Origin of the sequence: Thermococcus sp. 5-4 (assembly GCF_002197185.1) — an archaeon.
In the GTDB taxonomy this organism is placed as follows: domain Archaea; phylum Methanobacteriota_B; class Thermococci; order Thermococcales; family Thermococcaceae; genus Thermococcus; species Thermococcus radiotolerans.
The window spans coordinates 770039-825036 of record NZ_CP021848.1 but is presented as its reverse complement, the minus strand read 5'-3'; the positions used below and the strand labels follow the sequence as shown (position 1 = coordinate 825036).

Annotated in this window: 59 protein-coding genes and 2 tRNA genes (2 of these 61 running past the window's edge); 34 read left to right on the top strand and 27 right to left on the bottom strand. The window is 56.4% G+C overall.

The annotated features are described in order from the left end of the window. Nucleotides 1-77, bottom strand: partial view of a single- stranded DNA-binding family protein gene (locus CDI07_RS04575; protein WP_088180481.1) — the start only. The gene continues 370 nt to the left of window position 1, outside the view; the window shows 77 of its 447 coding nt (coding positions 1-77); its start codon is at nucleotides 75-77; its stop codon lies off the left edge, out of view. A gap of 56 nt (nucleotides 78-133) precedes the next feature. On the opposite strand from CDI07_RS04575, the gene CDI07_RS04570 reads away from it, so the two are divergent. After that, nucleotides 134-817, top strand: a complete 684-nt coding sequence (locus tag CDI07_RS04570) for an adenylate kinase (RefSeq protein ID WP_088180480.1) — start codon at nucleotides 134-136, stop codon at nucleotides 815-817. On the opposite strand, the gene CDI07_RS04565 is transcribed toward CDI07_RS04570, so the two are convergent. After that, on the bottom strand, nucleotides 771-1526 hold the full coding sequence (locus tag CDI07_RS04565; RefSeq protein WP_168169236.1) for a hypothetical protein: 756 nt from the start codon (nucleotides 1524-1526) through the stop codon (nucleotides 771-773). The genes CDI07_RS04570 and CDI07_RS04565 overlap by 47 nt on opposite strands. A gap of 66 nt (nucleotides 1527-1592) precedes the next feature. On the opposite strand from CDI07_RS04565, the gene CDI07_RS04560 reads away from it, so the two are divergent. From CDI07_RS04560 to CDI07_RS04545, 4 genes are read left to right on the top strand one after another with little or no spacing between them, the layout of a single operon-like run. Next, nucleotides 1593-1874 carry a ubiquitin-like small modifier protein 1 gene (locus CDI07_RS04560; protein ID WP_088180478.1) on the top strand — a complete coding sequence of 94 codons (282 nt, stop codon included), beginning with the start codon at nucleotides 1593-1595 and terminating at the stop codon, nucleotides 1872-1874. Beyond that, nucleotides 1874-2155: an MTH1187 family thiamine-binding protein gene (locus CDI07_RS04555; RefSeq protein WP_088180477.1), complete on the top strand. Its 282-nt coding sequence runs from the start codon at nucleotides 1874-1876 to the stop codon at nucleotides 2153-2155. The genes CDI07_RS04560 and CDI07_RS04555 overlap by 1 nt, the downstream gene beginning before the upstream one ends. A 1-nt stretch (nucleotide 2156) precedes the next feature. Next, entirely contained in the window at nucleotides 2157-2828 is a 672-nt protein-coding gene (locus CDI07_RS04550) for a class I SAM-dependent methyltransferase (protein WP_088180476.1), read from the top strand. Continuing rightward, on the top strand, nucleotides 2825-3229 hold the full coding sequence (locus CDI07_RS04545) for a ParB/RepB/Spo0J family partition protein (protein ID WP_226996612.1): 405 nt from the start codon (nucleotides 2825-2827) through the stop codon (nucleotides 3227-3229). The genes CDI07_RS04550 and CDI07_RS04545 overlap by 4 nt, the downstream gene beginning before the upstream one ends. Here CDI07_RS04545 and CDI07_RS04540 read toward each other — a convergent pair. Together CDI07_RS04540 and glmS are read right to left on the bottom strand one after the other, a co-directional pair. Then, nucleotides 3226-6090, bottom strand: coding sequence for a peptide transporter (locus CDI07_RS04540; RefSeq protein WP_088180475.1), 2865 nt, complete (start codon nucleotides 6088-6090; stop codon nucleotides 3226-3228). The two genes, CDI07_RS04545 and CDI07_RS04540, sit on opposite strands and share 4 nt — an antisense overlap. A gap of 10 nt (nucleotides 6091-6100) precedes the next feature. Then, the gene (gene glmS / locus CDI07_RS04535; protein WP_088180474.1) at nucleotides 6101-7909 is read right to left on the bottom strand and encodes a glutamine--fructose-6-phosphate transaminase (isomerizing); all 1809 of its coding nucleotides are present in this window, start codon (nucleotides 7907-7909) and stop codon (nucleotides 6101-6103) included. A gap of 161 nt (nucleotides 7910-8070) precedes the next feature. Here glmS and CDI07_RS04530 point away from each other — a divergent pair, with 161 nt between their 5' ends. After that, the gene (locus tag CDI07_RS04530) at nucleotides 8071-8274 is read left to right on the top strand and encodes a PCNA-inhibitor (protein WP_088180473.1); all 204 of its coding nucleotides are present in this window, start codon (nucleotides 8071-8073) and stop codon (nucleotides 8272-8274) included. Here CDI07_RS04530 and CDI07_RS04525 read toward each other — a convergent pair. Then, nucleotides 8269-9411, bottom strand: a complete 1143-nt coding sequence (locus CDI07_RS04525; RefSeq protein ID WP_394335166.1) for a methyltransferase domain-containing protein — start codon at nucleotides 9409-9411, stop codon at nucleotides 8269-8271. The two genes, CDI07_RS04530 and CDI07_RS04525, sit on opposite strands and share 6 nt — an antisense overlap. Nucleotides 9412-9472: 61 nt before the next feature. Between CDI07_RS04525 and CDI07_RS04520 the strand changes: the two genes are divergently transcribed. Next, the gene (locus CDI07_RS04520) at nucleotides 9473-10858 is read left to right on the top strand and encodes a dolichyl-phosphate-mannose--protein mannosyltransferase (RefSeq protein ID WP_088180471.1); all 1386 of its coding nucleotides are present in this window, start codon (nucleotides 9473-9475) and stop codon (nucleotides 10856-10858) included. On the opposite strand, the gene rnhB is transcribed toward CDI07_RS04520, so the two are convergent. From rnhB to CDI07_RS04505, 3 genes are read right to left on the bottom strand one after another with little or no spacing between them, the layout of a single operon-like run. Next, the gene (rnhB, locus tag CDI07_RS04515; RefSeq protein ID WP_088180470.1) at nucleotides 10859-11557 is read right to left on the bottom strand and encodes a ribonuclease HII; all 699 of its coding nucleotides are present in this window, start codon (nucleotides 11555-11557) and stop codon (nucleotides 10859-10861) included. Nucleotides 11558-11561: 4 nt separating this feature from the next. Continuing rightward, the gene (locus CDI07_RS04510) at nucleotides 11562-12383 is read right to left on the bottom strand and encodes a metal ABC transporter permease (protein WP_088180469.1); all 822 of its coding nucleotides are present in this window, start codon (nucleotides 12381-12383) and stop codon (nucleotides 11562-11564) included. Further along, a complete protein-coding gene (locus CDI07_RS04505; RefSeq protein WP_088180468.1) occupies nucleotides 12380-13174 on the bottom strand; it encodes a metal ABC transporter ATP-binding protein in 795 nt (264 codons plus the stop codon). The genes CDI07_RS04510 and CDI07_RS04505 overlap by 4 nt, the downstream gene beginning before the upstream one ends. 188 nt (nucleotides 13175-13362) lie before the next feature. Here CDI07_RS04505 and eif1A point away from each other — a divergent pair, with 188 nt between their 5' ends. The 15 genes from eif1A to CDI07_RS04430 all read left to right on the top strand — a co-directional run bounded on the left by eif1A (nucleotide 13363) and on the right by CDI07_RS04430 (nucleotide 28006). Further along, nucleotides 13363-13728, top strand: coding sequence for a translation initiation factor eIF-1A (gene eif1A, locus CDI07_RS04500; RefSeq protein WP_088180467.1), 366 nt, complete (start codon nucleotides 13363-13365; stop codon nucleotides 13726-13728). A 21-nt stretch (nucleotides 13729-13749) separates the two neighbouring features. Further along, entirely contained in the window at nucleotides 13750-14526 is a 777-nt protein-coding gene (locus tag CDI07_RS04495) for a serine protein kinase RIO (RefSeq protein WP_088180466.1), read from the top strand. Between the two features lie 11 nt (nucleotides 14527-14537). Then, the gene (locus tag CDI07_RS04490) at nucleotides 14538-15236 is read left to right on the top strand and encodes a KH domain-containing protein (RefSeq protein WP_088180465.1); all 699 of its coding nucleotides are present in this window, start codon (nucleotides 14538-14540) and stop codon (nucleotides 15234-15236) included. A 2-nt stretch (nucleotides 15237-15238) separates the two neighbouring features. Beyond that, a complete protein-coding gene (top6B, locus tag CDI07_RS04485) occupies nucleotides 15239-16933 on the top strand; it encodes a DNA topoisomerase VI subunit B (protein WP_088180464.1) in 1695 nt (564 codons plus the stop codon). Beyond that, nucleotides 16926-18086: a DNA topoisomerase IV subunit A gene (locus CDI07_RS04480; protein WP_088180463.1), complete on the top strand. Its 1161-nt coding sequence runs from the start codon at nucleotides 16926-16928 to the stop codon at nucleotides 18084-18086. The genes top6B and CDI07_RS04480 overlap by 8 nt, the downstream gene beginning before the upstream one ends. Then, nucleotides 18083-19330: a DUF530 family protein gene (locus tag CDI07_RS04475; protein ID WP_088180462.1), complete on the top strand. Its 1248-nt coding sequence runs from the start codon at nucleotides 18083-18085 to the stop codon at nucleotides 19328-19330. Before CDI07_RS04480 ends, CDI07_RS04475 begins: the two co-directional genes overlap by 4 nt. Nucleotides 19331-19334: 4 nt before the next feature. After that, nucleotides 19335-19745, top strand: a complete 411-nt coding sequence (locus CDI07_RS04470) for a DUF1699 family protein (protein WP_088180461.1) — start codon at nucleotides 19335-19337, stop codon at nucleotides 19743-19745. Continuing rightward, nucleotides 19733-20503, top strand: a complete 771-nt coding sequence (locus CDI07_RS04465) for a DUF4129 domain-containing protein (protein ID WP_088180460.1) — start codon at nucleotides 19733-19735, stop codon at nucleotides 20501-20503. The genes CDI07_RS04470 and CDI07_RS04465 overlap by 13 nt, the downstream gene beginning before the upstream one ends. Before the next feature lie 55 nt (nucleotides 20504-20558). Next, a complete protein-coding gene (locus CDI07_RS04460) occupies nucleotides 20559-21362 on the top strand; it encodes a GTP cyclohydrolase IV (protein ID WP_088180459.1) in 804 nt (267 codons plus the stop codon). A 26-nt stretch (nucleotides 21363-21388) separates the two neighbouring features. After that, the gene (locus CDI07_RS04455) at nucleotides 21389-22465 is read left to right on the top strand and encodes an HD domain-containing protein (protein WP_088180458.1); all 1077 of its coding nucleotides are present in this window, start codon (nucleotides 21389-21391) and stop codon (nucleotides 22463-22465) included. Between the two features lie 61 nt (nucleotides 22466-22526). Beyond that, nucleotides 22527-23579 carry a hypothetical protein gene (locus CDI07_RS04450; RefSeq protein WP_145954973.1) on the top strand — a complete coding sequence of 351 codons (1053 nt, stop codon included), beginning with the start codon at nucleotides 22527-22529 and terminating at the stop codon, nucleotides 23577-23579. Between the two features lie 134 nt (nucleotides 23580-23713). Further along, the gene (locus CDI07_RS04445; protein WP_088180456.1) at nucleotides 23714-25912 is read left to right on the top strand and encodes an elongation factor EF-2; all 2199 of its coding nucleotides are present in this window, start codon (nucleotides 23714-23716) and stop codon (nucleotides 25910-25912) included. 343 nt (nucleotides 25913-26255) lie between these two features. Beyond that, nucleotides 26256-27542, top strand: a complete 1287-nt coding sequence (gene tuf / locus CDI07_RS04440) for a translation elongation factor EF-1 subunit alpha (protein ID WP_088181542.1) — start codon at nucleotides 26256-26258, stop codon at nucleotides 27540-27542. A 52-nt stretch (nucleotides 27543-27594) separates the two neighbouring features. Next, entirely contained in the window at nucleotides 27595-27903 is a 309-nt protein-coding gene (gene rpsJ / locus CDI07_RS04435) for a 30S ribosomal protein S10 (protein WP_055429342.1), read from the top strand. A gap of 16 nt (nucleotides 27904-27919) precedes the next feature. Continuing rightward, nucleotides 27920-28006: transfer RNA gene (locus CDI07_RS04430), tRNA-Ser, on the top strand. Between the two features lie 480 nt (nucleotides 28007-28486). On the opposite strand, the gene CDI07_RS04425 is transcribed toward CDI07_RS04430, so the two are convergent. Then, a complete protein-coding gene (locus CDI07_RS04425) occupies nucleotides 28487-30388 on the bottom strand; it encodes an aldehyde ferredoxin oxidoreductase family protein (protein ID WP_088180455.1) in 1902 nt (633 codons plus the stop codon). A 161-nt stretch (nucleotides 30389-30549) separates the two neighbouring features. On the opposite strand from CDI07_RS04425, the gene CDI07_RS10170 reads away from it, so the two are divergent. Further along, nucleotides 30550-30705, top strand: coding sequence for a hypothetical protein (locus tag CDI07_RS10170; protein ID WP_168169235.1), 156 nt, complete (start codon nucleotides 30550-30552; stop codon nucleotides 30703-30705). 1 nt (nucleotide 30706) lies between these two features. Here the strand turns inward: CDI07_RS10170 and CDI07_RS04420 are convergent, their stop codons facing one another. Further along, entirely contained in the window at nucleotides 30707-31546 is an 840-nt protein-coding gene (locus CDI07_RS04420) for a class I SAM-dependent methyltransferase family protein (RefSeq protein ID WP_088180454.1), read from the bottom strand. A 127-nt stretch (nucleotides 31547-31673) separates the two neighbouring features. Between CDI07_RS04420 and CDI07_RS04415 the strand changes: the two genes are divergently transcribed. Both CDI07_RS04415 and cas4 read left to right on the top strand, forming a co-directional pair. Further along, complete coding sequence (locus CDI07_RS04415) at nucleotides 31674-32009, top strand: hypothetical protein (protein ID WP_088181541.1); 336 nt, start codon at nucleotides 31674-31676, stop codon at nucleotides 32007-32009. A 181-nt stretch (nucleotides 32010-32190) separates the two neighbouring features. Continuing rightward, complete coding sequence (gene cas4, locus CDI07_RS04410; protein WP_088180453.1) at nucleotides 32191-32832, top strand: CRISPR-associated protein Cas4; 642 nt, start codon at nucleotides 32191-32193, stop codon at nucleotides 32830-32832. A gap of 1 nt (nucleotide 32833) precedes the next feature. Here the strand turns inward: cas4 and CDI07_RS04405 are convergent, their stop codons facing one another. Further along, entirely contained in the window at nucleotides 32834-33712 is an 879-nt protein-coding gene (locus CDI07_RS04405) for an MBL fold metallo-hydrolase (protein ID WP_088180452.1), read from the bottom strand. Between the two features lie 75 nt (nucleotides 33713-33787). Then, nucleotides 33788-33967, bottom strand: coding sequence for a hypothetical protein (locus tag CDI07_RS04400; RefSeq protein WP_055429436.1), 180 nt, complete (start codon nucleotides 33965-33967; stop codon nucleotides 33788-33790). Nucleotides 33968-34153: 186 nt separating this feature from the next. Here CDI07_RS04400 and CDI07_RS04395 point away from each other — a divergent pair, with 186 nt between their 5' ends. Both CDI07_RS04395 and CDI07_RS04390 read left to right on the top strand, forming a co-directional pair. Beyond that, entirely contained in the window at nucleotides 34154-35461 is a 1308-nt protein-coding gene (locus CDI07_RS04395; protein ID WP_088180451.1) for a 2,3-diphosphoglycerate synthetase, read from the top strand. After that, on the top strand, nucleotides 35458-36348 hold the full coding sequence (locus tag CDI07_RS04390; RefSeq protein ID WP_088180450.1) for a 2-phosphoglycerate kinase: 891 nt from the start codon (nucleotides 35458-35460) through the stop codon (nucleotides 36346-36348). Before CDI07_RS04395 ends, CDI07_RS04390 begins: the two co-directional genes overlap by 4 nt. On the opposite strand, the gene CDI07_RS04385 is transcribed toward CDI07_RS04390, so the two are convergent. Genes CDI07_RS04385 through CDI07_RS04375 form a run of 3 tightly spaced genes read right to left on the bottom strand, consistent with a single transcriptional unit; the run spans nucleotide 36314 to nucleotide 39098 of the window. After that, nucleotides 36314-37849, bottom strand: a complete 1536-nt coding sequence (locus tag CDI07_RS04385; protein WP_088180449.1) for a metallophosphoesterase — start codon at nucleotides 37847-37849, stop codon at nucleotides 36314-36316. The genes CDI07_RS04390 and CDI07_RS04385 overlap by 35 nt on opposite strands. Nucleotides 37850-37854: 5 nt before the next feature. Beyond that, on the bottom strand, nucleotides 37855-38262 hold the full coding sequence (locus CDI07_RS04380; protein WP_088180448.1) for a cyclic nucleotide-binding/CBS domain-containing protein: 408 nt from the start codon (nucleotides 38260-38262) through the stop codon (nucleotides 37855-37857). 44 nt (nucleotides 38263-38306) lie between these two features. Next, on the bottom strand, nucleotides 38307-39098 hold the full coding sequence (locus tag CDI07_RS04375) for a class II glutamine amidotransferase (RefSeq protein WP_088180447.1): 792 nt from the start codon (nucleotides 39096-39098) through the stop codon (nucleotides 38307-38309). 85 nt (nucleotides 39099-39183) lie between these two features. Between CDI07_RS04375 and CDI07_RS04370 the strand changes: the two genes are divergently transcribed. Then, nucleotides 39184-40056, top strand: coding sequence for a type I restriction endonuclease (locus CDI07_RS04370; RefSeq protein WP_088180446.1), 873 nt, complete (start codon nucleotides 39184-39186; stop codon nucleotides 40054-40056). Here CDI07_RS04370 and CDI07_RS04365 read toward each other — a convergent pair. From CDI07_RS04365 to CDI07_RS04335, 7 genes are all read right to left on the bottom strand, one after another. Further along, a complete protein-coding gene (locus CDI07_RS04365; RefSeq protein WP_088180445.1) occupies nucleotides 40053-41045 on the bottom strand; it encodes an AIR synthase family protein in 993 nt (330 codons plus the stop codon). The two genes, CDI07_RS04370 and CDI07_RS04365, sit on opposite strands and share 4 nt — an antisense overlap. A gap of 1 nt (nucleotide 41046) precedes the next feature. Then, entirely contained in the window at nucleotides 41047-41244 is a 198-nt protein-coding gene (locus tag CDI07_RS04360; protein ID WP_088181540.1) for a hypothetical protein, read from the bottom strand. A 2-nt stretch (nucleotides 41245-41246) separates the two neighbouring features. Next, nucleotides 41247-41543 carry a winged helix-turn-helix domain-containing protein gene (locus tag CDI07_RS04355; protein ID WP_088180444.1) on the bottom strand — a complete coding sequence of 99 codons (297 nt, stop codon included), beginning with the start codon at nucleotides 41541-41543 and terminating at the stop codon, nucleotides 41247-41249. 190 nt (nucleotides 41544-41733) lie between these two features. After that, entirely contained in the window at nucleotides 41734-42915 is a 1182-nt protein-coding gene (locus CDI07_RS04350; RefSeq protein WP_088180443.1) for a cell wall-binding repeat-containing protein, read from the bottom strand. 235 nt (nucleotides 42916-43150) lie between these two features. Continuing rightward, entirely contained in the window at nucleotides 43151-43375 is a 225-nt protein-coding gene (locus CDI07_RS04345) for a hypothetical protein (RefSeq protein WP_088180442.1), read from the bottom strand. Next, on the bottom strand, nucleotides 43375-44079 hold the full coding sequence (locus CDI07_RS04340) for a DUF4405 domain-containing protein (protein WP_088180441.1): 705 nt from the start codon (nucleotides 44077-44079) through the stop codon (nucleotides 43375-43377). Before CDI07_RS04340 ends, CDI07_RS04345 begins: the two co-directional genes overlap by 1 nt. Nucleotides 44080-44283: 204 nt before the next feature. Continuing rightward, the gene (locus tag CDI07_RS04335; protein ID WP_088180440.1) at nucleotides 44284-46059 is read right to left on the bottom strand and encodes a ribosome biogenesis/translation initiation ATPase RLI; all 1776 of its coding nucleotides are present in this window, start codon (nucleotides 46057-46059) and stop codon (nucleotides 44284-44286) included. Between the two features lie 152 nt (nucleotides 46060-46211). Between CDI07_RS04335 and CDI07_RS04330 the strand changes: the two genes are divergently transcribed. Further along, entirely contained in the window at nucleotides 46212-48911 is a 2700-nt protein-coding gene (locus tag CDI07_RS04330) for a DEAD/DEAH box helicase (RefSeq protein ID WP_088180439.1), read from the top strand. 44 nt (nucleotides 48912-48955) lie between these two features. Here the strand turns inward: CDI07_RS04330 and CDI07_RS04325 are convergent, their stop codons facing one another. Together CDI07_RS04325 and CDI07_RS04320 are read right to left on the bottom strand one after the other, a co-directional pair. After that, on the bottom strand, nucleotides 48956-49585 hold the full coding sequence (locus CDI07_RS04325) for a YigZ family protein (RefSeq protein WP_088180438.1): 630 nt from the start codon (nucleotides 49583-49585) through the stop codon (nucleotides 48956-48958). Nucleotides 49586-49588: 3 nt separating this feature from the next. After that, complete coding sequence (locus CDI07_RS04320; protein WP_088180437.1) at nucleotides 49589-50035, bottom strand: HAD family hydrolase; 447 nt, start codon at nucleotides 50033-50035, stop codon at nucleotides 49589-49591. 109 nt (nucleotides 50036-50144) lie between these two features. Here CDI07_RS04320 and CDI07_RS04315 point away from each other — a divergent pair, with 109 nt between their 5' ends. After that, a complete protein-coding gene (locus CDI07_RS04315; protein ID WP_088180436.1) occupies nucleotides 50145-50960 on the top strand; it encodes a phosphatase PAP2 family protein in 816 nt (271 codons plus the stop codon). 39 nt (nucleotides 50961-50999) lie between these two features. Beyond that, nucleotides 51000-51076: transfer RNA gene (locus CDI07_RS04310), tRNA-Thr, on the top strand. 72 nt (nucleotides 51077-51148) lie between these two features. Here CDI07_RS04310 and CDI07_RS04305 read toward each other — a convergent pair. After that, on the bottom strand, nucleotides 51149-51580 hold the full coding sequence (locus tag CDI07_RS04305) for a hypothetical protein (RefSeq protein ID WP_226996611.1): 432 nt from the start codon (nucleotides 51578-51580) through the stop codon (nucleotides 51149-51151). Between the two features lie 231 nt (nucleotides 51581-51811). Between CDI07_RS04305 and CDI07_RS04300 the strand changes: the two genes are divergently transcribed. Continuing rightward, nucleotides 51812-52654 (top strand): DMT family transporter, encoded by an 843-nt coding sequence (locus CDI07_RS04300; protein ID WP_088180435.1) that lies wholly within the window; start codon nucleotides 51812-51814, stop codon nucleotides 52652-52654. Here the strand turns inward: CDI07_RS04300 and CDI07_RS04295 are convergent. Continuing rightward, the gene (locus CDI07_RS04295) at nucleotides 52644-53312 is read right to left on the bottom strand and encodes a glycosyltransferase family 2 protein (RefSeq protein ID WP_088180434.1); all 669 of its coding nucleotides are present in this window, start codon (nucleotides 53310-53312) and stop codon (nucleotides 52644-52646) included. The two genes, CDI07_RS04300 and CDI07_RS04295, sit on opposite strands and share 11 nt — an antisense overlap. After that, nucleotides 53313-54170, bottom strand: coding sequence for a 3-methyl-2-oxobutanoate hydroxymethyltransferase (gene panB, locus CDI07_RS04290; RefSeq protein WP_088180433.1), 858 nt, complete (start codon nucleotides 54168-54170; stop codon nucleotides 53313-53315). 58 nt (nucleotides 54171-54228) lie between these two features. Here panB and CDI07_RS04285 point away from each other — a divergent pair, with 58 nt between their 5' ends. Beyond that, a complete protein-coding gene (locus CDI07_RS04285; RefSeq protein WP_088180432.1) occupies nucleotides 54229-54657 on the top strand; it encodes an archease in 429 nt (142 codons plus the stop codon). A gap of 9 nt (nucleotides 54658-54666) precedes the next feature. Continuing rightward, nucleotides 54667-54998: the 5' end (the start) of a tRNA (cytosine(49)-C(5))-methyltransferase gene (locus CDI07_RS04280; protein WP_088180431.1), read on the top strand. Its footprint extends 604 nt past the window's final position; only the first 332 of its 936 coding nucleotides appear in the window; the start codon lies at nucleotides 54667-54669; the stop codon falls past the right edge of the window.

Here is a 54998-nt window from a genome sequence, read left to right as displayed (position 1 = left end):
CGCGTCAGTGCGAAGAGAACGCGTCTCACCTTGTAGGCGTAGCCAGAGGCACGAACGAATCCCGTACTCAGCCTCATGGCCACCACCGTAAGTGTTTTATCCTTTGGGAAATAAATAACTAACGGTGAGAAAAATGAACATCCTCATATTCGGCCCTCCGGGAAGCGGCAAGTCCACCCACTCAAGGACCATAACCGAGCGCTACGGCCTGACGTACGTCTCCTCCGGCGATATGATACGTGCCGAGATAGAGCGCGGAAGCTCCCTCGGCAGGGAGCTGCAGAAGTACCTTGCGCGCGGGGAGCTTATACCGGACACCGTCGTAAACACGCTGATAATCTCTCGGCTGAGGCGCGACAGGAGGAACTTTATCATAGATGGATATCCAAGAACCGCGGAGCAGGTTCTGGCCCTGGAGAACTACCTCTACGACCACGGCATGAGCATAGACGTCGCCATAGAGATATCCATATCCAAGGAGGAAAGCGTCGAGAGAATATCCGGAAGGAGGATATGCTCGAAGTGCGGTGCCGTATATCACCTGAGGTACAGGCCCCCAAAAATTCCCGGAAAATGCGACATCTGCGGTGGAAAACTGGTGCAGAGGGAGGACGACCGGCCGGAGATAGTTGGAAGGCGCTACGACCTCTACGTGCGGAACATGGAGCCGATCATCAAGTTCTACAAAAAGCAGGGCGTGTACGTTAGAATAGACGGGCACGGTGGAATAAACGAGGTCTGGGAGAGGATAAGACCCCTCCTGGACTACATCAGGAACCGGGAGTCTCCTTCCCCAGGAGGCTCATCAGCTCCCTGACCTCATCGCTTTCTGCCAGCTCTTCAGCTTCCTTCTCGATCTCGACCTTTCTCTTTAGGATCGACGCGAGGGTTTTATCCTCCGGGTCGAGTATCTTGACCTCAACGGGGATGACCCTCTTTGTCAGGGTTTTGAGGTAGGTCCTCGTCTTGTGCCTCAGCTTCTTTTCCAGCCCCCTCTTCTCCTCGGGGGGAACGGGGTGTTCCATCTTGAGGACTATCGTGAGGATGTGGGGCTCCTCAATGGGCACCGTCACCGCGAGGGCCGAGAACCGCACGTTCCACTCACGCAGGGTTATCATGAGGCCCTTTCCGAGGCGTTCTAGAACGTCCCTCATCTCATCCGGGCCGTTGACTACGAGCTTGGCCGCCCTCTCCGGGTGTTCCTCCTTGGGGTGTTCGTCCACTACCTTGAAGCCAGATATCGCGAACCTGACCCCGTAGACCTTCCCGAAGGTTTCCGTGGCGTCGGAGGCAAGTTTCTCAAGGAGGCCGTAGACGAAGGGATCCACCTCCATGGAGAGGAACCTCTGGAGCCCCCGGACCTTCAGGAAGAATATGAGGTTCAGAATCCTATCCTCCGGCTGGACGAAGACGGTGAGCTCCTCCAGCGATGCCCCAAAGGCCTCAACTGCCTCCCTAATCCTTCCCGCGAACAGTTTGTCAATGATTGGGTAGTATTCCGGTGGATTGACGGTCAGCAATTCCAACACTCCGTTACTAAATACGACGAAATCACTTTAAGGGTTTTCCATACAGAGATACTTGGTGGTTCCATGCGGATTAAATTCTACGCCACGTTTAGAGAGCTGGTCGGGAGGAAGGAGGTGGAGGTTCACGGTGTAAAAACCGTGCGCGAGCTCATTGAGTATCTCTCGGAACACTACAGCCCTGAGATTAAAAAACAGCTCATTGAAACGGAGCGCGTTAACGAGGACAAGCCCGTTGATGGAATGATACTCGTCAACGGTCACAACGTTCTTCACCTGAACGGGCTCGACACCGAACTTAAAGAAGATGACGAGGTTCACATATTTCCGCCGGCGGGGGGAGGATGATGGCGGTTGCCGAGCTGTGCCTGTTCCCACTGGGGACGGAAACGCCGAGCGTGGGAAAGTACCTGGAGCCCGTGCTGGAGGTCATCAGGGCGAGCGGTCTCAAGTACAAGCTCTGCCCGATGGGTACTGTCGTTGAAGGCTCGGTGGAGGAAATCCTTGACCTTGTGAAGGCCTGCCATGAGGCCATCTTCAAGGCGGGGGCCGAGAGGGTCGTCATAAGCCTGAGGATAGACGACAGGATTGATAAGCCCCTGACGATAGAGGGCAAGATGAGGGTGTGAGATGGCAGAGTACTTCGACAGGATAGCGGACAGGTACGACGAATGGTACCGGACGAAGACGGGCAGCTACGTTGACAGAATCGAGAAATGGCTCGTTTTCTCAATGCTGCGGTCAAAGTCCGGAAAGGCGCTCGATCTCGGCTGTGGGACGGGCAACTACACCCTTGAGCTGAAGAAGAGGGGCTTCGACGTGGTTGGGCTGGACGCCAGCGAGGGCATGCTAGAGGTGGCGCGGAAGAAAGGTCTGGAATGTATAAAAGGAGACGCCTACAGCCTGCCGTTTCCAGAGGGGAGCTTTGATTTGGTTTTGAGCGTCACGATGTTCGAGTTCCTCCATGAGCCTGAGAAAGTAGTGGCCGAGATAAACCGCGTCCTGAAGCCCGGCGGCGAGGTTCTCATAGCCACGATGAACGGACGGAGCGCGTGGTTCCTCTTCAAAAGGCTGAAGAGCCTGTTCGTGGAGACCGCTTACAGATACGCCCGCTTTTACACTCCTGCCGAGCTTGAGGGCCTGCTCAGGGACGCGGGATTCGCTGAGGTGGAGAGCGCTGGGGTGATATACTTCCCGTCGTTCTGGCCCTTCCTCGGCCTGGCCGAGGGGGTTGACAGGAAGTTTCACAGACGTTGCAAGGGCTTGGCCGCCTTCATAGCTGTCCGGGGAGTGAAGCCTTGAGACGGATAAGGCTGATAACCCGTGAGGAGGCATGGAAACGGGCCGAGAGGATAAAACGGGAATACGAGGCTATGCACAGCATTGAATTCGAACTTGAGTCGGCGTTTATCCCCCTGGATGACGTCGTACCGACCCAGGCGGCACTGAGCGAGGTCAAGCTCCTGGTGGTTCTCCAGGAGATAAAGCACGGCTACGACGCGCCGATCATAGTCATACCTCACGGGGACAAGTACTACCTCTTAGATGGCCATCATAGGGCCTTTGCCCTGAAGAAGTTGGGATTTGAGAGCGTTGAGGCGATTATAATCCGACCCAGGGGCAGCTTTGTGCCGGGCGTTATCAAAACGACGGAAAAAGAGGGGCTAAAACGGCTCGAAGATGTGAAAATAGTGAGGGATTAACCCTCCCACACCACGTACTCCTTCTTCGTGATGAAGATTGGCTCCACCCTCTTCCTGACCACGACGACTTTGTCCTCACCGTACTTCTGGTAGAGCTTCTGGATGTAGCCCTCAAAGACGCCGTCGGGCATTGATGCCTGGGCAGGTATCTCATTGTCCCCCGCGGTGACGCTTATTCCGCTCTTGACCGGCACGTAGGTTATGATGTCCTGATGGGGTTCGAGGTAGAACTTCTCCTGGTAGATGTCCTTGCCGTTGGGTGCGACGTAGTAGACGATGCTCGCCCTGAGGTACAGGTCAACCGTGCGCTCCTCCCTGAACGCGGCGGTGAGTTTAAGCTCTCCGCTCTGTCCTTCACCGAGAACGTAGCTCGGGTTGACCTCCTTTCCATTGACGTAAACCGGCCCGTCGAGGACTCCGACCGGACCGTCCTGAACCAGAACGAAGCGGTACTTGGTAGCGTTGGGTATCGTCAGGTTTACTTCGAGCGGGGTTTCATTGAGGTGGTCCATGTTGATGTTCTCTGCCAATACCTCCCTCTTCACGAGCACGCTGCCGTTGTAGGCCTCGAAGATAAGAGTGGCGTCCTTGACGTCCCTTCCGAAGGCAGATATCCAGAGCCGCAGCTTCTGATCCCCGAGCGGGAGCTTTCCACCACCGAGCGTGCTGTAGAAGGCCTTCCACGTACCGTTCTCGAATTTGTCGATCCTATAAACCGCGAAGGGCCTGAACTCGTAGGTCGAAACGCCACCGTCCCTGTGAACGGGCTTGAAGTTGGCGAAGAGCATCTGGGCGTCCCACGGTTCGAAGGAGAAGGGTATCTGGAACGCCAGCCTCACGAAGTTGCTGAAGGCTATCTTCTGGTACGCCAGAAGTCCGTAGCCCTGGAAGACGTAGAGGACGTAGGGTATGTCCCCCCTTCCCTGTATGACCCTTCCCTTGGTGAGGTCTATGGTGAAAACCGGCTGGTAGGAGTACTTTCCAGTGTTGATGTACACCACGGTCTTTCCGCTCTCGTTGACGTACTGTATGTACTGAATTGGAATAACTTGGAACATCGGATTCTTCCTGTATTCGCCGTAGGTTATCGCACCGCCGAGGTAGCTTATGGCGTTGAACTTGTAGATGTCCTGCTGCCAGACGATGAGGTAGTTCAGCTCCCAGGCTTCGAAATCTTGCTCGCTCTCGTTTCCGTAGTGGGAGAAGAAGTCTGCAACGATGTAACGCCTGTCGTAGGCGTGACCACCGTCCGTGGCGGAGCGTCTGTAGCTGAGTAGGCTGGACTCAATCCAGTAGCCGTAGTCCCACCAGCTCGTGGCGCTGTCGAGGGGGTTGCTGTTCTCCTTGAGCCAGGTGAGGGAGTTGACCCAGTCTGCCGGAACTGAGCCCTGGCTCTTCGCGGTGTTGGTGGCTATGCTGTTCATGTACTGGGCTCCGATGACGGGTAACGGCAGGAATAGGAGCATCAGAAGAACGGCGTAGAGTGCCTTGGTGGTCATGCTCTCCTTCATCTCTTCGACGAAGAGGAAGATCTCCCCTATGGCAACGCCGGCCAGCAGGAGTATGGCTCCCGAGGCCTGGAACACGAAACGAACCGCCAGGAGAAGCAGATAGAGAGAGCCGATGTAGTAAGTGACGAGGAATACCTCCTTGTGGCCGGTCAGGTCGTTCTTGGCGAGTTTCCTAACGAACCTCGCGGCGACTATGATGAACCCCACGGCGGAGAGGATGAATATTATTGCGTCCTTGGTTTTGACACTGTAGTATGCCTTTATGGTGTTCCAGTCCGTCTTTGCGAGCTCTGCAACCGTCTGGTAGAGGGGGTTTGACTGTGTGGCGCTTCCAAGGAACTTGAGGAGATCCTTACCAAAGTAACCGTAGACCGCCAGTATTCCAAGAACCGCGATAACCGCGACGGTGCCGAACCTGTGCTTCTTGTCCGAATAGTTTAGTCCTGCCCGTTCTCCGTAGAGCATTATTGCAACTAAGACGCTGAGGGCTACGAATGCCTCAATGGCGAAGATCAGGAACCACTTTATGCCAATGAATCCTGTATAGGACAAGCCCAGTCCAAGTAGTAGGGAAACGCCGTAGAGTGGGAAAAAGTCCTTGACGAATCCTTTTAGGGCATCAATCTTTCCGAAGATGAAGAACACAACCGAGGTAACGCCCGCAAAGAGCAGTAGTATTCCAATACCGAAAGTGCTTCCGGTCCACGCGGCCATGTACAGGACGCTCATCAGAAGGAACAGGCTCCCTGAGAGGATTTTCCTCCAGTTCCACTCCTTCTCGTCGAGGTACACCATGAGAAGGAACACAGCGTAGAGGAAGAACATCATGAACGGTCCTTCACCACGGTTGTTGCCGGAGTAGGTCTTGCTGAAGTTGGCGTAGGAGAACATCATGAACGCTGCCGTCCAGAGGCCGGCCCAGTTGGAGTGGAGCTTCCTTCCGAGGAGATACGCCGCTATGATGGTCATCGCTCCGACGAATGGCGGCCAGAGCTTGAACGCTCCCAGCGTATCGTAGCCGAAGACCGAGACGATTTTATAGAATACCGCTTGGATTGTGTAGAGGCCCAAATAGCCACCCGCCTTTATTCCCGTTGGAGGATCCGCGTAGGCGAAGTACTTGGGAATCCATTCGTGAATGGCTATCCTGTACATCTCGTAGTGGAAGAAGGTGTCCGGGTCAAGGAAGGTCTTGTAGTTGGAAGTGATGTTCCTTATCCTGAAGCCAACGTAGGCCAGTATGAGGACTATCAGGGGGATTCCATAGGCCTTGAACTTCTGATAGTACTCAGGGAGGGAGGTTTTCTCTCTCTTCTTCTTTCGTTTTTCCTTAACTTTCGTTTTTACCATCCAAACCACCTCATTCAACGGTGACTGACTTGGCCAGATTCCTCGGCTTGTCGGGGTCGTTACCCCTCAAGACCGCCAGGTGATACGCGAGTATCTGAAGGGGAACAACGTAAACTATTGGAGTGAGGAGTTCGTCCATCCGGGGCATCTCAAGGAAAACGTCCGAGACTCTCATCAGCTCGGCCCGATCCCCAACGCTTATTATGTATGCCCCCCTCGCTTTGGACTCCTCGATGTTTGAGACGACCTTGTCGAAGGTCCTTCCGCTCGGGGCTATGGCCACCACGGGAACGCCGTCCTCGAGGAGTGCCAGAGGCCCATGTTTCAGTTCGCCGGCGCTCAGACCTTCCGCGTGGATGTAACTTATCTCCTTGAGCTTGAGTGCCCCCTCAAGGGCCGTTGGAACGCTTATGCCCCTGCCGATGTAGAAGAAGTCCCTCTTGTTTTTAAGCCCCTCGGCCAGCTCTCTCAGCGATGTCTCATGCTTAAGAACGCTCTCCACGAGTTCAGGAACGGCTTTGAGTCCCATCTCCAGTTCCTCAAGGTATCCCTGATCGGCGGTTCCAAGAACCCTCGCCAGTTCGAGGGCGAGCATCGTGAGAACCGTCAGCTGGGTCGTGTAGGTTTTGGTGGCGGCGACGCCTATCTCGGGCCCGGCGTGGGTGTAGAGTGTGAAGTCGGCTATTCTGGTCGCCATGCTCCCCACAACGTTGACTATCGCGAGAACCTTCGCTCCCTTCCTCTTGGCCAGCTTCATGGCTGCGAGGGTATCGGCGGTTTCCCCGCTCTGTGTTATCGCTATGACGAGGGTGTTTTCATCTATAACATCCTCAAGCTCGTAGCGGAACTCGCTCGCGTCCTCAACTATGGGAACCTTCCTAGCGAGCCTCTGGAAGAGGTACTTGCCGACCAGGCCCGCGTGGTATGAGGTTCCCATCGCCACGATGAATATCCTGTCGTACTTGGCTATCTCTTCCGCCACCGAGTGAATTATCTCTGCATTTCCATGGAGGGCGTCCCTTATGGCCTTTGGCTGTTCGTGTATCTCTTTGAGCATGAAGTGGGGATAGCCAGCCTTTTCTGCCATCTCGAGGCTCCACTCTATCTTGTGGACGGACTTTTCAATCCTCTCCCCTGTGTCGAGGTTCTTGACGGTCCACGAATCCTTTGTGAGGACGGCGTATTCCCTGTCGTCTAGAAACACGACACGGTTCGTGTACTCAAGGAAGGCCGGGACGTCGCTGGCGGCGAAGTTCTCCCCCTCCCCGATTCCAAGGACGAGGGGACTCTCGTTTCTCACGAAGTACAGCCTGTCCGGTTCTTCGGTGTATATTATGCCGAGCGCGAGTGAGCCTTTAAGCCTGAGGAGTGCCCTTCTCATTGCCTCCTCAAAGCTCCCCCCTGATTTGAGTTCCTCCTCGATGAGATGGGCTATAACCTCGGTGTCAGTATCGCTATCGAAGCGATGACCCCGTTTGAGGAGCTCCTCACGGAGCTCACGGTAGTTCTCGATTATACCGTTGTGGACAAGGGCAATCTTGCCGGTGCAGTCGGTCTGAGGGTGGGCGTTGATATCGTTCGGAATCCCGTGGGTGGCCCAGCGGGTGTGTCCGATTCCCCTCTTGCCGGGCATTTCGAGAAAGCCGAGCTTCTCAGCGAGTTCGTCAATCCTTCCGGCACCCTTCTTTATGTAAAGCCTCCCACCCTCCTCCGTGACTATTCCGGCCGAATCATACCCGCGATATTCGAGCCTCTTCAGGCCTTTAACTATAACCTCGCAGGCCTGCCTGTCTCCGATGTAGCCGATTATACCGCACATTACCTTCCACCCGCCTCGCTTACTCTTTCCCTAAATAAATGCCGGAAGTTAAAAGCGTTTCTCAACGGTGGTTTTCTGGTGGGTTCATATGGCCTTTGGTTCAACCCTCGATGGGAGGAAAAGCCTTTATACCCTGCGGTCTATCCAATCTGGGTGTGCCGATGAACAGGAAGCTCGACGAGTTCCTTGAGGCGGTCTCACCGAAGACCACAGCGGACACGGAGGACGGCGGAGGGAGGAGAAAGAAGAAACGCCTGAAATCAACCAGTCTGGAGTCTTTTCTCCCTGAGGAGCACGTGAATTACTTCAAGCGGCTCCGCATAGGGTCAAAGAAGATAAGGAACGCCAAAATAGAAGAGCTATAGCCCCTCAGCTATTATCGCCTTCTTTCCGAACTGGAAGACGAAGGCTCTTCTATCGCCCTTCAGGTTTGCCTCTATCCTTCTTCTGACCTTCCAGTACTCTCCCTCCGGCACGCTTATCCTGAGGGTTGCCCTTCCAAAGCCCTCCTTCCTGAGAAAGTCGTTTATCCTGACCGGATGGAAAGGTAGGACGCCCACCACGGCGTACGTCCTCTTGAGGTATGGGCTCTTGATTTCCTCCTCTCCGGTTGCTAAAACGCGCCTTTTCTCGCGGAGGAGCATCTTGATATCTGCGTTTAAGGCATGGAACAGCTCGTTTATTAAATCGGCATAGTCAACGCTCTGGGGGATCTCGTAGAGGTACTGGCCGGGCTTTTCTGCCCACTCGACTACCTTCTCCAGATGGGGGTCACTCTCAAGCCTTGCCCCCGCCGGCAGGATGACGGCGCTCCTCTCGACCCTCGCCAAGGGCTCGGTGTAAAAGGTCAGTCTGTTGAGTGCGCCGAAGAGGTCTATGTATTCGAACTCTCCCCTCCAGGGAACCCTCTCGCGCCTCATCTGGGGCGGCAGGTCGAAGATGAACGCGTCCGTTTTAGATTTGTAGGCTTCATACACCTCCAGGGGGCTTGGCAGGAGGTCTTCCAATCTCCTTTCGGGCATCTCCGGTGGTCTCGCCGGATCCGAGAATATTACCTCAGCGTCTATCCTCTCGACAGTATCCCTGCTGAGTGAGTCGGCGTTTATGAACTCGATGTTGTGGACGCCATAGCGTTCGGCGTTCCTCCGTGCGAACTCGACTTTTAGGGGGTCGATGTCAATTCCATAGGCCCTCTCGACCTTCATCGCGTAGAATATCAACTGAATACCGATTCCGCAGGAGACGTCTGCTATGCTCTTGATTCCAAGCTCCCCCAAGCGTTCGGCACGGTATCTGGCCACTACCTCGTGGGTGGCGTAGCGGAGGCCTTCCAGATCCATCCAGAGGTCATTCCTGGAGAACTTGTCCTTTGCCCTTATTCTGGCCCTCGCTATCTCGGCTATGAGCTCCCACTCCTCACCGAGCTTGGCGCGGAGCTTCCTCTCGTCAAGTCCCCTGCGTATCATGTCCACCGCGAGTTGAACCTGCTCCTCAGTTATCATCATGTTCGAACCTTGGGGAGAGGCTTAAAAACGTTGCCGCGCTAATCTACCCGGTGGTAAAATGGACTGGAAGAGGGTCCTCTTCATTGCGATTTCGGCCGTTATACTGATCGGTTCATTCTGGTATCTCTACGATTTCGCCTCCCGGTCCGACCTCAGGGATTACATCGGGGACGAGGTCTGGTACGTTCCCGCGAGTAGGAACGTTCTCCACAGGCTTGGCGTTAATCTTCACTACGTGAACGAAACGACGAACTCGGCTGGAATAAACGTCATCTTCTCAAACACGAGCGTTCGGATAAAATACCAGTACGACGTCGAGAAGATAGCCCTCCGATACAATGCAACCTACGAGATGGAGTACCTCAAGTTTCCGGGCGTTTACTTAGAGATACCCGTGGACAACGTGGAAGACTTTCTCAATGCCCTGTCCGCAGAAATACCGGCGGATGCCTACTACGTAGTCCCCGGCTACAGGTATCCCGACAAGGAGAACATCCAGAACTACCTCAACACCGAGCACCCCTTCTTAGGGAAGGACCTCATAATGCTCGGTATGCTCGCCGAGGACAAGCCAATAGACTGGCGCCTGCCCGGAATAATTGCCTTCGTTCTGATAGGCGTCCTGGTTGTTCTCGCAACGTACAGGATAAGCGGCAGCTACCTCGCGGCGCTTATAGCTCTCATCTTTGCCGTCGCAGACCCAACCCTCGAAGCCACCGCCGTAACTGCCATGCTGGACATCCACGTGGCACTCTTCGTGGCGCTGTTCACGACGCTGCTGGTCTACGAGCGGAGGAAGTCTTCCGCCTTTGCAGTAGGTCTCGCTGCTGCCGCCAAGCTTAGTGGAGCGTTCGGTTACCCCGTGCTCCTCATCAGAGCTTTTAAGGGCGAACGGAAGCTGACGAGTTTTCTGCTTACCATAGCAATCCTTCCTGCACTGGGATTCCTCATCCCCAACCTGGTGGCTATAAGGGCGGTGGGCTTCGAGGATTGGGTGGACGACATACTGGGCAGCTTCCGCTGGCACCTCTCGAACAAGGGCGGCCATCCCGCGGCTTCGCCGGTTTGGGAGTGGTTCATAAACAAGAAGGCCTTTCCCTTCCACTACAACCCCAACATATTTGCCCAGACAGACCCGTTCCTGCTCCTCAGTATGGTTCTGTTCATCCTCGCCCTCCCATGGCTGTACCGGAGAAAGGGGAAGCTTCTGATACCGTACGGTGTGTTCTGGAGCACGGTTGGGTTCTTCATCCTCCAGTACCTCCTCGGGGGAACGACCCAGTTCAGCTTCTACGCGACCGTTCTCGTCCCGCCGGCGGCTATCGTCATGGGAGTTGCGTTGAAGGAGCTCCTGCGCTGGGAGGCCTTCACCGATTCCCTCTGGTTGTACCTCGAGTGGCTGCTCGAGATAAAGGACAGAATAAGACTGAGGCTGGGGAGGTAGCTATCTCAAAAACTCGTCCAGGCTGACCTGACCTTTCTTCTTTGGTTTTTTGGCCTCTATCTCTGCCTTCAGCTTCTCCTCTATCTTCCTCAGCGTCTTCCAGCTCCGCCTGACTATCGGCGGAAACTCGCCGTGCCCCTTGTAATACTCCTCGAGGAACTTCCTTGTCCTAGGGTCGCTGGGATAGCCGCTCCCGATCTCGCCGTACTCCTCCTTCAGCTTTTCTATCGCCCTGTCGCGGGTCACCTTCGCCAGAATTGAGGCCGCGGAGACCGGCACGAATTTATCGTCGGCCTTGTGCTCCGCCACTATCTCGGCCTCGAAGTTCAGCTTTGCCTTTATCTCCTCGCCGAAGCGGGCCTCCTTCACGTCGGCGGCGTCAACGTATATCACGTCGGGCTTCACCTTGAGCGAGTTGAGGGCCTTAACGAAGTTTTCCACCTCGAACTCATTTAAGGTTCCCTCGCGGGAGTCTATCTCCTCTGGCGGGAGCTCCAGAATCACGTAGTCGTCCAGAAGCGCGATTATTTCGTCGAAGAGCTTCTCTCGTCTCTTAGGCGTCAGTTTTTTTGAATCCTTGACTCCCATCTCTTCGAGCCTGGGAACGTTTTTTTCATCCACCACAACGGCCGCTATCGCCATGGGACCTATCACCGGCCCTCTTCCAGCCTCGTCGATTCCAGCGAGCTTTCTGCCCAAGGTTTCACCTCCTGAAGAGAAGGACGCCGTAGATGACTCCGAGCATTATCGTTGCCAGACCGCTCGGTGGTATGTCCGTGAAGTACGCGAGGATTACGGAGGATAGCTGTATCCCCAGGGTCAGGAAGAGGCTGACGCCTATGACCTTCCGGAGGTCGCTCCTCACCATGAGGGCTATCGCTCCCGGAAGGACGGCGACCACCTGGAGCGTTATCAAGCCAACGGTCTGGACTATCAGCGCTCCGATCGCGCCGACGAGGACGTAGAGGATCATCAGGTACGCACGGGCGTTGCCGCCGTAGCTCTCCAGCCCATCGGGGTCGAAGCTCAGGTAGAGGAAGTCGCGGTAGAGAAAGAGCATGACGAAGAAGAGAAGCGCTCCCCCGAACACGAGGACGGTGAGGTCGTTGAGGGTTATCAGAAATATCTCACCGGTGAGGTACGATACTATGCTCTCGCTGAGCGGGAAATAGGGCTTTCCGGCCATGACCTTGTACAGGACGCCGAATCCCAGAACGGTGAGTCCCGCCACAAAGCTTGCCACTATTCCAACGGCGGAATCCGGGGAGAAGCCGAGCTTCTCGAGGTGGGCTATAATGAGTACCACTGCGACCGTAACGACTAGGGCGACGAGCATCACCAGGGAGAGGTTGTCGAGCAGGAGGCCGAATATCATCCCCAGAACCGCACCGAGGAGGAGGGCGTGGAAAATGGCATGAGTCAGGAACGCCAGTCCCTTGGTGTTGATGAGCGGACTGAGCATTCCGAGGAGGACGCTGACCATGACGCTGGCCAGGAGGGCCCGTATTAGGTACTCCGGAATCATCTGCCGCCACCCCCGTGTCCGTGGAGGTGGGTGTCGCCGGTTATGCAGAACAGCTTGCCCTCAACCGGCACGACCCTCGCCAGGGGGCCGTAGACTGACTTGATCACGCTGTCCCTGAGGACCTCATCGGGTTTGCCGAAGGCGATCAGGCGCTTGTTGAGGAGCATCACCTTGTCCCCGACCTCGAGCAGGGGGTTTATGTCGTGGGTGGTTATCACCATGGTTATGCCCCGCTCCCTTTTTATCTTGCCGAGAACAGCCGCCACCTCGGCTCTGGCACTGGGGTCGAGGGCGGACAGTGGCTCGTCCAGGATGAGAATCTCCGGGTCGCTGATGAGCGCCCGGGCGAGCAGAACGCGCTGCTTCTGGCCACCACTGAGCTCGCGGAAGAGCCTGCCGGATAAACCTGCGAGACCAACGAAGTTGAGGACCTCCTCGGCTTTCTCGAGGATTTCGGGGGCTATCTTGAAGTGAACGAAGCCCCTCCTGTAGACGCCGCCCATGGCGACGACCTCGAGGGCGGTTAGCGGGACCCTCTCGTTCAGGTTGTGGCTCTGGGGGACGTAGCCTATAAGCTCCCTAGCCTCGCATGGCGGTCTGTCAAAAACCCTGAGCTCCCCGGAGTACTCCCTGTGGAAGCAGGCTATCGTCTTGATGAGGGTCGTCTTTCCAGCTCCATTAGGGCCGAGCAGGAGTAGAGTCTCACCCGGCTCTACCTCGAACGTGACACCTTCCACCGCTGGTACTCCATCGTAGGTTATGGTGAGGTTCTCGGCGGTTATCGCTGCCATGGGCATCTCCGAACTTCAATTTAAGCGGTGCGTTTTTAAACTTTCATGTGCCCATAGTGGACAGAGATGGGTAGCCACCTGAGTGGCAGTGCAAAAATTTTAAAAGCACAGACCTGTACTCTCATTAGAAAATTTTTGCAAGGCTCAGGTTTATAAGGGCCGGAGCCTACTCGCTGGAGGTGATTATCATGGCGTACCACAGAGGTGGAAGAAGTGGAAAGAAAAAGAACCGTCAGGTTCAGGGTGACGAGGTCATTAGGGTTCCCCTTCCAAAGAACGGGCAGCTCTTCGGAGTGATAGAACAGGCCCTCGGCTCGGGATGGATGGACGTCCGCTGCGAGGACGGCAAGCTCAGGAGATGCAGAATCCCGGGCAAGCTGAAGAGGCGCATGTGGATGCGCGTTGGCGATGTGGTCATCGTTCAGCCCTGGCCGGTTCAGACCGACGAGAGGGGCGACATTGTCTACCGCTATACTAGAACTCAGGTTGACTGGCTCCTCAGGAAGGGCAAGATAAGCCAGGACTTCCTCACCGGCGGAGATATGCTCTTCTGAGCGTAATCCCGAGTGATAGCGATGCGCGAGGAGTTCATCGAGCGAGAGATCGAGGACATGCTCGGCCTCAGGGAGAGGCGCGAGAAGGACAGTGAACTCTACAAGATAGCCAACGAGGTCTTTGACCGGACGACGAAGGAAACCCTCGCCTATCTGCACCGGAGGGGTAAAATAGAGGTCCTGTACGGTGTAATAAGCACGGGAAAGGAGGCCAACGTCTTCGCCGGCGTGGACGCCGAGGGAAAGAGGGTGGCCGTTAAGATATACCGCACATACACCACTGAATTTCGCAGGATATGGGAGTACCTTGCCGCCGATCCTAGAATCGGCTACCTTCCCAAGGATATGCGCAAGCTCGTCTTCGTGTGGACGAGAAGGGAGTTCAAGAACCTCCAGCGGGCGATTAAGTACGCGGTTCGGGTCCCCGAGCCGGTAATCTTCCGAAACAACGTCCTGGTGATGGAGTTCGTGGGCGATGAAACGCCCGCCCCGAGGCTCAAGGACGTGGAGCGCGAACTTGAGCTCAGCGATTTCGAGGAGCTCTACGACTTCACGATGCGGGTTATCGAGAGGCTCTGGAAGCGCGGCGACATGGTTCACGGCGACCTCAGCGAGTACAACATACTGCTCCACGACGGGCCGGTGGTTATAGACTGGTCTCAGGCGACCGTGAAGAGAAACCGTATGAGCCTGGAGCTGCTCAAGCGTGACCTGCGCAACGTCATCAATTACTTCGGTAGGAAAGGCGTCGATGTTGATGATTTCGATGATAAGTTCCGTGAGTTGGTTGGGGTTTAGAGGGTGAGATTATGGACGAGTTCGAGAGGCTCCTTAAGAAGTACGAGCGCCTTGACAAGGACGGTCGGCCGCTGAGGGAGGAGCACGAGGAGGAGATAACCTACGCGGCCGAGGGTGAGCAGGAGGAGTTCGTGAGGATTCCCAAGGACAGGGTGGCGGTCGTCATAGGAAAGAAGGGGCAGACCAAGAGGGAAATCGAGAGGAGAACCAAGACCAAGATAGAGATAGACAGCGAAACTGGGGAGGTCTTCATCGCCGCCACGAAGGAGACCGACGATCCGCTTGCCGTTTGGAAGGCGAGGGACGTTGTCATGGCAATCGGAAGGGGTTTCTCGCCCGAGAGGGCCTTCCGGCTCTTCAACGAGGGCGAGGTCCTTGAGGTCGTCAACCTCACCGACGTTGTCATCGGCAACGACAAGAACGCCCTTCCGCGCGTTAGGGGAAGGATAATAGGCAGGAAGGGTAGAACCCGCGAGATAATCGAGGAGATGAGCGGAGCAGACGTGAGCGTCTACGGTAAGACCGTCGCGATAATCGGCAACCCGATTCAGGTTGAGGTTGCCAAGACAGCCATAGAGAAGCTCGCCAAGGGCTCCCCGCACGGTGTTGTCTACAAGTACCTTGAGCGCAGGAAGAAGGACCTCGAGCTGGAGAGCATGAGCTATTACGAGGCCCTTGGCGAAGAAGTTGAGAAGAACGAGGAGGAATGAAGATGGCCGAAGCAAGTCAGCTGTTTAAGGAATTCAAGATTCAGAGCGTCAGCGAGTTCTTCAGACGAAACGCGGCCATGCTTGGCTACACGGGCAAGATACGCTCCCTCACCACAGTCGTTCACGAAGCAGTTACGAACTCCCTAGATGCCTGCGAGGAGGCTGGGATAGCGCCGTACATCCGCGTCGAGATAGAGGAGCTCGGAAGGGAGCACTACAAGGTAATCGTCGAGGACAACGGTCCGGGAATACCCGAGAAGTACATAACCCACGTTTTCGGTAAGATGCTCGCCGGTACCAAGGCCCATAGGAACATACAGAGTCGCGGTCAGCAGGGTATCGGTATAAGCGGTGCCGTCATGTTCGCCCAGATAACCAGCGGAAAGGCAACGCGCGTCATCACCTCCACCGGCGGCGATAAAACCATCGAGGCCTGGGTTAAGATAGACGTTGACAAGAACGAGGGTAAAATCGTCAAGAAGGAGAAGCACCCCAATCCCAAGGGCTGGCGCGGGACGAGGATAGAGCTTGAGGTGAAAAACGTCCGTTACATACGCTCAAAGCAGGGTGTCTACTGGTACCTAAAGCTCACCGCCATAGCGAACCCGCACGCCCACATCGAGCTCATAGAGCCGGACGGGAAGCTCATAGTCTTCCCGAGGTCGAGCGAAGAGGTGCCAAAGCCGCCGGTCGAGATGAAGCCCCACCCGAGGGGAGTTCTCACCGACGACGTTTACAGGATGGCCAAGAAGACCCGGAGGAACACGGTGAAGCGCTTCCTCGTCGGCGAGTTCTCGAGGATAAGCGACAAGAAGATAGACGAGCTGGTAGAGTACATCGCGGCGCTGAGGCTGATAAAGACAGAGGAGGACAAGAACGTCCAGGAGCAGCTCTACGAGAGACTCATGAAGGGAGAGGTTAAGGCCGTCCTCCGCTCCTTCAGGGGATACACCAAGGTGGTCAAGCAGGTTGCAAAGCTCATGGAGAAGCCGCCCGAGAAGCTCACCTGGCACGAGGCGGAGGAGATAGTCGAAGCCTTCAAGTACATGAAGTTCTTAGCCCCTCCGACCCACGGCCTCAGGCCAATCGGTGAGGAGAACATCGAGAAGGGCCTCAGGGGAATCCTCAAGCCGGAATTCGTGACGGCCGTGACAAGACCGCCGAAGGTCTACTCCGGTGGTATTCCCTTCCAGGTTGAGGTCGGCCTCGCCTACGGCGGTGAGATTCCCGCAGGCTTTGAGCTTCTCCGCTACGCCAACAGAGTTCCACTCCTCTTCGACGCCGGTTCCTGTGTGACGACCCTCGCTGCGCGCTCCATAGACTGGAAGCGCTACAAGGTTGACGACCTCGACCGCGCGCCGGTGGTGCTCATGATAAACGTCATCAGCGTCCACGTGCCCTACACCGGCACCGGAAAGCAGAGCATCGCCAATGTTGAGGAGATTCAGAACGAGATAAGGCTGGCCATAATGGACGCCGCCAGGAGGCTTCAGACCTACCTGAGCGGCAAGCACAGGAAGCTCTATCAGGTTAAGAGGAAGAAGACCTTCGAGAAGTACGTACCGGAGATAGCGAAGGCCCTGAGCGTTCTGACCGGAGAGGAGGAGGACGCGGTCAAGACCTACTTCCTGACCTTCATAGAGAGCCACTTCAAGGCCAAAGAGAGTGAGCTTAGCGAGGTGAGCGAGAATGCCTAAATCCAAGGGAGTTAAAAGGGAGAAGCCCAGGGAGCGCTTTTCCTACGACCCGACCAGGGTGCTCACCAAGCTTGAGGAGTACGGAAAGCGCGTCCTCGAGGACATAAAGAGCGGAAAGAACCCCTACTTCGACATCCCCATGCGCGGGCTCAACAACGTCTACTTCGATGAAAAGAGGCGCGTCATCAGGATGGGCGACAAGCTCTCAAGGCGCTACTTCCTCAACGTGGCTCATGCCAGAAAGTTCATGCAGACTCTCCTCATCATGGCCTACGTGAAGCGCCTGGTGAGCGAGGGCAAGCACGCGAGCCTTCGTGAAGCCTACTACGCCAACAAGCACACCATCCCTGGAACGAAGGAGAACACCTTCGAGGACCAGCGCGAGAGCGACCCGATCATCGAAGACCTCGAGAGAATGCTCGGCGTTTTGCGTGAGGAGATGCACCTCACAGCCGACAGGCGCGGCTACATCTACGGCGACATAGTCATACGCGACGGCGAGGACGAGTTCAACACGAGCAAGCTCGGTATGGGTGGCTGGGCAGTTCCAGGAACGGTTGAGCACCTGCACTTCGTGGAGGTCAACGTTGACTACGCTCTGGTCGTCGAGACCGCCGCTATGGCCGACAGGCTGATTGAGGAAAAATTCCCGAAGAAGGAGAAGGCCCTCATCATAGCGACGCAGGGTCAGGCGTCCCGTGGCGTAAGGAGGCTCATCCACAGGCTCCACTACGAGGAGGGGCTGCCGATAATAGTCTTCACGGATGGCGACCCCTACGGTTGGTACATATACTCCACCATAAAGCAGGGTTCCATCAACCTCGCCTACCTCAGCGACAAGCTGGCGACGCCGGAGGCGAAGTTCGTGGGAATGACCATGGACGACATAAAGCGCTACGGTCTCGAGAACGTCACTGAAAAGCTCAAGGGAATCCCGCCCAACAAGAAGGGCGGCCCAACCGGCGACTACAAGAGAATCCTGGAGGAGATGGAGTATCCCTGGTTCCAGAACAAGGAGTGGCAGAGGCAGCTCAAGATGGCCGTTAAGATGGGAGTCAGGATAGAGCAGCAGGCCCTCGCCAACAAGAGCCTTGAGTTCGTGGCCAAGAGATACCTTCCGGAAAAGATAAACAGCGGTGATCTGCTGCCATGACGACCACCGAGGAACTGGTGGCCCAGGTAAACAAGATACTGGACGACATTGGGATAGATATGGACGGGTTATTCGAGACTTTCGACATCCCGTCCATCTCCCATCGCCTCAGGGAGAACCTCTCCCTCCTACAGGAACTTGAAGAGGACCTCTCGAGGCGCGTGGGTGAAACGACCCCCGCGGTGCGGGGTATGGGCAAGCGCGACCGCGACCCCCACATTCAGTGGATTTACAAGAAGAAGCGCAACAGGGTTCTCGCCCTCGAAAGGCTCCGCGCGGCGATAACCGCCCACAAGATGGCCCTTGCCCTCATCTCCGCCAACTACACCTTCTTCCTTGGAAAGAAGCCGGTAACCCTCAAGGAGCTCACGAGGGAGAACGTCGAGGACGTTGAGGCCGTTCCGAGGAACGTTCAGATAGGCAGGGTTGAGGTGCTGCCGTACATGGCCTACTCCGGCGACGTTCTGAGGCTCCTTGCCAGGGAAAACATAGCCGTCAGGGAGTCGTTCAAGTTCATAAAGGGCAAGCTCCGCGAGAAAGGAACCGTAAGAACTCGCGGCCTGCGCATAGAGGTCGAGTACTGGGAGAACAACCGCCTGAAGAAGTCCAGGCTGGACCTCCCCGCGGACTCGGACATAGAGGGCGAGCTGAGAAAGCGCTACGGAAGGCGCTTCCGCTGGCGCGTGCTGAGCTTTGTCAAGACCAAGGGAGTGCTCATAAACAACCACTACACCGTTGATAACCTCTCTCTTGCATACTCCGTTCTCGACCCTGAGAAGGGTGCCGAAAAACTCGGCCTCGACCTCTTCCGCTACTACTTCCTCACCTCCGAGAACGAGAGGGAGGGGCTCGGTCTCTACCCAGACATAAAGCTCTGCATAGACTGCCACTACTCGATATTCGACCTTCCCTTCCGAAACGAGCCGGGCTTCAGAACCGGCCACGGGAGTATGCTCATCATAAGGAAGTGCGAGATGGAGAGCGCCCTCGTGGGGAAGAGGAAGGACATAACCAACGTTCCCAACTACCTGCTCGGCGCGGTTCTCCTCTACGGGATGAGTGAGTACAGCGAGGATAAAGTCGCCGAGCTCCTCGGCGTTCCGAGGGACGAGCTTGAGGAGGCCATCCGGAAGTTCGTGATTTCCGGTCTCCACAAGACCCTTTTCGCCGACACGAAGAAGTTTGAGAAGTTCATGCCTAAGAGCGATAAGGCCAAGCAGTTTTTGGCCCTCCTTCAGGGGTGAGTTTATGAGGGTGGAGGTTAAGGCGCGGAACAATTCCGAGCTCATAAGGAAGCTCAGCGAGGTTCTGAACGACGAGGTTACGGAGGTCTACATAAACCTCCGCCCGACGAAGGAGATACTCGTGAGAATCCTTGAGCGCGCCCCCAACGTCAGGCGCATAAGCTGTCCCCCAAGCCTCTACCCGAAGGTCTCCAAAAAGGCCATCAACGCCCTCGCCCAGATGGGCATAGAACTCGTTCCCGAGGGTTACCCCCGCGGAAGGCCGCGGAAATACGATGAGAGCACCATACGGGAGGTTCAGAACCTCCTGATGAACGGCGTTCCCCCCAAGGAGATAAGCGCCAGGATGGGCATCCCGCTTCGGACTGTTTACTACATGATCGAGCAGCTGGGTGTCCGGTCATGGAGAGAATAAAGAGCCTGTACCTGGCTCTCTTCGCTTCTTTCCTCATCGTCTCCATGCTCTTGGGCAGGACGGCCGTCCATGGCGGGACGACGGTCTTCAACTTCGAGTGGGTGTTCTTCTTCGCGAACCTCTTCCTCTTCGCGGCCGCGGGCTACGTTCTGAAGATGCTCCTCGAGGGAAAGTTCGAGAGGGGAATGCGAAGGACCAAGAGGGGCAACGTTCTTGCCGGCGCGATAACGCTCCTGGCGATTTTCGTCGCCCTCAAACTGCTCTTCGAGAAGAAACCGGAGAGCCTCGTGAACGGGGGCAAGGTGGGGGAAACCCTCTCCGGGGTTTGGTACAACGTCACCTCAGGCGACTTCGTCGTCACCCTCCGCGAGCTCCCAGGGATATTCTATTTCATCCCCTTCATCGTCTTCGTCCTGTTCCTCCTCACGGTAAAGAGGCGGAAGAGAGTTGTTACGCCCTTTGAGGTCAGGTTCGAGCCGGAGATGACCTACGACTCCATAGAGGGCACCCCCGCGGAGAGGGTCATAAAGATGTACAAGAACGTTGTCGCAGGCCTCGTGATGAAGGGCTATCCATATCAGAAGAGCTGGACCCACTGGGAGCACGAGGCGAAGCTGCGGGAGATATTTCCCGACCTGGAAGACCTCGACGTCCTCACGAGGATATTCGAGAAGGCCAAGTACGCGGAGAGGCTCAGAGAGGATGACGTTAAACTCGCACGGGAGAGCTACGAGAGGCTTATGACGTTTCTGAGGTAGGTTTAAAAAGCGGTCGAATTAGAAGCCCCTAAACACAAGATGAAAGGTGATGCTCATGCTCGTTGAGACCCAGGAAGAGACCCCTGAGATAAGGGAGCGCCTTCACCGCGTTGGAATCACCAACCTGCGTACCGTGGCGAGAATAAACTGGAAGGGGAGGGTGTACACCTTCCTGCCCGTCTTCGAGATAACCATCGACGTCCCCGAGGAGAAGAAGGGAATACACATGAGCAGGCTCGTGGAGAGCATAACCGAGGCCATGAGCGAGGCGGTCGAGGAGGAGGTCATGCAAGCCCACACCTCCCTTGAGGAGCTCGGCAGGTGTGTTATACGCCGCCTTGAGGGCAAGCATCCGCACAGGCGTGCCGAGGTCTGGATAAAGACCCACCTCATAATACCTCGCCAGACCCCCGCGAGCGGAAAGACAACCTACGAGCCCTACGACGTCGAAGTGGGCGTGATAAAAAACGAGGACGGCTCCTTTGGAAAGGTTCTCCGCGTCAAGGTGATAGGCAACACTGCCTGCCCGCACGCAATGGCGAACAACGATGGGAAGACCCACATCCAGAGGGCGATAGGTGAGCTTGAGGTAAGGACGGCCTTCGACGAGGAGATAGCCCTTGAGGACATGATAGACGTCGTCGAGAGCTCCTTTAGCCACCCGACTTACACGCTGCTCAAGACCATAGACGAGAACGCCGTCGTCCAGGGGATGCATCGCAACCCGAAGTTCGTTGAGGATGTGGCGCGCGAGATATTCGCCAAGGCCAAGGAGCGCTTTAACGGCAAAATCCACGTGCGCGTAATCAGCAACGAGAGCATCCACAAGCACGACGTCATAGCGGAGACGTGGAGCTGATTTTCCACAACTTTTTGGTGGCGGAAATGAAGCTCGTCCACGACCCCATACACGGCCACATCGAGCTCGATGACTTCGCCCTCAGGCTCGTGGACACGCCCGAGTTTCAGAGGCTCAGGAGGATAACCCAGCTCGGCTTAGCTTTTCTCGCATATCCCTCCGCCAGGCACACACGCTTCGAGCACTCCCTCGGAACTTTCTATCTGGCGAAGAGAATAGCTGGATACAACCCTGAAATTGAGGAGGGTGCGGTTTACGCGGCTCTGCTTCACGACCTCGGCCACTACCCGTTCAGCCACACGCTTGAGGTTCTCTACCAAAGGCACGAGGAGAACACGAAGTGGTTCATAAAGCACGGCGAAATCGGGGACGTTATACGGGAGCGCTACTCCCTCGGAGAGTTCCTCAGACGTCTCAAACACCCCCTCGTGAGCGGCGACATAGACGCGGACAGGATGGATTACCTCGTGCGCGATGCGTACTATACGGGCGCCGCCTACGGTCTCGTTGACCTTGACAGGCTCGTGAGGAACCTACACTACGATGGTGAGAGGTTGATAATCGGGGAGAAGGGTGTAATGGCCGCACAGAGCCTCCTCCTCGCGAGGAGCATGATGTATCCCACCGTTTACCAGCACCACGTTTCGAAGATAGCCAGCTCGATGCTCGTAAAGGCGGTTGAGCTAGAGGGAATTCCGCTCGAGGAGATTCGCCTCATGGACGAGGTCGATCTGATCGCCCGACTTAGGGGGAGCGAGAATGGCGAAGTTCGCGAACTCATTGCGGCCATAGACGACAGGAGGCTCTACAAGCGTGTTCTATACAGCGGCGATGACCCGGGCGAGAAGGTCGTCTTCGAACTCAAGAATGAGCTGGAGGGCGAGTTTGGCCATCTGGTTACGGTTGATTACCCTCCGAAGCCCAAGTTCGAGGAGAAGAACGCCTTCGTGGCTGTGGGCGATGGTCTCAAACGGCTGAGTGATGTCTCTCCGCTGGTTCGCTCCCTCGTCGAGCTGAAGGACACCCACTGGCGCTGGGGAATCTACGCGAGGGCGGACGTGAAGGAGGCAGTCTGTTCTTTTGTTTCCGGGCTCATTGGATGAGGGAAAGTGTTTTTACCGGGGAGCCACATACGGGTATCATAAGCCTCCCGGGTGAGATGCGGTGGTAATGTACTACCTCACGGGAAAGATACGGAAGAAAGAAAGGATCGAAAAAAAGAAAGGGTGGTTTGGCAAAGAGATCGTGGAAATCCCCGTATATGATGCAGAGATAACCAGCAAAAAGGACACGCTCTACGGAGAGGTAAAAGAATTCGCCGAAGTTCTAAAAGAGCGGGGGATAAATCCTGATCGGAAGGCTCTCGAAGAGGTATTTGACCATACACACACCTACGGAATAGCCATAACCAAGAAGGGTGGGGGGCTTAGTACCGCATACGCGCCATCAAGAGAGGATGCCATAAAATACTCGATCCTGTTCCAACTACTCGGACTACCACTAGCGCACGAGATGGAAGAAGACAAAGCATATCAGGTGGCCAGAAAGAACAGGAAAATTGTGAACGTAATAATAGGAGATGAAAAGACTGAGAAAAAATGGGTATGGCACCCCGAACTTGAAAAAACCTGGGAAGATTCGAGAGTACTGCCCCCCTTCGACGAGCTGAAAAAAGCAGCGCCGACGATTGCGCTCATACTTAGAACGGAATATGAGCACCTTCCAGAGAGCAAAAGAAAGAAAATGGAACACTTTGTAAAGGCCGCGATCGCACTCACAGAGAGGCTAGCAGAGATAAAGGCAAGGGGTGAGAAAGCGACCAAGCATATAAAAGCAGGGGACGTGCCTGAATTCGAGGAGTTCGTGAACGCGCTGAAAGCAGTCGCTCCAGCGGAGATGATATCCAGGAAGAAAACTACAAAGTCCCACTCTACCGGTCGTTCTGCTACGAGGAAGAGTGGCAGAAAAAGTGAAAACAAGAAGACAGCCGTCGAAGCAAGGGAGCTCCTCGGAATGCTGAAGGGCCTTAGATACGCTGCTTACTCTGAAGAGGCCGTGAAGGGGGCCCTGGGAGAACTGGAGGCCAAGGTGAAGGCACTGCTCTCAAATCCGGGGGAAAATCTCGAGCTACTCGGGCTCTACCTGACCCTCGAGAGGTTCCTCAAGGACGGGGACTTTGAACATGCCGAGAAGTTTCTCAAAGCCATTGCCAGATGACTTTCATCTTCCGCCAAAACCCTTAAGTAGTTTGAACGTATCCTCGAGCCGCCGCTTCTCAACCGGGAAAAGCTTTATAACCGCACCTTTTAAGTGAGTGGTGAACAAGCTCATCAGGTTAGAAGGTGGTGTAAATGGGAAGAAGGGAAGAGATGGTTGCGAAGATCAAAGAGCTCATGACCCAGCCCGAGAGGATCAGGAACATGGGTATTGCCGCTCATATTGACCACGGTAAGACGACGCTGAGCGACAATCTGCTCGCCGGCGCTGGAATGATTAGCGAGGAGCTCGCCGGAAAGCAGCTCGTCCTCGATTTCGACGAGCAGGAGCAGGCGAGAGGTATCACCATCAACGCGGCCAACGTTTCGATGGTTCACAACTACGAGGGTCAGGACTACCTCATCAACCTCATCGACACCCCGGGTCACGTCGACTTCGGTGGTGACGTTACGAGAGCCATGCGTGCCATCGACGGTGCAATCATCGTCGTTGACGCCGTTGAGGGAGTCATGCCCCAGACCGAGACCGTTCTCAGGCAGGCCCTGAGGGAGTACGTCAAGCCGGTTCTCTTCATCAACAAGGTTGACAGGCTCATCAAGGAGCTCAAGCTCGGCCCGAACGAGATACTCCAGAGGTTCGCCAAGATAATCACCGACGTCAACAGGCTCATCAAGAAGTACGCCCCGGACGAGTTTAAGAGCCAGTGGATGGTCAAGGTTGAGGACGGTAGCGTCGCCTTCGGTTCAGCTTACTACAACTGGGCCCTCAGCGTTCCGTACATGAAGAAGACCGGCGTTTCCTTCAAGGACATCGTCGAGCTCACCAACAGCGGAGACCTCAAGACCCTCAGGCAGAAGGCCCCGCTCCACGTCGTCGTTCTCGATATGGTCGTCAAGCACCTGCCGAACCCGCTCGAGGCCCAGAAGTACAGGATCCCGCACCTCTGGAGGGGCGACGTCGAGAGCGAGATAGGTCAGGCCATGATGCGCTGCGACCCGAAGGGTAAGATGGTCATGGTCGTTACCAAGATCATCCTCGACAAGCACGCCGGTGAGGTTTCAACCGGCCGTGTCTGGAGCGGTACCGTGAAGACCGGTCAGGAGGTCTACCTCATCAACGCCAAGAGGAAGGCCAGGATCCAGCAGGTCGGTATCTACATGGGTCCCGAGAGGGTCAACATGGAGGCCGTTCCGGCCGGTAACATAGTCGCCGTCACCGGACTGCGCGATGCAATGGCCGGTGAGACCGTCTCCCAGGAGCAGATCGAGCCGTTCGAGGCCCTCCACTACACCAGCGAGCCGGTCGTTACCGTTGCCATTGAGGCCAAGAACGTTAAGGACCTTCCGAAGCTCATCGAGGCTCTCCGCCAGCTCGCCAAGGAGGACCCGACGCTCCACGTCAAGATCGACGAGGAGACCGGCCAGCACCTCCTCAGCGGTATGGGTGAGCTCCACCTCGAGGTCAAGCTCGTTAAGCTCAAGGAGGACTGGAAGCTCGACGTCGACGTCTCCCCGCCGATCGTCGTCTACCGCGAGAGCGTCAGCAAGATGAGCCCGATAGTCGAAGGAAAGAGCCCGAACAAGCACAACAGGTTCTACATCACCGTCGAGCCGCTTCCGGACGAGATATACCAGGCCATCCGTGAGGGCCTCATCCCCGAGGGCAGGCCCAAGAACCCGAAGGAGGTCGCCAAGAAGCTCGCCGAGCTCGGCATGGACTACGAGGTCGCCAAGGGCATCGTCGACATCTACCAGGGCAACCTGTTCCTCGACAACACCAAGGGTATCCAGTACCTCAACGAGGTCATGGACCTCCTCGTTGACGGATTCCACCAGGCCATGGACGAGGGCCCGCTCGCCAGGGAGCCCGTCATGAAGGTCATGGTTCGCCTGCACGACGCCAAGATTCACGAGGACAACGTCCACCGCGGTCCGGCCCAGATCTACCCGGCCATCAGGGGCGCCATCCAGTGCGCCATGATGAAGGCCCAGCCGATCCTCTACGAGCCGTACCAGAAGGTCATCATCAACGTGCCCTACGAGTACATGGGTGCCGTCAGCAGGGAGATCAACCAGAGGCGCGGCCAGCTCATCGACATGCGCCAGGAGGGCGAGGTTATGATCATCATCGCCGAGGCGCCAGTCGCGGAGATGTTCGGATTCGCCGGAGCCATCCGTGGTGCCACCAGCGGAAGGGCCCTCTGGAGCACCGAGCACGCGGGCTTCAAGCGCGTTCCGGGAGAGCTCGCTGTGAACATCATCAGGCAGATCAGGCAGAGGAAGGGCCTCGACCCGAACCCGCCGAAGGAGCAGGACGTCTGCCCGCAGCAGTGAGGGCTTTCCGCCCTCCGAGCTTTTCTATTCTAGCTTTATCCTTTCACCCGTTCATTCTCGCCGGAGAAAGGCTTTGTAAGTTGACACGAGGCACTGGCGCTGTGGTCTCTGAGGGGCGGATATTGACCATGAAAGCTGAACCTGCGAGTTTGCCCTGAAAATTGACAGATTCCTGCCAACTCCAATTAGTTAACTTTTTAAACCCGCTTCGTAACTTAGGGACGGAACTCATGAGGCCTCCCCGAGAAAAGGCGGGTTTCCCGCCCGAGGGGGCCGAGGTTCGAAAGATTTAAAAAGCCATCCTAGTCAACGAGACTAGACCAAAATATGGAGGTGTATGAAAATGGCTAAGGAGAAGCCGCACGTTAACATCGTCTTTATAGGCCACGTCGACCACGGAAAGAGCACCACCATCGGAAGGCTGCTCTTCGACACTGCCAACATACCGGAGAACATCATCAAGAAGTTCGAGGAGATGGGTGAGAAGGGTAAGTCCTTCAAGTTCGCTTGGGTCATGGACAGGCTCAAGGAGGAGCGCGAGAGGGGTATCACCATTGACGTCGCCCACACCAAGTTCGAGACCCCGCACAAGTACATCACCATCATCGACGCTCCGGGCCACAGAGACTTCGTTAAGAACATGATCACCGGTGCCAGCCAGGCCGACGCTGCCGTTCTCGTCGTCGCCGCCACCGACGGTGTCATGCCGCAGACCAAGGAGCACGCCTTCCTTGCCAGGACCCTTGGTATCGGCCACATCATCGTCGCCATCAACAAGATGGACATGGTCAACTACGACGAGAAGAAGTTCAAGCAGGTCGCTGAGCAGGTCAAGAAGCTCCTCATGATGCTCGGTTACAAGGACTTCCCGATCATCCCGATCAGCGCTTGGGAGGGCGACAACGTCGTTAAGAAGAGCGAGAACATGCCCTGGTACAACGGCCCGACCCTCATCGACGCCCTCGACCAGATACCCGAGCCGCCGAAGCCCACCGACAAGCCGCTCCGCATCCCGATCCAGGACGTCTACTCCATCAAGGGTGTCGGTACCGTCCCGGTCGGCCGTGTCGAGACCGGTGTCCTCCGCGTCGGCGACGTCGTCATCTTCGAGCCGGCCAGCACAATCTTCCACAAGCCGATCCAGGGTGAGGTCAAGAGCATCGAGATGCACCACGAGGCCATGCAGGAGGCCCTTCCGGGTGACAACATCGGATTCAACGTCCGTGGCGTTGGTAAGAACGACATAAAGCGCGGTGACGTTGCCGGACACACCACCAACCCGCCGACCGTTGTCAGGCCGAAGGACACCTTCAAGGCCCAGATCATCGTCCTCAACCACCCGACCGCCATTACCGTCGGTTACACCCCGGTCCTCCACGCGCACACCCTCCAGGTCGCCGTCAGGTTCGAGCAGCTCCTGGCTAAGCTCGACCCGAGGACCGGTAACATCGTCGAGGAGAACCCGCAGTTCATCAAGACCGGTGACTCGGCCATCGTCGTCCTCAGGCCGACCAAGCCGATGGTCATCGAGCCGGTCAAGGAGATACCGCAGATGGGCAGGTTCGCCATCCGTGACATGGGCCAGACCGTCGCTGCCGGTATGGTTATCTCCATTCAGAAGGCCGAGTGAAGGCCTTCTCTGACCTTTCCTTTACTTCCTTGAACTCTTAGGAGGGACTGAAATGCAGAAGGCAAGGATTAAGCTCGCAAGCACCAACATTAAGGCCCTCAACGAGGTCACCGACCAGATCAAGCAGATAGCCGAGAGGACCGGCGTCAGGATGAGCGGACCCATACCGCTTCCGACCAAGAGGATAAGGATCACCACCAGGAAGAGCCCGGACGGCGAGGGCACCGCAACCTTTGACAAGTTTGAGCTCCGCGTTCACAAGAGGCTCGTCGACATCGAGGCCGACGAAAGGGCCATGCGCCAGATCATGCGCATTCGCGTCCCTGAGGACGTTACCATCGAGATCGAGCTCATCTCATGATTCTCCTCCTTTTTACGCCGGGGTAGCCTAGCCTGGGAAGGCGCGGGCCTGGAGAGTCCGTGGGCGTTAGCCCGCCAGGGTTCAAATCCCTGCCCCGGCGCCATACAACCCTTTCTAACGAAAGCGTTGACGGAAAGAGTGCGTGCAATTCTAAAAACGCTTGTTTTCTACGTGGTTTACCCTCCAATTGCCAATCTAATAGCGTTTCATTCACTCAAGGCGTCCTCCGGGCGCCAGGATGAAAGTGAAACCTGTTCAATAGCCCGTTTTAAAGTTAAACCCTCATCACAGGCGAATTTCAGAGTGCATGCTCTGATTCCTGCCAACTTTATGGAAAGATACTCTTGGGTCAAGCTTTGTTAACCCCGAAGTGGGGCTACGCCCCACAACCCCGTTTTTTCTCTAAAAACCTGGGAAACTACGTTTCCCCACCTTCCTTATTCCTTAATCCTCCGGGGGGCTAACGTCCCCACGCCCCCTTATATTCTGGTGTTAGAGTGCACGCTGACATTTCTCAGCTGTTCATGGAAAAGAACGCCTCTTTTGGTCAATTGTGCATAAACAGAAAAGTGAGAGGAGGGCTTCAAATACCAGCCCCGATGTCCTCGGCGATGTCCGGGAGGTCGAGGGCGATGAGCTTGACCTTGGTCGGGATTCCGTCCCTGCTCCAGCCCCTCGCCTGGTAGTACTCGTCGAGCATCCTGTCGAGCTCCCAAGGCGGAACGTGGAGGCCCTTGCTGACTCCCTCCGGGATCGGCTCCCACATGATTCTGTACGGGAGCGTGTCGTCCTTCCTGCTGAAGCCCTCGCGGACGTTGAAGGCCCTGGCGATGTTCATTATCCTCTCGCCGATGACCATCAGTTCGGCCTCGCCGATGTTCATGCCGGTGACGGCCTCGACGAGCGGCGGGAAGCCCTCGAGGAAGTACATGTGCCTCGAGAACTTACAGACGCCTGTGGCGTCGTAGACCGCCATGAGGTTCTCGTGGAAGGCGATCTCGAATCCCTTGTTCTCGCCCTTGGTCCTGTCGACGCCGTCGAACTTCCACCACCTGCCGACCAGCTCGGTTCCGTAGGCGCCGCTGGTCAGGTGGTCCGCGCCGCGGACGTTGACGGCAAATGCAAGGGCCATTCCCTTTATGCCGCGGACATCATACGCTGGAGGCTCCATGCCCTTGACGTGCATGGCGAACTTCTCGCTGCCCTTGCCGAGCCTCTCGCTGGCTCTCTTGACACCATCTGCGAGGAGCTTTCCGAGGTTGCCCTCGCGGTAGGCCATCTTTTTGAGGGCCTCGACGGCAGCTTCTCCGTTGCCGAAGGTGAGCTCGAGGCCGTCGGCGTCTTCCTTGCTGAGGAGGCCCCTCTCGTAGGCCTCCATGGCCCAGGCGATGGTGACACCGGCCGAGATGGTGTCGAGACCGAGCTCGTCGGCGAGGTAGTTGAGGTAAGCCACCGTCTCGAAGTCGTCGAGCTCGAGAACACCGCCGAATGAGTAGAGGGTCTCGTACTCGGGACCGTCGGTCAGGAAGGTGCCCCAGCGCTCGCTCTCGACCTTGATGTACTGGCTGCACGGCTTGTTACAGAGCGGGCACGGCTTCCTTCCAACGCGGTACTTCGGCGCCCAGAAGTACGGATCGATTCCGATGTGCTCCCTTCCCTCCTCCTTGGCCTTCTCGTAGGCCTTCTTGAAGAAGCCCATCTGCCAGTTCCTGACCGGGAAGGTTCCGCGCTCGCGGTTCATCCAGTCGAGGAACTCACCGCTTCCGTAGTCCATGTCAGCCTTGGTGGCCGGGTGGTCCTTAAAGACCATGGCCCACTCCTTGATGAGCTCGCGGAGCTTTTCCGGCTCGGCGATCGGTATCTTCTTGGTTCCCTTGACGAGGATTCCCTTGAGCTTCTTGCTTCCGAGGACGGCTCCGGGACCGCCCCTACCTGCCTGCCTGTCGTCGGTCTCTATCGTAGCTATCCTGCTGAGGTTCTCACCGGCCGGGCCGATGAAAGCAGTGGAGAATCCAGGGTACTCCTCCTTCGCCTTCTTCCTGGCCTCGCCGGTGGTGAGGCCCCAGTAGCCCTCGGCTGGGACTATCTTAGCATCGTCGTTCTCGATTATAACCATAACGGGCTCTTCGCTCTGGCCCTCGATTATCAGAACATCGTAGCCGGCCTTCTTGAGCTCCTCACCCATCTTGGCACCGGCCATCGAGCGGCCGTAACCTCCGGTGAGCGGGCTCTTGAAGTTGAACGCCGTCTTCGAACCGGTTCCGATTCCCGTGGCAACGAACAGGCCGGGGGTGATTATCATCTTGTTCTCCGGTCCGAGGGGGTCCGCCCCGGCTGGAACCTCATCGTAGAGAAGCCTGGTACCGAAGCCAACGCCGCCGAGGTACTTCCGTGGGAACTCCTCCGGCAGGGGCTCCACCTTGACCTCGTGGGTCGTCAGGTTGACCCTCAGAATCTTGCCCCAGTAACCACCTTTCGCCTCCATATCAGAATCACCTCGAAAGATTTTCGGGTTGGAGGATATAAGGCCTTCGCAAAAGGAAGCGTTTCACTAGTCATCTTAAGTTAAGTTCATCTGTTAACTGAAGGCGGCCTGAGTGCCCAAAGGTTTATGTGGTGGCGCGAAAACCTTCATCGGTGAACTGAATGGATGACCGGCTCAAGTCCTGCAGGAACTGCCGCTGGTTCGGTGCTATAGACTCCTACTTCCCGACGCAGGGGATATGCAGGAGGCACATGAAGACCGTCCACATGAACTTCGTATGCGACGACTGGGAACCCCTGTGGGGTGGAGAAGAATAGCTCATTTCTTGAAAACCCTCACGTCAACGACGACGTGCCAGACGCCAGGGGCGTAGCGCTTGATTACCAGTTCGTTGAGCTTCTCGGCCTCGTAGCCGTGCTCCCTTGCGATTCTCTGGAACGTCCTGAAGGGCTCCCTCGGCATCAGCCTCTCGGGCACGGTGTTGTGGTAGTGGATTACCGCCTCGTCCTTCGCTATGCTCAGCGCCTTTGGTATGAACTCGTGGGTCGTTACGACGTAGCCCATCAGAACGCGGTCGGCTATGTTCTCTCCCGGAAAATCCCGGTTGTCGATGTTGTAGGCCGTCATCCTGTCTTGAACCCGGTTCAGCTCGATGTTCTCAACGAGGAACCTGAACGTGTAAGGACTCTTCTCTATGGCTATCACCCGGGCCATTCCGTGGATGGCCATGGGGAGGCTGAGGTGCCCGATTCCCGCGAACATGTCCACGACCAGCTCGCCTGGTTTGGCGATCTTCGCCATCCTTACGCGCTCCTTGACGTTGGCCGGCGAGAACATTATCCTTGCCACGTCCAGCTTGTACCTTATCCCGTTCTCGACGTGAACCGTCACCGTGTCGCTTCCGTAGAGAACCTCGTAGTTCGTCTCCCTGAACTCGCCGCCTATGCGGCCCTTCCTCAGGACTGTCTTGACGCCGAGGACTTCCGCGTAGACCTCGGCTATTCTGCCCTTGTAGGGTTCGAGTTCGGGCCTGAGAGGCAGAATCAGAACGTCGCCTATCCGAACCCAGTGCTTCGGGAGCATTTCAACTAGCTCCCCGGGGAGCTCCTTCGAGAGTATCTCCCTGATGCGCGGCTTTATCAGTTGCGTCTTCCTCATCGGCCTTACTCAGCCCGGAAACTTTAAAAAGCCTTCTCCCGTCATTTCGGCAAAAAGCGAGGAGAAAGCCTTAAAAACCTGGAGAACGAATTTAAAGCGAGAAATCCTCCGGAGGTCGATGAGGAGTATGGATGATGAGCCCTCAAGTAGTTGGTTTTCCCGTCTGTTTAAGTCACGTGAAAAACCCGCCCTTCTTGAGCAGAAACTGAGTCGGGAGGCGTACGAGGACTACAGGCAGCTTTTAATGAAGGCCCGTCCAGAGGTGAACGGTTCGAAGCTCACCCTCAGGCTCTCGAACGGAACCGTCGAGCTTGAGGACGGAGTCCTGCGCGTCAGGGCAAAGAACAGGAAAGCCGCGGAGAAAATACTCCGCAACCTGCACCACTACGAGCAGCCGCCGAGCCTCTGGCCCGCGTACGGCCTCAGCTACTCGCTCAAGAGGAAGAAGGGCACCATACTCTGATTTTATTCCCCTTTTAATTCCGGTCTTCTTTCCCCAAAGATTTAAATGGTGGGTTAGACTTAACTCTCCAAGCGGATGACGACCCTTGCCCAGTCTGATGGGTGATGACGTCGGTATTAGCTGACGCAGGGGCGGCGAGGTTCGCGGGCCGATGACCCGCCCCGTCTCTGGAGGGAAAACTATGAGCAACAACGGTCACGATGAAGGTGATGAACTCATAGAGTTTTACGCCAGCGAGGCTCTAACCTGTCCCAGGAGGATATACTTCCGGCTCAAGGGTTATCCCGAGAGGTGGCCGGAGTTCGTTAAGGTGAGGCTTAACCAGGGAATAAACACCCACAATGTCCTCGGCGAGATTCTGCAGAAACGTTTCGGCTTTGAGCTTGAGAAGCGCATGATCCTGCGCTCCTCCCGCTTGGGCTTCGAGATACACGGGAGGGTGGATGCCATAAGGGATTTCCCCATCGAAATCAAGGGGAAGACGAGCCTTCCGCGGAACCCCTACGACTACCACCTTGCCCAACTCAACGTGTACCTTCGCTGGGCCGAGGCGGAGTACGGCTATCTCTACTACATCAAGCTCCACGAGGAGCCGATGAAGGTCATCAACAAGATAGACTTCTCCCGTTTTCCCATCGTCAGGGGGCCGAACTTCAGGGCCTTCGAGGTTCCCTACGACGGCAAGCTCTTCCGGGAGACGCTGAGGCACTTCTACTCCGTTAAGCGTGCGTACGAGAAAGGAAAGCCCCCGAAGGGCTGGAACGACTTCACCTGCAGGTTCTGCCCCTACCGGTACCTCTGCTACCCCGATGGGGACGAGTAGCTCAGTCCCCCCTAAGCTTCCATTTCAGCCCCTTGTCAACCGTTGCCTCGATCCTCCCCTCGTTGTACAGCGTCGCTATGAAGGCCCTCAGCGGGACGAGGTTGAGGGCGAGTTTTTGGGGTGTCACCTCGACCCCATAATGCCCCATGATTTTGAAGGCCAGCTCGTCGATGCTCATTGGGTTTTTGAGGAGTTCTATGATGAGGTTCTCCATCTCTTCGACGCGGTTGAGATTGAAGTCGAGCAGTTCGAGCGCCTCCTCATCCTTCACGGCCTTTCCGTGGGAGGGTATGAGCAGGAAGCCCTTCTCTGCATAATTCTGCAATTCTTTAATTGAAGCTTTAAATAGTTCTGGATCGACCAGGTAGGGCAGTCCAACCGCTTCTATTACCCTCTCCCCGAAGAAAGCATCCCCTGCGTAGAGGATGCCGTTCTCCTCGTCCAGAAAGCCCGTCATTCCCGGCGAATGGCCGTTCAACTTGACCGCCTTCAGGCCGAAGGGTTCGTCACTCCACTCGAAGACGGCGTGAACTTTAACCTCCTCCGGGAACTGGAAGACGAGGAACCCCTCCGGTGCCTTCGAGCCGAAGGTGAGAAGCTCCCTGTTGAGCGGGCTCTCGGCAACCGAGAACTCGAACCGGTGCATGAAGAGGGGCGCGTCTATCCTGGGCGCCACCGCGATGTGGTCCGCGTGACCGTGCGTTGCGAGCTGGGCTTTTATCTCGAGCCCAAGCTTTCTGACCTCTCTCCTGAGGTCTTTGTGCCTCCCGCTCCCGTGACCGGGGTCAACGATGACAGCGCCCCCTTCGACCACCCTGATGAGGGTTGAGGGGCTTCCGGGGTAGAGGTAGGCCGAATCGCCTAGTTTCCTTAGTGCCATGATACCACCGTAGGGATTAGGTGGGGGAGAATAAAAGGGCATCGGCGTCAACACAAGGAAAAAGAAGGGGAGAAATCAGACGTGCCTCGGGTAGAGGGTCTTCTTGCCCTCGTCCTTGGCCCTCTTGACGGCCTTCTCGATGAGAGCCTTGATCTCGGCCTCAAGGGCCTCGTAGAACTCTGGGTTAACCCTCATCTCGGGCTCTATGGCCTTGACGGCCTCCTTAACCTTGGACTTAACTATCAGCTCAGCCATTTCCACACACCTCCATCTCAGGCACCGCCCTCAGGCGATTGCCATTTATTTTACCCCTCCGGGGTTTATAACCCTTCCTACGGTTCCTGGGGCGATGTGCGTCCTACCCCTAATCCAGTGGTGTCCATTCCGGAGTCTCGGCAAAAGGTTAAATCCACCTAGAGCTTAGATGTTAACGGTGGTGTTATGGGAAAGGGAAGGCTCGTCCTGATTGACGGCGAGCATTACCCCGATGTCACCGCTTGGGCGGTGAGAAAGCTGGGTGATGTCTGCTGTGCCGTTTTTCTCGGCGGGAGTGAGAAGATTGGGGACGTTGGCGAGATAGAGCGGAAGCTCGGCGTTGTTGTGTACCGCGGTAGCGATTACCTTTCATCCCTCAGAAGGGCCCTCGAGGAGAACGAGATAACCGAGGTTGTTGATTTGAGCGATGAACCGGTGTTAGATTACGAGGACAGGTTCAGGATAGCCTCGCTCTGCATGCTCTACGGCGTCCCTTACAGGGGGGCAGATTTTTACTTCACACCGCGCCGGCTCAAGAGGACGCGGAAGCCCAGTGTGGCGGTCATCGGGACTGGAAAGAGGGTCGGAAAGACCGCCGTGAGCGGATTCATAGCGAGAACCCTCAAGGAGATAGCGAGGCCGGTGATAGTGACGATGGGACGTGGAGGTCCGGCCGAACCGGAGCTGATAGAGGGAGACAAGTTCGAGATAACCCCGGAGTTTCTCCTCAGGCTCGCCGAAAGCGGGAAGCACGCCGCATCGGATCACTTCGAGGACGCCCTAACTTCGCGCGTGACGACCATAGGCTGCCGCCGCTGCGGGGGAGGCATGGCGGGATTTTCGTTCTTCGACGTGATAGACGAGGGGATAAGGCTGGCAGAGAGCCTTCCCAACGACCTCATAATTCTCGAGGGCAGCGGGGCGACATTCCCGGCCTACCGCGCCGACGGTTACATCCTGATAACCAGCGCGAAGCAGAAACTGGACTTCATAAAGGGCTACTTCGGCCCCTTCAGGGTGAGCCTCGCGGACATAGTCGTCGTCACCATGGCAGACTCCGTGAGCGAGGGGCGCCTCAGGGCGCTGAAAGAGGCTGTGAGGTCGGTAAATCCTGACGCGGACGTTCATTTCACGACCCTGCGCTCGAGGCCCCTGGGGGACGTTTCGGGGAAGAGGCTCGGCCTCGTCATGACATCCGGCGATGCCCTCCCAAGGGCAGGAGAATGGCTTGAAAAGCTGGGAGCGGAGATAGTATGCGCCTCGGCCAACCTTTCCAAGAGGGGTCCGCTCATGAGGGACCTAGAAGCCTTCAGTGGGATAGATGCGGTTGCGGTTGAGCTCAAAGCTGCCGCCGTTGACGTCGTTACGAGATGGGCGTTGGAGCGGGGGATAGAGGTCATCTATCTGGACAACGAGCCGGTCAACGTGGACGGCAAGGACCTGCGGGAGGCTGTTCTAAGGCTGGGACGTTCGATTCTGGAGGGAGGGGGATGATAATCGTCACCGACCCCGAGAGAAAGATACGCCTGCCCTTTTCAAGGGGCATCCTAACGCGCTCCATAACCCTCGCCGGCGTTGAGGTGGGTATAGCCTACATCATCGCGACGGAGGTTCAGAAGGAGCTCAACGAGGAGAGGCGCAAGCTGGTAACCACGGAGGAGATAAGGGCGCTGACGTACAGAAAGCTCATCGAGCACGGACTGGGTGAGGCCGCGAAGCGCTATCTCTTCTGGCGCCAGCTCCGGAGGCTTAAGATTCCCATAACCATACTCCTCGGTGGCGCGACCGGCGTCGGAAAGTCGACGATAGCCACCGAGCTGGCCTTCCGCCTCGGTATAAGGAGCGTCATAGGCACAGACACGATAAGGGAGGTCATGAGGAAGATAATCGCGCCGGAGCTCCTTCCGGACATACACACCTCGTCGTTCATGGCCTGGAAGGCGGTGCCGCAGGGCAGGGGGGAGGAGTCCCCCCTCATAAAGGGCTTCAAAAACCAGGTTGAGCATGTATCTGTTGGCATCGCGGCCGTTCTCGACAGGGCCTACAAGGAGGGATTCAACGCGATAATCGAGGGCATTCATCTCGTCCCCGGCTATGTAGAGCTCAAGGAGAACAGCTTCATGTACGTGATAACGGTCAGCGGGAGGAAGGACCTGGAGGCGAGGTTCTACGAGAGGGCGCGATACAGCAAGAGGCCGGCCGACTACTACCTGGAGCACCTCGACGCGATAATTGAGATACAAGAGTTCATCGTTGAGAGGGCAAAGGAATACGGAATCCCCGTTATAAACAACGTCGAGCTTGAGAAAACGGTCAACGCGATAATGGAAGACATAATGGAGAGGCTCATGGAGAGGATGGAAGCGAAGGTGAGGGACTGAACGGTGCCTTTATCTTCCATATCCCAACGAGCCTTCCGGAGCCCCACGTTGCCTGGACCTCGAAGACGACCACCATGTCCCGGTAGACGTCTATCACGTTGAATGTGTTCCCGTACGGATTTCTGTGGAGTTCCCAGCTTATGGAGCCCGCGTTGACGATGGGCGTTTTCTCGACTTTGATTCCGAAGGAGTTGCCGCCGTGGCCGGTCAGAACGAGGTTCGCTTCCCGTCTGGTGATGACGCGGAGAACGTCGCCCGCATCCTCCAGGAAGCCGACCTCCCTGCTTCTGGGTATGGGGACTATGTTGTGGTGCATTACGACGACGGTGAAGCTCTCCCGGTACTCTTCGAGGCGCACGGCGAGTTTTCTCTGACCTATCCTCCCCACGACGCCTATGGGCGTCTCGTACTGGGCGCTTATGACCGGGATGAATGTGAAGCCCTCCAGTTCCTTTATCTCCGGCTCGCCGAAGTACTCCAGGAACAGGTCGTAGCCCAGGTAGGTTATGTCGTTATGGCCCGGGACGACCAGCTTTTCCGCCTTTATCCTCTCATAGAACTCGTAGGCCCTCTCGTAGTAGCGCTCTATCCCCATATCGACGACGTCACCGCAGTGGAGCACTATGTCCGGCTTGAGCTTCTCGTTTATGGTCCTGAGGGCGTTCTCCAGAACCTTGCGCCTGAAGTACATCCTGTCCGAGACGTTGCTCTCGCTCATCTGAACTATCCTGAGGAGCCTTTTACCCCTCGGGACGAAGAGCTTTGGCTTCACCGGCCGGTGCTCCTTGATTATCTGCTCCCCGGTAACGCGCTTTATCCTCACCTCTATCCTTCCATCATCGTGGAGGGTTATGACGTTGTAGCTGTTGACGTCGCCCTTACGGGTTTTTCTGCACGAGGTGCAGCCTGCGTTGTCCACCACCATGTCCTCGATGCGGTAGACGTTGGGAACGTGCTTGTGGCCGCAGGTGTAGAGGTTGACCTCATGCCTGAGGAGAAGGTCGAGAACGTCTCCGGCGTTAAAGAGCACGTTCCTTTCCCGTCCCGTGTCCGGGAGTGGCACGAGGTGGTGGTGGGCGGCAACTATCTTGAATTTCCTGTCAGAGTACTCCTCAAGCTTTTTCTTTAGCCATCTGAACTTGTGGCCGCCAACGCGGCCATCGCTTAAGTCCGGAATCGTGGAGTCCACCCATATCACGACGCCGTCGTCGAACTCAAAGACGCCGTTCAGCGGCCCGATAAATCGCTCAAAGAGCGTATAGCCGACGTTTCTGACGTCGTGGTTGCCCGGAATAACAACCAGAGGCTTCTGGATTTTCCTGAGTTCGTAGGCGGCCCTCTCGTACTCCTCGCGCAGTCCCTGGTTGGTCACGTCGCCCGTATGGATGACGAAGTCGAAGTCTCCCCTGTTTATTTCGTTGACTATGAGGTCGTAGGCGTATCCCTTGTAGGCGCTCTCGCCCGTTATGTGGGTGTCGCTTATGTGGGCTATCCTTATCATGGCCATCACTCAGCCGCTATGGCTGTCTCAAGTCTTCTCCTGCTGGCGGTGAGGAGGTCGCTCAGGCTGAATATCCCGACTATCTCACCCTCCTCCTCGATGAGCATGTGCTTGATGCCCTTCTTCGCCATCAGGTCCAGGACTTCCCTGAGGGGGGTGTTCGAGTCAACCGTTATCAGCTCCCCGCTCATGATCTCCCTCACGGGTGTTGTGTTCGGGAGTCCCGGAATGACGACGCGCCTTATTACGTCGCTCTTCGTGAAGAAGCCGACGACCTTGCCCTTCTCAACGACGACTAGAGAACCGATGTCGAACTCCACCATAACCTCGCAGGCCCGCTTTATGCTATCGTCCGGCTCAACGCCGATGAGCTTTCTCGTCATGTAAACCTTAATCGGAGCGTTCGTGTCCATCCCACCACCCAAAATAAAAATGGGGAGACATCGTATATAACGTTTCACAGGTGGACGGTCTCGACTTCAAAGGCATCCTCGTGGATGCGCACGCAGAACGCGGTTTCGTTCGGTGCCACCTCGTATTCCGCGGGATGGTAGAGCTCCAGGGTTGATGAGACGACCGCGAAGAGTTTCTCCCTCTGCAGAACAAGGAGCTTGCCGTAGTCGTAGTTCAGCGGGTTCTCCATGTATTCATCGCTCATCCTCGCAGTGATGAAGGCCATGAAGTCCCCGGTCGAGCGGTGGAAGAGGGTCACCGTGTTGAAGAGGGACTTCGTAGTCTCCTCGATGGTTCTGTAGTGGACGAGCAGGTTGCTGAGGCTCGGGTTCTGAAGCTTTCTGCACAGGTAGGTTGCGAAGGCGTAGGTGTCGGAGGCGTTCTCCAGCTCCTTCTCGTCTAGGTCTGCCAGCTCTATGATTCTGGACTTGTCGAGGTCGCCGTTGTGGAGGAGCCAGAAGGTGAAGCCGTGCCTTGAGGAGAACGCGAAGGGCTGGACGTTGAAGAGGCTCTTGACGCCCTGGGATGCCGCCCTGGCGTGCACCATGAGTGTTACGAAGCCCTCCAGCTCACCCCTAAGGGACTTCACCGCCTCGGTGTCTTCAAACACGGGTTTCATTGACCTGTAGTGCCTCACGCTTCCGTCCTTGAGCAGCACGTAGCCCCAGCCGTCGCGATGCTGTTTTCCCCTTCCGCGCTTTTCCTTGTAAGGATCGTTTTCGGACGCCTTGACCAGTGCATCCAGGAGGGGGGCGACGTCCCTGCCATCCCCAGCCGCGAAGAGTATCCGACACATGTTTTCCACCGGGCGATACTACTCGACCAACCCCAAAAGCTTTTAGGTTGCCCGGAGCAGAACCTACGTGCTGGGGGGTATGTGCATGGATGAACTCAGGGAAGCGGTGGTCAACGTTCTCAGGAAGGTGCGCGCTCACAGGGGCCTCTACACCAAGAACGAGGAGGCTGTGAAGCAGCATCTCATCGGCGAAATATTTCGGGCCCTCGGCTGGGACTGGAACAACCCGGAGGAGGTCCGACCGGAGGCCAGGACCGAAGATGGAAGGGCGGACTACGCCCTCATGCTGGACGGAAAGGTCTTCGCCTACGTCGAGGCAAAGAACATGGGCGTGAACATCCTAAAAAAGGACGAGCCACTGCGCCAGCTGGCGCGGTACTGCTTCAACTCCGGCGTGAGGTATGGGATTCTTACGAACGGCACCGTCTGGATAGCGGTTAAGGCCTTTGAAGAAGGCTCCCGCCTCTGGGACAGGGTTTTAATAGCCGCCAACATCGAGGAGGAGCCCCTTGAGAGGGTTGTTCTCAAGCTCTCCATCCTCTCCAAGTCTAGGATAAGGGACGTCGAGAGGCTTGCCTCCCTGCTTAAGGCACTTGAGCTGAGCTTCGAGGGGCTGAAGAGGGAGGGATATTCCGAAAAAACTCTCGTCGAGTATCTGACTTCCCGCGAGGGCTCCACGACGCTACCCGTTGCCGAGCTCCGTGGAGACGAAACCCCCAAGGCAGCTTACGTCTACGACAGCGGCTGGAAGCTCCTGCCTTTACCCGAGAAGAGCATCAAGGGCGTCCTCCTCGCGGTTCTGCTGTACATGGAGAAGACATCTTCGGGCTATCAGAGGGAGGAGATAAGAAAGGCCTATGAGCACCTCAGAACGGTTCAGCTGGACCCCAAAACGGCTCTTGAGATACTCCGGAAGCTTGAGGAAGAGGAAAGGCTGAGAATAGCAGTGGAGCTTTAGACGACCTTCCAGAGCTCGTCGCTTTCAGGCCTCCCCAAGGGCCTCTCACTTCCGTTCTCAACGATTACCTTCACGCCCGGGTCTTCCACGAACTCGCCTATGACTGAGGCGTTTATGCCCTTCCTTCTCAGGGCTTCAACGACCGCATCAACCCGCTCCTTGGGTGCGGCTATCATCAGCGTCCCGGAGCTTATTAGTGCCAGCGGGTCTAGATTGTAGAAGCCGCATATCTTCAGTGTCTCTTCCCTTATGGGGATTCTCTCCCGATAAACGCGGAAGCCCAAGCCTGCCGCATCCGCCATCTCGTGGAGGCCGTTGGCTATGCCCCCCTCCGTTGGGTCGTGCATGGCATGGACGCCAACTTCGTTGGCAGTAAGGGCATCCTCCACGACGCTTATCATCCCGATGAAAGACATGGCTTTTTCCACGAAATCCCTTCCGAAGGCCCTCTCCAGTTCCTCCTCTCTCTCGCTGGCTATTATTGACGTCCCCTCGAGGCCGGCCCACTTGGTGACGATAATGGCATCCCCAGGCCTGGCTCCGTTGGAAGTTACGAGCTTCTCCCGCTCAACCTCACCGAGCATCGTCCCGACGACTATGGGCTTCTCCAGCCCAGGGGTCACCTCGGTGTGGCCGCCGACTATGGCGACCCCGAGCTTTGATGCGCTCTCGTGGAGCTCGCGCATTATCTCGATGAGAAGACTCTCATCGGCGCTCTCCGGGAGAAGTATGCTCACCAGAAACCACTTCGGCCTTGCGCCAAAGGTTGCAACGTCGTTGGCGTTGACGTGAACCGCATAGAAACCTATCCCCTTTTCGGCCCCGGTTATCGGGTCTGTCGATGCCACGAGAACGGAAGAACCAAAATCGATTGCAGCGGCGTCTATGCCGAGGTCAGCCCCGATTATAACCCTCTCTCCCCTAGCCCCGAGGTGGTTAAAGACCAGCTCCCTGAGCTTCTCCGGGGGGATTTTACCTGGAGGCAGCATTTCAGACTTCCTCAAGCTTCTTCTTGACTTCCTCGGTGTGCCTCTTGGTCTCCTCCAGTGTGTTCCTCAGCTGGGCGAGCTCAAGCTTGAGCTCCCCTAGGGTCTTGTTCATCTGGTAGAAGGCGAAGACCATTATCGCTATCAGTATGAGCCCGAGGACTATGCTTATCCACCCGCTCGGGGTCGATGCGTAGGGCATCATCACACCTCCTTAAGGTTCTTTATGGTCTCATTATCAACGACGAACTTAAAGGGCTTTGCCCGGTAGTACTTCTTTGCCCTGGGGTCGTTGGGCTCCAGGCGGAGCTCGCTCTCGACGAGGTTGGCCTTCTCGAGCTTCTTGAGGTGGAGGTAGAGCAACTGGCGGGAAATGCCTAGGGCCTTGGCCAGCTCGTAGACGTACCACTCCTTTTCGCAGAGCATTTTGAGTATCCTCACCCTCACGGGGGAACTCAGGGCCTCTGCAACCACTGTTATCTCCTGTATGCTCTCGACCATCTCACATCACTCTTGAGCTTCCATAGGGCAGCAGGCTCTTACATAAGTTGGTGGGGAGAAATAAAAAGCTTTCGAATCAGCGCCTCAGGAAGGCGTAAAACGGGCCCCCAAGGAGCGAGAAGGACGGTAGAAGGGCAACGCGGGTGAAAGATTGTAAAGCAGCGATAAAAAGGAAAATCCAAAAGCGGGTTCACGGCCTTGCGTGGCCGCCGTGCACTGGGAGTACCATATGCTCCCTGAACTTGCCCCTCCCGTTGGCGTATAGCTCAAGCAACTCGCGCCGTATCTGCTCCATGAGGGAGTCGATGGCATCGTAGTCCTTGTTTTTGATGGCTACTTTCAATTGTCCCACAAGTTCCCTCAGCTCCGTGACGTTGATTCCAGCCCGCTCCATGGCATTGAGCTGTATCTCAACGCGGTGAACGAATATCTCTGCCCTCATGGCCGGTTCAAAACGCACTTTGACCTCCCACTCGTCGGAGGCCACCCGTATCACGAACTCCGCGTGGGCCTTGGCCGCTATCGCCTGACCGTAGGCCCTTCCATACTTGCCCATGTCGTAGGCGTCCCTGGCGTTCTCCAGCTCCCTCTCCGCGAGGGCCAGCATCCTGGTTACGAGCATCTCCTCCTGCGGGTCCAGGGTCACGTTCTGGAGCATCTCTCTCGCGGTCGCTATCCTTTCCTCGCTCGCGTTGATGGCCTCGAGTGCCATCTCAGGGGTCACGTTCACCTCGATCTCCGTGATGTTGGCGTGGGTTCTCATCCTCTCCCTGACCCTCTCGGCAACGTGCATCATCACGTGGCTGTGGATTATCGTGATGTTCTTGGGCATTATCTGGAACTTCGCCATTATCCTGATGGGGTCTGTGGTATCGTTGGCGAATATTATGACGCCGTGAACCTTGACGGCCCTTCTGAGAGCCTCCTTTATCGCTCCGGTGTCGTTGCCAGGAACAACTATCACGCTGTTTTCAAACTTTATCCTGAGCTTGACTGTTGCGTTCCCGATGACCGCCACGTTGGTCTCGTACCTGTTCTGGCCGCCCCAGCGTTCGACGGTGATGTTGAGATCCTGGAGGTCACTGACGTACTGTTCCACCACGGCATCAGGACCACCGATTATTATCACCTCGTCCGGGGCGTAGCTCATGATCTCCGCCGTAACGTTCGGGTCGTAGGCACCCCACTCTGTGGTTACCACGATGGCCCCGGTAACGTTCGCCAGGTACTCGGCCAGGGCGCAGTCTGCTTCGTTGTCGCTTACCAGAATCACGGTCACGGGTGTATCCGCGGCGGCAGCCCTACCGAAGGACAGCGTGGTCGCTACAAGCATCAAACCAAAGAGCAATGCAATGCCTTTTTTCCACATCATACCGCTTCACCTCGATGTTCTCTATGAAATAAGACATATTTAAGCTTTTTTCACGAAATCGTCCGTTTAGATTCACGTTCGTTTATTGAAGCGGTCCCTTCTCTCTTTTTTCGATTTTTATCGTTAAACAACGTTACCCACCGTTTATTTGCGTTTAATCGGACATTTAAAAGAAGGTTAGAAAAAACCGGGGGATTTCTCCGGAGTGCAAAGTCAGTAAAGGCACGTATCCCCTTTAAACCTCCTCTAGCATCTTCTCCACGTCGTCGGTTGCTTTCATGAGTTCAACTGCCGATGCGTTTATGCCCCTTACCTCTGCGAGCATCCCGCTCAGTGTTTTGTTGAGGCGGTACGTTGAAAGCGCTACCACCGTCAGGAGGACGAGCCACAGTGCGATGCTTACGTACTCAACGTAGCCGGGTGTCTCTGCATAGACGTATTGAGGAAAGTACGGCCCCATCAGCTTTCCTCCCCGCCGGTTGTGTTGGATGTTGAGTCGGTCTCACCCGACTTCGCTCCAAGGAGCTTTTCAATGGCTGCCGCGAGTTCCTCCTTGAAGACCTCTCTGTCCAGGCCGTTCTTGACCTCTATGGTCTCGAGGAGTTCGCTGGGTTCCGCCTCGATGCCGTAATCCTCCTTCAGCGCCTTCGCCAGCTCTTCTGCGGAGACGCCGTAGATTTCCGCCAGCCTTTGGAGTGTGTAGGTCTTCATCATCGAGCCGGTTATCTCAACGTAGGTGTAGGTAGCGTTGGTGTCGGCGGCTACGTAAACCTCGTAATCCGTCCCCCTATCGGACTCTTCCTCTATGAAGTATGCCTTGTAGGCCTGGAACCCACCGATGACCAGGCCCATGGTGAGCAGAAAAGCCACCGCAGGCTTCCATCTGTTCTGTTTGAAACCCACTTTAAGCATGGTCAACATGCTTCTGAAGCCTATCACGAGGTGCACCGCTATGAGACCTATCATGGCGAAGCCCATGTACGTGTGTACGTTCGTCCAGGCGTCCTTGTCCAGGCCAAGGAACGTCCATCCTATGGTGTCAGCTATCCTCCCCGAGGGCGCCAGGTAAAGGGCTATCCCCGAGACGGCGAGTATTACGAACACTACAGTGAGAACCAGGTCGATCGTCCCCCTAAGCCACGCCGGAGCCGTCCATCTTGCCATCACCGGCACCTCCCGCGACATTTTATCTCTTGGAGCCTTCCAGCGATTGCGTCGAACCTAATCATACTATCACCCACATATGTATGTTCTAACTTACATATGCTAGTCAGGTTTAAAAAGATTTCGGATATGCTATACGCCAGGCAGAATGGGAAAAGCAATAAGAAGGGCTAGAAAAACGCAAAAGAGGATGTAGAGGGATGTCTATGCCGAGACGTAGTAGTACTCGCCCCTCTCCTTCTGCTCCCTGTCCTTCACGGAGCCTTCCTTATTGGCCCTCGGTCTTCCGGTCTCTGGGTCTCTCCTGAAGGTTATGCCGACCGAGGCCAGGAAGCGGTTCATGCCTTCCCTCATTCCCATGGGCCGAAGCGCCCTTCCGCTCTTTCCGGGCTCGCCCTCGAAGACTATGAGCCTGTCGCTGAGATAGTCGACCATCATGACGTCGTGCTCGACTATCAGGGCAGTCTTCTCGTTCTTTGCCATGAGTGAGCGTATGGCCTTTGAGACGGCCAACCTCTGCTCGACGTCGAGGTGTGCGGAAGGCTCGTCGAGGAGGTACAGGTCAGCGTCGCGGATCAGGCAGGCGGTTATCGCAACCCTCTGGAGTTCTCCACCGCTCAGCTCGTTCACCTTCTTGTCGTAGAGGTCCGGGATGCCGAGCGGGTTCAGGAGTTCGGTCTTGTAGAAGCTGTTCATCAGCTTTCCTGCGTTTATCTTGCTCAGTAGATCGAAGACCGTCCCCTCGTAGTCCACCTTGATATACTGCGGCTTGTAGCTTACGGTGAGCGTCCAGTCAACCTCACCCTCGGTTGGTTTCTCAACACCGGCGAGCATCTTGACGAAGGTGGTCTTACCTATTCCGTTGGGACCCACTATGCCAACCACTTCGCCGACGTAGAGCGTTCCGCCCTCCGCCTCGAGCCTGAAGGCTCCGTAGTCCTTCACCAGCCTCGGGTACTCGACCAGTATCTCGCCCTCCTGGCTCTTCCTCTCGCTTTTCTTGGTGAAGCTGACCTCATACGGCCTGAAGCGAACGTTCTCGTCGCGGAGATAGCCGCGCAGGAACTCGTTTATGCCGTTGCGCGTTGACTTCGGCTGGGAGAATATACCGTACGCTCCAGGCTTGCCGTAGACGACATGGATTATGTCGCTCATGTAGTCGAGAATCGCCAGGTCGTGCTCGACCGTCAGAACGGCCTTTCCGGAGTCGGCAAGCTTGCGGATGATCTTGGCCACCCTGAGGCGCTGCCTTATGTCGAGGTAGCTCGAGGGCTCGTCGAAGAAGTAGAAGTGAGCCTCCCTGAGCATGGCCGCGGCTATAGCCACGCGCTGGAGCTCACCGCCGGACAGCTGCTTTATCTCCCTGTCGAGGATGTTCTCGAGTTCAAGCTCCTTGACAACCTCATCGAACTTGCCCGCCTCGTCGGCCTTCTTCAGCAGGTCCCTAACTTTGCCCTTGACGGCCTTGGGTATCAGGTCAACGTACTGCGGCTTGACGACGGGCCTTATCTCGCCCTTCTTCAGCCTCTCGAAGTAGTTCTGGAGCTCGTTGCCGCGGAATGCCCTGATAACGTTGTCCCAGTCCTCGTTGTCGCCGCAGAGGTTTGGAACGATTTGCCCGGACAGGGCCTTAACGGCCGTCGTCTTACCCGTTCCGTTCGGTCCGAGAATACCGACTACCATGCCGTCCTTGACCACCGGGAGCCTGTAGAGGACGAAGGCGTTTATCCCATAGCGGTGCACACAGCCTTCCTCGAGCTCCTCTGGAAGGTTCACTATGGTTATCGCGTTGAACGGGCACTTGTGGACACAGATTCCGCAGCCGGTACAGCTTGCCTCCTGAATCACCGGGCGGTAGTTCTCCTCGTCTATGATTATCGCCTCTCCGCCCATTCGATTGACCGGGCAGACGCGCTCGCACAGGAAGTTGCCGCACTTGTCCGGATTGCACCTGTCGTAATCGATGACCGCTATCCTCATCACTCACCACCGGGTTAGGCTGAGGGAGAGGGTTTTAAAGGGTTGCGGGATGGTGACCCTCCTGTCGTTCGCTCCATCTTGTTCAGTGGGCAGGAGTTTCATAGTGGAGACATGCCCGCTACTTTTTTAGCCGTTCTTTCCAATTTATCTCCATGTCCCTCTTCGAGACGCTCAAGCCTCTCAAGTCCGAGATAGCGAGGGTGCATGTTTTTCCGCCTAAGGAAGGCGAGTTCGGGGATTTTCGGTTCAACAACCCCGAGGTAAACGCCCTCCTCGAAGAGCTCGGCTTCACCCTATACCGTCATCAGGTCGAGGCCCTCGGGAGGCTCTACTCTGGAAAAAACGTCGTCGTGACGACGCCGACGGCGAGCGGCAAGAGTGAGATCTTCAGGCTGGCCATCTTCGACTCCTACCTCTCCAACCCCCGCGCGACCTACCTGCTCATATACCCCACGAGGGCCCTCATAAACAACCAGCTCGAGAAGTTCTCACTTCAGAACCTCGTCTTCTACCGCCTCACCGGAAAGCACGTGAGCGCGAGGATCCTGACCGGAGACGTCCCCTGGGAGGAGAGGCGGCAACTCCTTCGCGAGAAGCCAAGGGTTATCTTTACGACCCCAGACATGCTCCACTACAACATTCTGCGCCGCTGGCGGGACTACGAGTGGCTCCTCAGGAACCTCCGCTACCTGGTCGTTGATGAGCTTCACGTTTACAGGGGTGTCTTCGGCAGCAACTTTGCGTATCTCTTCCGCCGCCTCGACTTCAGGCTGAGGCGCCTTGGGGCGAAGCCCCAGATCATAGCGCTCTCGGCAACGCTCAGGAACCCGAAGGAGTTTGCGGAGAAGCTCTTCAGGAGGAGATTCGAGGCGATAGGCCACGCCACCAACCCCTTTCCGAGGAGGTATCTCGTCATCTTCGAGCCGAGGAACCTCGACGAGAGGCAGCTCCTCCGGGCGGCCGTTGAGAGGCTCGCCGGGGAGAAGGTTAAGACGCTGGTCTTCTTCGACAGCAGAAGGGGAACCGAAAAGCTCCTCCGCTTCCTCCTCAGCTCTCCGATCTTTCACAGAACGAGCACCTACAAGGGGACTCTACCCAAGAACGTCCGCTGGGAGATAGAGCGGGACTTCAAGGATGGCAAACTGCTCGTTCTCCTAACGACCAACGCCCTCGAGCTCGGCATAGACATCGGCGACCTCGATGCCGTCATCAACTACGGCATCCCTCCGGACGGCCTTTTCTCCCTCATTCAGCGCTTCGGCAGGGCCGGAAGGAAGGCCGACAGAGAAGCTTTGAACGCCATAGTCCTCAGAAAGAACGGCCTCGACTACTATTACAGGGAACACTTCGACGAGCTCGTTGAGAGGCTGGAGAGGGGTATAATCGAATACATGCCGGTCAACCTGGAGAACGAGCGCATAGCCGAGAAGCACCTCCACTACCTCCTCACGGAGCTGGGGATAGTCGACTGGGACGAGCTTGAGGAGTTCGAGAGGAAGATGGCCGAGAGGCTCGTCATCAAGAGGAAGGCAGACCTGAAGAAAAATCCGCTCACTGGAAGGCTTGAAGTCCGCCTGAGGAAGCCGGCCTTCAGCTACTCGTCACTGAGAACGGCGAGCGATGAGACGTTCTTCCTCGTTAAGGACGAGCCCTGGATAAGGGGCAAGCTGATGGAGAAGTCCTCGCTCAGGGAGTTGCTCAACTTCATCAACTGGCTCAGGCTCAAGGGTTACATCATCGAGGAGGTCGATGCCGGCGAGTACCACCGCTCTCTCCTCCCGGGAATGGCCTACTTCTCACGGGGAGAGCTCTACATGGCCGGAGACAGGCTCTCCCTTGGAAAGTTCCACTTCGTCTTCGCGAGGGGACTTAACCGCTTCTGGGACGTGGAAACCTTTGTGGCCAAGAGGGAGGAGGTCGAGATACTTGAGAGCAGGGACGAGAAAACCTACAGGGGAGTTGAGATACACCTCGGTCGGCTGAGGGTCAGGCACGTCTACACTGGATTCGCCGTCAAAGGGGCCGACACAGGGAACTACGTCGGTGAGCTGGTCAGACTGAAGGAGGACGGCATCCTGCGCGGCGAGATACAGTCCCCGATGACAGGCGAGAGGATCGAGGCCGGGGAGGACTTCTCGATCCTCAACTGGGAGAAGTTTGCGAAGGTGGAGTTCGAGGAACCCTACATCAGGGAGTTTGAGACCGATGGAATATGGCTCGTCTTTCCGGACTCGATAAGGGAAGTCACGAGCGAGGAGTTCAGGGAGTTCTTCAATGTGGCCACCGAGAAGGGCTTTGAAGACCCTGCCTTTACCCTCTACAGCAACCTCGACAGGAGGAAGCTCTTCCCGCTCTACCTCGGGACGACAACCCACGTCATAAGGAAAGCCATCGGTGACGCCCTTCAGAGGCTCGGAATCAGCGATGAAGAGCTGGCCTTTGCGATAAAGAAGATGATCGACAGCAAGGACGGAATCGGCTCGGCGCTTCACGCGATAGAGCACAACATGATAAAAATCGCCCCCATCTTCACCTACGTGGATTCGAGGGAGCTAGGCGGCTACAGCTACGCGAGCTTTCCGGGCTTACCCCACGCTGGAAGGTCGGTCGTGTTCATCTACGACGGCAACGAAGGGGGAGCGGGCCTCGCACCGATAATCTACGAAAACGTCGAGATGCTGATGGAGAAAAGCCTTGAGCACCTTCGTTCCTGCCCCTGCCAGGACGGCTGTCCCGTTTGCACGCTCTCCCCGAAGTGCGGTACCTTCAACGAGTTCCTAGACAAATGGGCCGCGATAAGGGTCTGGGAAAGGGTTCTGGAAGGGTCCTCCTCCGATGGCAGGGGTGACTGAGTTGGATTTTTACATGGTATGTAATTTACATGGGGTGTAAAAACTCAGAGGTTCCCCTCAAATGAACTCATGAAGAGCCTCCTCAGCCGGATCTTTCCCCTCGTCCTCTCAGTCAAGAGCTCCATCAGATTCTCCGCTTCTCCTTTCCTCGTTTCGACGGTGAACGTCACCAGCTCGCCGTAGTCCTCTCCAACGACTTTTCCTCCGGAATTCTCAACGGTCTCCCTGACGAGATGAAACAGGCCATATGGGAAGGTGACCTGGAAGCGCTCCGTCTCGTAGACTTCAACGATGCCTGCGTTCTCGATGGCCAAGCTGGCGGCATCGCTGTAGGCTTTGACCAGACCGCCGTAGCCGAGCTTTATGCCGCCGAAGTAGCGGGTAACAACGACGACAACGTTGCTCAACCCTTTGTTCTGGATAACCTTGAGGACGGGCTTTCCCGCACTGCCCTTCGGCTCGCCGTCGTCATCGTAGCGAACCGCGAAGCTCTTTCCGTCGTTGATGAGGTAGGCGGAAACGTTGTGCGTCGCGTCGCTGTGGTGGGCCTTGATTTTTGCGATGAACTCCTTGGCCTCTTCCTCCGTCTTTACCGGCGAGGCGTAACCTATGAAGACTGACTTCTTGACCACGAGCTCGGCAGTGCCGACTCCCCTCAGCGTTCTGTGGTCCATAGCTCACCCTCTGAGCGTCGCTATGAGCTTTCTCTCGTCGAGGAGCATGGCTATGGCATCCTTAACGTCCCTCACAACCACATCGCTGGCGAGGAGGGCGTCGGTTGTCGCTCCCTCAGGTCCTATCACGCAGAAAGCTAACTCCGCGCCTTCCAGCATGGCCACGTCGTTGTTCCCGTTGCCAACGGCTATGTAGGGTTCATAACCCTTCGCGATTTCCGCCTTCTCGGCACCGCTCGAAACCCTTTCTATCCTCACGGGAAGTTCCCTGAACTCTTCCTCCAGCGTTCCAAAGGTGTCCGCGCTCAGAACGACGACCGTGTACTTGTCCGCGAGCCTTTCGAGGAGATGCTTTACCTCCTCCCCGACTTTTCCGCTTTCTCCAAGTGTGCCGTTGAGGTCGAAAAGGATGGTCTGAGCTCTTATTTCCCCGTAGTTTGGTATTCGCATGTTCTCACCACCCCTTATTCGAGTGTAAGGTTTTTAAGGGTTGGAGTCGAAGGCGATAGTGTGTTTAAGAGTGGAGAATTAAAGGTTTGACTACTCGGGGGTAAAAGTTATGAACCTGCTCCAGCGTCGCCTTCAGGACCCGGAGGTGCTCGTACGGCTTAACGCGTTCTTTCTCAGCTACTTTGGATGGATAGCCTTCGGGGTACTGTACGGGGTTATCGGCCGCTGGAGCGTTGACGTGACCTCTGAGTTTCTGAGGCTCCCCCTTACGTCCAGAGAATTTGTTGTTGGCCTCGTTGAGTTCACAAAGGCCGTTCCCCCGCTGTACTCCCTCTTTACGGTTGTCTATTACCTGGGGTTCTCAGGCTCAATAGCCATCATAGTCTTCTACCTGCTCATCTACAAGAAAGACCTCAAGGCCTCGGACGAGCTGTTCATCCGCTATCTGATGGCCTACGCCGTGGCGGGTGCGATATATCTCGTCTTCCACATCTACGCGCCCCACATAGTCTACAATCTACCTGGATACAACTCGTCGAACACGCTCCTAACGAGGCAGGAGTTCGTCCTTCCGTCCCTCCACAACACCATCATAACGATAAACATCGTGACCCTCTGGAGATACAGAAAAGAGCTCGGCGGCAAGCTTCTTATACTGGTGAACACCCTCATACCCTTTGCCACGGTCTTCCTGGGCCACCACTGGGTCTACGACGTTTTGACAGGCATAGCACTCGGTGCCCTCATAGCCAAAGTCACTGACGGGAGAACGACCCGGATTCCGGAGACCATTTACAACTTGGAGATCGCCTCCCTGCGGAAGGTAACGGTGGTGAACTTCCTCCTCGCGGTCCTCGTCCTTATAGTCGCCGCCAACCCCGACAGGTGGCTGGAGATTATAAACGGGCTCCTTCCAGGCCCCTGAGAAAAACTTATAAACTTCCCGTTAACCTTAACATCGGGTGCCGGGGTAGCCTAGCTCGGCAGGGCGGCGGACTCGTAATCCGCAGGTCGCGGGTTCAAATCCCGCTCCCGGCTCCACAATTGTCCTTCTCTTTTGAAAAGCCAACCTTCTTTAGAAAGCCTCATTAGAACATCGTCTTCCATTGCAGCTCACCACAGAACCAGCCCGCCCTTCACGCGGAGGGAGATTGAGACGGGGCCGCCGTTTGAGTCGGGGATTATCACAAGGTACATCGGGCCATTCTTGGGAAACCGCCAGATTTTGTCGACCCTGGTGGCGCCGTCGACCTTGAACAGGCACAGCGCTCCATCGCCGGATTTCAGGATTCTGAAGCCCACTTCGTCCGTGATGCATATCGTCACCGGTTCGTTGGACTTCATGGAGAACTGTATCACGCTCCATTCGTAGCCGTCCAGCTTGTATGCGTAGTACCCTCCCGTGGGTATCACGACGTTCTCCTGGAACTTGTACGAGACTCCCCACAGGGTGGCGGCTAGGAGGATAGCTCCAACGATTAGAATCGTGAATCCGAACGCCTCTATCCTCTTAATCGTGAGGGGCCCCATAGTTATTGCCGCCACCCAAATCCCCCATTATAATCTTGTTAACGCTCTATTTAAACCTTGTGACTTTAAGTTTTAGTTTTATTCTTTTTTGTTACGTATGTCCCCACAATCTGGAAGCTGCCCACCATCTTGGACAAAATCCAAGATATGGAGGGACCTTACTCGGGCTTTCCTCGACCGTAGGAGTTTGTAGAAGTCTCCACAATTTTCCGAGGATTTTTTAAGATGAAGCGCTGAGAAGGAAGTATGAGGCAGGAAACCCTCGGCGCGCTCTTCGCAATCGTTGGAATGTTTATTTATGGCCTTGAGCCGGTTGTGATAAAGTCCAACCCATCCAATCCCATAAGCTTTGCCGCCTTTTCAGCGCTCGTGGCATCTCTCCTTCTGTGGGTCAAACTCATCGTTTCCGGGGAACTGGAAGAAATCCGGAGGAATCCAGGGGATCTAAAGAGGGCCTTCCTCGTGGGTCTTTTCGGCACGGCCCTTGCATACCTTGCGTATTCCTTCGGGGCGCGAATGAGCACGGCGATAAACGCTGCACTGATAACGCGGAGCGAGGTGCTCTTCTCGTTCTTCCTCTCGTGGCTCTTCCTCGGCGAGAGAATAACGCGGAGGCTGGTTGGCTATTCCACCGCCATACTGGTCGGATTGATCGTCGTCATACTCCAGGGGCGCTCGATGGAGCTACACCTCGGCGATTTCCTTCTCCTCCTAGTTCCGCTCTTCTGGCAGTTGGGCCATGTGATAGCCAAGAGACTGCCATACAGTCCGCCCACGATAGCGGCTCTGAGGAACACCTTCGGATTTCTCCTACTCTTTCCACTCGCCATCGCCACCGGCCTGGAGTTCTCCCGCTTTGTTATTGCAGAGGGCCTGGTGATAGCCGTCGGTCAGCTGGTCTGGTACCGCTCGATAAAGCTCATCAACCTCTCCAAGGCCACCGCCATCATAACGCCAGCGCCGGCCGTTGCAATCGGACTGGGCATCCTGCTGGGTGAGAGCTTTACGATTTACCATGCGGTTGGCTTTCTCCTCATAACCCTGGGAACCCTGGGCGCGGTGAGGGTGGAAAGCGAGCTCAGAACCTGAACAGCGCCCTGACGAAGCGAAAAACGTCCTTCGGGCCGAATCGTCCCTCCCGGGAGGGATCGTATATCATGCTCACGGGTACCTCCTTTATCCTCGCTCCCCTCTTGGCGGCCTTTATCAGCATCTCTGTTTCGACCTCGTAGCGGTCGCTCTCTATCTCCGGGAGGAACTCCCGGCTGAACGCCCGAAAGCCGCTCTGGGTATCGTAGACGTACTGCCGCAGCTTGAGGCGGATGAGGCGCGTCGTTATTATGTTGCTGAGCCTTCTGTGGAGAGGTCTCTTTCCGGCTTCCTCGACCTTCCTCGCTCCTATCACCAGATCCGCCTCGCCGGCGACTATAAGCTCCACGAGGTTCCTTATCTCCTCGGGCCTGTGCTGGCCGTCGGCGTCCATGAAGACCACGACGTCTCCACTGGAGTGCTTGATTCCCTCCCGCATCGCACAGCCCTTGCCACAGTTCTTCTCAAGTCGGATGGCCTTTATCCTGCCGTCCTTCTTGGAAAACGCCTTGGCCACCTCGTACGTCCCGTCGCTTGAGCCGTCGTCCACAACGACGACCTCATCAACGAAGTCCGGAATCCCCTCAAGAACCTCTGGGAGTCTCGTCTCCTCGTTGTAAGCAGGTATGATGACGGTGATCCTTCTGCCCTTCAGCATCTAGTCATCCTCTCCGAGCCTTTCGAGGGCTCTCTGGGCTTTTCTCCGGAAGTCGTCCTTATCGAGGAACTCCCAGTAGTGTTCCCTCGCCGGAAACTCGCCGCTCTTTACCTCCTCGCGGTAGTTCTCAAGGGCAAGTCGTATCATGCCGCCGATGTCGGCGTATTTCTTGACGAAGGGGGGCGTATTTTCGTAGATTCCCAGGAGGTCGTGCCAGACGAGAACCTGTCCGTCAACGTAGGGGCCGGCACCGATTCCGATGGTGGGGATCGAGACCTCTTCGGTTACGAGCTTCGCAACGTCCGCCAGCGTGAACTCTAGAACTACGGCGAAGGCACCGGCCTTCTCAAGTGCCCTAGCATCGCGGAGGATTTCCTCGATTTCATCATCCGTTTCGCCCATCAGCCGGTAGCCGCCGAGGCGGAGATAGCGCTGTGGCGTAAGCCCCGTGTGCCCCATCACCGGAATTCCCATGCGAACCAGCTTCCTCACAAGCTTTCGGTGGTCGTAGCCGCCCTCGATCTTCACCGCGTCCGCCCCGGCCTGTATGAGCCTAACCGCGTTTCTGACGCCATCCTCGGTGTCCACCTCATAGCTACCGAAGGGCATGTCCGCCAGGACGAGCGCCCTCTTAACGGCCCTTGCGACCGCTTTGGTGTGGAACACCATCTGCTCCATCGTGACATTCAGCGTGTTTTCCTCGCCGTAGACAACCATTCCCAGGGAATCGCCGATGAAGATTATGTCCATTCCCGCCTTATCGGCTATGAGCGCCGAGGGGTAATCGTAAGCAGTTATCATGGCTATCTTTTCCTTCCCCTTCATCTCGATTATTTTCCGAGGCGTTATCTCCCTCATTTTCCCACCCGTAGGCTAATAAACCTCCGTCCCTATAAGCCTTCTGGGGGTGAAGGGCATGAGGAAGTGGGAGCACTACGAGCACACGGCTGATGTTGGAATCAGGGGCTACGGTGAGAGCCTTGAGGAAGCCTTCGAGGCCGTCGCGCTGGCGCTCTTTGACGTGATGGTTGACGTGAGGAAGGTGGAGAGCAAAGAATGCCGCGAGATTGAGGTTGAGGGCGAAGACCTGATGGCGCTCCTCTACAACTTCCTTGAGGAGCTTCTCGTGCTCCACGACATGGAGGGACTGGTCTTTGGAGACGTTGACGTCGAGATAGAGAGAACCGGGGAAGGCTACCGACTTAGGGCGAAGGCCTGCGGTGAGGTTCTCGACTACGAGAAGCACGAGCCAAAGGAAGAGGTAAAGGCGATAACCTACCACGAGATGAAGATAGAGCAATTGCCGGACGGGAGATGGATGGCGCAGCTGGTGCCGGACATCTGAGGTGGTTCCATGAGCGCGAGGGACAGGATTAGGGAGACCAACCCCGCCTTTTACGAGCGCTACTCGATGCTCGAAGATACCGACGAGTTCTGGGAGTTCATAATCCGACCCCTGAGGCAGAGCATAAGGGTGAACACCCTCAAGGCGCCGCTCGAAGTGGTGGTTGAGAGGCTCAGAGAAGAGTTTGAACTCCAGCCAATCCCCTGGGTTCGCGAGGGCTTCTTCATCAACGTTGACAACCTCGCGAAGGTCCCGGAGCACAGTCTTGGCCTGATCTTCGGCCAGGAAGCGAGCTCTATGATACCTCCGGTCGTCCTCGACCCGAAGCCCGGCGAGCTGGT

Bases quoted from the DNA above. Each gene is read 5' to 3' on its own strand.
- CDI07_RS04570 (WP_088180480.1), top strand. From the start codon at position 134: ATGAACATCCTCATATTCGGCCCTCCGGGAAGCGGCAAGTCCACCCAC.
- CDI07_RS04560 (WP_088180478.1), top strand. From the start codon at position 1,593: ATGCGGATTAAATTCTACGCCACGTTTAGAGAGCTGGTCGGGAGGAAG.
- CDI07_RS04555 (WP_088180477.1), top strand. From the start codon at position 1,874: ATGGCGGTTGCCGAGCTGTGCCTGTTCCCACTGGGGACGGAAACGCCG.
- CDI07_RS04550 (WP_088180476.1), top strand. From the start codon at position 2,157: ATGGCAGAGTACTTCGACAGGATAGCGGACAGGTACGACGAATGGTAC.
- CDI07_RS04540 (WP_088180475.1), bottom strand. From the start codon at position 6,090: ATGGTAAAAACGAAAGTTAAGGAAAAACGAAAGAAGAAGAGAGAGAAA.
- glmS (WP_088180474.1), bottom strand. From the start codon at position 7,909: ATGTGCGGTATAATCGGCTACATCGGAGACAGGCAGGCCTGCGAGGTT.
- CDI07_RS04530 (WP_088180473.1), top strand. From the start codon at position 8,071: ATGAACAGGAAGCTCGACGAGTTCCTTGAGGCGGTCTCACCGAAGACC.
- CDI07_RS04525 (WP_394335166.1), bottom strand. From the start codon at position 9,411: ATGATAACTGAGGAGCAGGTTCAACTCGCGGTGGACATGATACGCAGG.
- CDI07_RS04520 (WP_088180471.1), top strand. From the start codon at position 9,473: ATGGACTGGAAGAGGGTCCTCTTCATTGCGATTTCGGCCGTTATACTG.
- CDI07_RS04510 (WP_088180469.1), bottom strand. From the start codon at position 12,383: ATGATTCCGGAGTACCTAATACGGGCCCTCCTGGCCAGCGTCATGGTC.
- CDI07_RS04505 (WP_088180468.1), bottom strand. From the start codon at position 13,174: ATGGCAGCGATAACCGCCGAGAACCTCACCATAACCTACGATGGAGTA.
- eif1A (WP_088180467.1), top strand. From the start codon at position 13,363: ATGGCGTACCACAGAGGTGGAAGAAGTGGAAAGAAAAAGAACCGTCAG.
- CDI07_RS04495 (WP_088180466.1), top strand. From the start codon at position 13,750: ATGCGCGAGGAGTTCATCGAGCGAGAGATCGAGGACATGCTCGGCCTC.
- CDI07_RS04490 (WP_088180465.1), top strand. From the start codon at position 14,538: ATGGACGAGTTCGAGAGGCTCCTTAAGAAGTACGAGCGCCTTGACAAG.
- top6B (WP_088180464.1), top strand. From the start codon at position 15,239: ATGGCCGAAGCAAGTCAGCTGTTTAAGGAATTCAAGATTCAGAGCGTC.
- CDI07_RS04480 (WP_088180463.1), top strand. From the start codon at position 16,926: ATGCCTAAATCCAAGGGAGTTAAAAGGGAGAAGCCCAGGGAGCGCTTT.
- CDI07_RS04475 (WP_088180462.1), top strand. From the start codon at position 18,083: ATGACGACCACCGAGGAACTGGTGGCCCAGGTAAACAAGATACTGGAC.
- CDI07_RS04470 (WP_088180461.1), top strand. From the start codon at position 19,335: ATGAGGGTGGAGGTTAAGGCGCGGAACAATTCCGAGCTCATAAGGAAG.
- CDI07_RS04465 (WP_088180460.1), top strand. From the start codon at position 19,733: ATGGAGAGAATAAAGAGCCTGTACCTGGCTCTCTTCGCTTCTTTCCTC.
- CDI07_RS04460 (WP_088180459.1), top strand. From the start codon at position 20,559: ATGCTCGTTGAGACCCAGGAAGAGACCCCTGAGATAAGGGAGCGCCTT.
- CDI07_RS04455 (WP_088180458.1), top strand. From the start codon at position 21,389: ATGAAGCTCGTCCACGACCCCATACACGGCCACATCGAGCTCGATGAC.
- CDI07_RS04445 (WP_088180456.1), top strand. From the start codon at position 23,714: ATGGGAAGAAGGGAAGAGATGGTTGCGAAGATCAAAGAGCTCATGACC.
- tuf (WP_088181542.1), top strand. From the start codon at position 26,256: ATGGCTAAGGAGAAGCCGCACGTTAACATCGTCTTTATAGGCCACGTC.
- rpsJ (WP_055429342.1), top strand. From the start codon at position 27,595: ATGCAGAAGGCAAGGATTAAGCTCGCAAGCACCAACATTAAGGCCCTC.
- CDI07_RS04425 (WP_088180455.1), bottom strand. From the start codon at position 30,388: ATGGAGGCGAAAGGTGGTTACTGGGGCAAGATTCTGAGGGTCAACCTG.
- CDI07_RS10170 (WP_168169235.1), top strand. From the start codon at position 30,550: ATGGATGACCGGCTCAAGTCCTGCAGGAACTGCCGCTGGTTCGGTGCT.
- CDI07_RS04420 (WP_088180454.1), bottom strand. From the start codon at position 31,546: ATGAGGAAGACGCAACTGATAAAGCCGCGCATCAGGGAGATACTCTCG.
- CDI07_RS04415 (WP_088181541.1), top strand. From the start codon at position 31,674: ATGGATGATGAGCCCTCAAGTAGTTGGTTTTCCCGTCTGTTTAAGTCA.
- cas4 (WP_088180453.1), top strand. From the start codon at position 32,191: ATGAGCAACAACGGTCACGATGAAGGTGATGAACTCATAGAGTTTTAC.
- CDI07_RS04405 (WP_088180452.1), bottom strand. From the start codon at position 33,712: ATGGCACTAAGGAAACTAGGCGATTCGGCCTACCTCTACCCCGGAAGC.
- CDI07_RS04400 (WP_055429436.1), bottom strand. From the start codon at position 33,967: ATGGCTGAGCTGATAGTTAAGTCCAAGGTTAAGGAGGCCGTCAAGGCC.
- CDI07_RS04395 (WP_088180451.1), top strand. From the start codon at position 34,154: ATGGGAAAGGGAAGGCTCGTCCTGATTGACGGCGAGCATTACCCCGAT.
- CDI07_RS04390 (WP_088180450.1), top strand. From the start codon at position 35,458: ATGATAATCGTCACCGACCCCGAGAGAAAGATACGCCTGCCCTTTTCA.
- CDI07_RS04385 (WP_088180449.1), bottom strand. From the start codon at position 37,849: ATGATAAGGATAGCCCACATAAGCGACACCCACATAACGGGCGAGAGC.
- CDI07_RS04380 (WP_088180448.1), bottom strand. From the start codon at position 38,262: ATGGACACGAACGCTCCGATTAAGGTTTACATGACGAGAAAGCTCATC.
- CDI07_RS04375 (WP_088180447.1), bottom strand. From the start codon at position 39,098: ATGTGTCGGATACTCTTCGCGGCTGGGGATGGCAGGGACGTCGCCCCC.
- CDI07_RS04370 (WP_088180446.1), top strand. From the start codon at position 39,184: ATGGATGAACTCAGGGAAGCGGTGGTCAACGTTCTCAGGAAGGTGCGC.
- CDI07_RS04365 (WP_088180445.1), bottom strand. From the start codon at position 41,045: ATGCTGCCTCCAGGTAAAATCCCCCCGGAGAAGCTCAGGGAGCTGGTC.
- CDI07_RS04360 (WP_088181540.1), bottom strand. From the start codon at position 41,244: ATGCCCTACGCATCGACCCCGAGCGGGTGGATAAGCATAGTCCTCGGG.
- CDI07_RS04355 (WP_088180444.1), bottom strand. From the start codon at position 41,543: ATGGTCGAGAGCATACAGGAGATAACAGTGGTTGCAGAGGCCCTGAGT.
- CDI07_RS04350 (WP_088180443.1), bottom strand. From the start codon at position 42,915: ATGATGTGGAAAAAAGGCATTGCATTGCTCTTTGGTTTGATGCTTGTA.
- CDI07_RS04345 (WP_088180442.1), bottom strand. From the start codon at position 43,375: ATGGGGCCGTACTTTCCTCAATACGTCTATGCAGAGACACCCGGCTAC.
- CDI07_RS04340 (WP_088180441.1), bottom strand. From the start codon at position 44,079: ATGGCAAGATGGACGGCTCCGGCGTGGCTTAGGGGGACGATCGACCTG.
- CDI07_RS04335 (WP_088180440.1), bottom strand. From the start codon at position 46,059: ATGAGGATAGCGGTCATCGATTACGACAGGTGCAATCCGGACAAGTGC.
- CDI07_RS04330 (WP_088180439.1), top strand. From the start codon at position 46,212: ATGTCCCTCTTCGAGACGCTCAAGCCTCTCAAGTCCGAGATAGCGAGG.
- CDI07_RS04325 (WP_088180438.1), bottom strand. From the start codon at position 49,585: ATGGACCACAGAACGCTGAGGGGAGTCGGCACTGCCGAGCTCGTGGTC.
- CDI07_RS04320 (WP_088180437.1), bottom strand. From the start codon at position 50,035: ATGCGAATACCAAACTACGGGGAAATAAGAGCTCAGACCATCCTTTTC.
- CDI07_RS04315 (WP_088180436.1), top strand. From the start codon at position 50,145: ATGAACCTGCTCCAGCGTCGCCTTCAGGACCCGGAGGTGCTCGTACGG.
- CDI07_RS04300 (WP_088180435.1), top strand. From the start codon at position 51,812: ATGAGGCAGGAAACCCTCGGCGCGCTCTTCGCAATCGTTGGAATGTTT.
- CDI07_RS04295 (WP_088180434.1), bottom strand. From the start codon at position 53,312: ATGCTGAAGGGCAGAAGGATCACCGTCATCATACCTGCTTACAACGAG.
- panB (WP_088180433.1), bottom strand. From the start codon at position 54,170: ATGAGGGAGATAACGCCTCGGAAAATAATCGAGATGAAGGGGAAGGAA.
- CDI07_RS04285 (WP_088180432.1), top strand. From the start codon at position 54,229: ATGAGGAAGTGGGAGCACTACGAGCACACGGCTGATGTTGGAATCAGG.